The 56,834-nt window shown below is 72.0% G+C and carries 52 protein-coding genes and 1 pseudogene (2 of these 53 cut by a window edge); 24 read left to right on the top strand and 29 right to left on the bottom strand.

From position 1 onward, the window contains the following. A protein-coding gene (locus tag FKN01_RS09570) for a DUF1707 domain-containing protein (protein ID WP_143618524.1) crosses the window boundary here: on the bottom strand, positions 1-162 show its 5' portion. Its footprint begins 507 nt before the window's first position; only the first 162 of its 669 coding nucleotides appear in the window; its start codon is at positions 160-162; its stop codon lies beyond the left edge, outside the window. Between the two features lie 135 nt (positions 163-297). Here FKN01_RS09570 and FKN01_RS09575 point away from each other — a divergent pair, with 135 nt between their 5' ends. The 6 genes from FKN01_RS09575 (at position 298) to FKN01_RS09600 (ending at position 9,290) form a co-directional block, all read left to right on the top strand. Further along, entirely contained in the window at positions 298-1,974 is a 1,677-nt protein-coding gene (locus FKN01_RS09575) for a fumarate hydratase (RefSeq protein WP_143618526.1), read from the top strand. Between the two features lie 400 nt (positions 1,975-2,374). Beyond that, on the top strand, positions 2,375-2,653 hold the full coding sequence (locus FKN01_RS09580; protein ID WP_260696832.1) for a hypothetical protein: 279 nt from the start codon (positions 2,375-2,377) through the stop codon (positions 2,651-2,653). Positions 2,654-3,259: 606 nt separating this feature from the next. Next, positions 3,260-4,561: a M18 family aminopeptidase gene (locus tag FKN01_RS09585; RefSeq protein WP_143618528.1), complete on the top strand. Its 1,302-nt coding sequence runs from the start codon at positions 3,260-3,262 to the stop codon at positions 4,559-4,561. Positions 4,562-4,847: 286 nt separating this feature from the next. Next, a complete protein-coding gene (locus FKN01_RS09590; protein ID WP_143618530.1) occupies positions 4,848-6,251 on the top strand; it encodes an aspartate ammonia-lyase in 1,404 nt (467 codons plus the stop codon). Between the two features lie 44 nt (positions 6,252-6,295). Beyond that, the gene (locus tag FKN01_RS09595) at positions 6,296-7,003 is read left to right on the top strand and encodes a DUF402 domain-containing protein (protein ID WP_143618532.1); all 708 of its coding nucleotides are present in this window, start codon (positions 6,296-6,298) and stop codon (positions 7,001-7,003) included. 397 nt (positions 7,004-7,400) lie between these two features. Beyond that, complete coding sequence (locus FKN01_RS09600; RefSeq protein WP_143618534.1) at positions 7,401-9,290, top strand: ATP-binding SpoIIE family protein phosphatase; 1,890 nt, start codon at positions 7,401-7,403, stop codon at positions 9,288-9,290. A gap of 92 nt (positions 9,291-9,382) precedes the next feature. On the opposite strand, the gene FKN01_RS09605 is transcribed toward FKN01_RS09600, so the two are convergent. Beyond that, positions 9,383-11,662: a transglycosylase domain-containing protein gene (locus FKN01_RS09605; RefSeq protein WP_143618536.1), complete on the bottom strand. Its 2,280-nt coding sequence runs from the start codon at positions 11,660-11,662 to the stop codon at positions 9,383-9,385. A gap of 222 nt (positions 11,663-11,884) precedes the next feature. Between FKN01_RS09605 and FKN01_RS09610 the strand changes: the two genes are divergently transcribed. The 5 genes from FKN01_RS09610 (at position 11,885) to FKN01_RS09630 (ending at position 16,888) form a co-directional block, all read left to right on the top strand. Beyond that, positions 11,885-12,856, top strand: a complete 972-nt coding sequence (locus tag FKN01_RS09610; protein WP_143618538.1) for an SPFH domain-containing protein — start codon at positions 11,885-11,887, stop codon at positions 12,854-12,856. After that, entirely contained in the window at positions 12,853-13,119 is a 267-nt protein-coding gene (locus FKN01_RS09615) for a hypothetical protein (protein WP_143618540.1), read from the top strand. The genes FKN01_RS09610 and FKN01_RS09615 overlap by 4 nt, the downstream gene beginning before the upstream one ends. A gap of 165 nt (positions 13,120-13,284) precedes the next feature. Continuing rightward, positions 13,285-13,809: a PadR family transcriptional regulator gene (locus tag FKN01_RS09620; protein WP_143618542.1), complete on the top strand. Its 525-nt coding sequence runs from the start codon at positions 13,285-13,287 to the stop codon at positions 13,807-13,809. Further along, entirely contained in the window at positions 13,806-14,492 is a 687-nt protein-coding gene (locus FKN01_RS09625) for an ABC transporter ATP-binding protein (RefSeq protein WP_143618544.1), read from the top strand. The genes FKN01_RS09620 and FKN01_RS09625 overlap by 4 nt, the downstream gene beginning before the upstream one ends. Further along, a complete protein-coding gene (locus tag FKN01_RS09630) occupies positions 14,489-16,888 on the top strand; it encodes an FtsX-like permease family protein (RefSeq protein ID WP_143618546.1) in 2,400 nt (799 codons plus the stop codon). Before FKN01_RS09625 ends, FKN01_RS09630 begins: the two co-directional genes overlap by 4 nt. Before the next feature lie 22 nt (positions 16,889-16,910). On the opposite strand, the gene FKN01_RS09635 is transcribed toward FKN01_RS09630, so the two are convergent. After that, positions 16,911-17,876 (bottom strand): hydrogen peroxide-inducible genes activator, encoded by a 966-nt coding sequence (locus FKN01_RS09635; RefSeq protein WP_143618547.1) that lies wholly within the window; start codon positions 17,874-17,876, stop codon positions 16,911-16,913. Between the two features lie 132 nt (positions 17,877-18,008). On the opposite strand from FKN01_RS09635, the gene FKN01_RS09640 reads away from it, so the two are divergent. Continuing rightward, entirely contained in the window at positions 18,009-18,563 is a 555-nt protein-coding gene (locus tag FKN01_RS09640; RefSeq protein ID WP_143618549.1) for a peroxiredoxin, read from the top strand. A 12-nt stretch (positions 18,564-18,575) separates the two neighbouring features. Continuing rightward, positions 18,576-19,109, top strand: a complete 534-nt coding sequence (locus FKN01_RS09645) for an alkyl hydroperoxide reductase (RefSeq protein ID WP_073744727.1) — start codon at positions 18,576-18,578, stop codon at positions 19,107-19,109. A 77-nt stretch (positions 19,110-19,186) separates the two neighbouring features. Here FKN01_RS09645 and FKN01_RS09650 read toward each other — a convergent pair whose 3' ends face one another. The 4 genes from FKN01_RS09650 to FKN01_RS09665 all read right to left on the bottom strand — a co-directional run bounded on the left by FKN01_RS09650 (position 19,187) and on the right by FKN01_RS09665 (position 24,063). Further along, entirely contained in the window at positions 19,187-20,560 is a 1,374-nt protein-coding gene (locus tag FKN01_RS09650) for an AI-2E family transporter (protein ID WP_143618551.1), read from the bottom strand. 131 nt (positions 20,561-20,691) lie between these two features. Next, a complete protein-coding gene (locus tag FKN01_RS09655) occupies positions 20,692-21,405 on the bottom strand; it encodes a transglycosylase SLT domain-containing protein (protein WP_143618553.1) in 714 nt (237 codons plus the stop codon). A gap of 389 nt (positions 21,406-21,794) precedes the next feature. Beyond that, positions 21,795-23,117, bottom strand: coding sequence for a PhoH family protein (locus tag FKN01_RS09660; protein ID WP_143618555.1), 1,323 nt, complete (start codon positions 23,115-23,117; stop codon positions 21,795-21,797). Between the two features lie 184 nt (positions 23,118-23,301). Continuing rightward, on the bottom strand, positions 23,302-24,063 hold the full coding sequence (locus tag FKN01_RS09665; RefSeq protein WP_143618791.1) for an isoprenyl transferase: 762 nt from the start codon (positions 24,061-24,063) through the stop codon (positions 23,302-23,304). A gap of 199 nt (positions 24,064-24,262) precedes the next feature. On the opposite strand from FKN01_RS09665, the gene mgrA reads away from it, so the two are divergent. Continuing rightward, the gene (mgrA, locus tag FKN01_RS09670) at positions 24,263-25,303 is read left to right on the top strand and encodes an L-glyceraldehyde 3-phosphate reductase (RefSeq protein ID WP_143618557.1); all 1,041 of its coding nucleotides are present in this window, start codon (positions 24,263-24,265) and stop codon (positions 25,301-25,303) included. 271 nt (positions 25,304-25,574) lie between these two features. Here mgrA and FKN01_RS09675 read toward each other — a convergent pair whose 3' ends face one another. The 4 genes from FKN01_RS09675 to FKN01_RS09690 form a co-directional block, all read right to left on the bottom strand. Then, positions 25,575-26,084: a hypothetical protein gene (locus FKN01_RS09675; RefSeq protein WP_260696833.1), complete on the bottom strand. Its 510-nt coding sequence runs from the start codon at positions 26,082-26,084 to the stop codon at positions 25,575-25,577. Positions 26,085-26,148: 64 nt separating this feature from the next. After that, a complete protein-coding gene (locus tag FKN01_RS09680) occupies positions 26,149-26,607 on the bottom strand; it encodes a hypothetical protein (RefSeq protein ID WP_143618559.1) in 459 nt (152 codons plus the stop codon). A gap of 67 nt (positions 26,608-26,674) precedes the next feature. Beyond that, positions 26,675-27,466 carry a class I SAM-dependent methyltransferase gene (locus FKN01_RS09685; RefSeq protein ID WP_143618561.1) on the bottom strand — a complete coding sequence of 264 codons (792 nt, stop codon included), beginning with the start codon at positions 27,464-27,466 and terminating at the stop codon, positions 26,675-26,677. Between the two features lie 77 nt (positions 27,467-27,543). Further along, positions 27,544-28,347: an A24 family peptidase gene (locus FKN01_RS09690; RefSeq protein WP_143618563.1), complete on the bottom strand. Its 804-nt coding sequence runs from the start codon at positions 28,345-28,347 to the stop codon at positions 27,544-27,546. Positions 28,348-28,435: 88 nt separating this feature from the next. Between FKN01_RS09690 and FKN01_RS09695 the strand changes: the two genes are divergently transcribed. Next, entirely contained in the window at positions 28,436-28,807 is a 372-nt protein-coding gene (locus FKN01_RS09695; RefSeq protein WP_143618565.1) for a DUF192 domain-containing protein, read from the top strand. Positions 28,808-28,818: 11 nt separating this feature from the next. Here the strand turns inward: FKN01_RS09695 and FKN01_RS09700 are convergent, their stop codons facing one another. After that, positions 28,819-29,412, bottom strand: coding sequence for a hypothetical protein (locus tag FKN01_RS09700; protein WP_143618567.1), 594 nt, complete (start codon positions 29,410-29,412; stop codon positions 28,819-28,821). Positions 29,413-29,583: 171 nt separating this feature from the next. Between FKN01_RS09700 and FKN01_RS09705 the strand changes: the two genes are divergently transcribed. Then, positions 29,584-30,087, top strand: a complete 504-nt coding sequence (locus FKN01_RS09705; RefSeq protein WP_143618569.1) for a DinB family protein — start codon at positions 29,584-29,586, stop codon at positions 30,085-30,087. A gap of 204 nt (positions 30,088-30,291) precedes the next feature. On the opposite strand, the gene FKN01_RS09715 is transcribed toward FKN01_RS09705, so the two are convergent. Next, the gene (locus FKN01_RS09715) at positions 30,292-31,197 is read right to left on the bottom strand and encodes a YihY/virulence factor BrkB family protein (protein ID WP_143618571.1); all 906 of its coding nucleotides are present in this window, start codon (positions 31,195-31,197) and stop codon (positions 30,292-30,294) included. A gap of 171 nt (positions 31,198-31,368) precedes the next feature. Here FKN01_RS09715 and FKN01_RS09720 point away from each other — a divergent pair, with 171 nt between their 5' ends. From FKN01_RS09720 to FKN01_RS09730, 3 genes are all read left to right on the top strand, one after another. Beyond that, on the top strand, positions 31,369-31,758 hold the full coding sequence (locus FKN01_RS09720; protein WP_143618574.1) for a hypothetical protein: 390 nt from the start codon (positions 31,369-31,371) through the stop codon (positions 31,756-31,758). A gap of 261 nt (positions 31,759-32,019) precedes the next feature. Continuing rightward, positions 32,020-33,696, top strand: coding sequence for a TlrC/CarA/OleB/SrmB family ABC-F type ribosomal protection protein (locus FKN01_RS09725; protein WP_143618576.1), 1,677 nt, complete (start codon positions 32,020-32,022; stop codon positions 33,694-33,696). Between the two features lie 114 nt (positions 33,697-33,810). Beyond that, positions 33,811-35,475 carry a VCBS repeat-containing protein gene (locus tag FKN01_RS09730; protein ID WP_143618578.1) on the top strand — a complete coding sequence of 555 codons (1,665 nt, stop codon included), beginning with the start codon at positions 33,811-33,813 and terminating at the stop codon, positions 35,473-35,475. A gap of 51 nt (positions 35,476-35,526) precedes the next feature. Here the strand turns inward: FKN01_RS09730 and FKN01_RS09735 are convergent, their stop codons facing one another. Further along, positions 35,527-36,153, bottom strand: coding sequence for an OmpA family protein (locus FKN01_RS09735; protein ID WP_143618581.1), 627 nt, complete (start codon positions 36,151-36,153; stop codon positions 35,527-35,529). 128 nt (positions 36,154-36,281) lie between these two features. On the opposite strand from FKN01_RS09735, the pseudogene FKN01_RS09740 reads away from it, so the two are divergent. After that, positions 36,282-36,965 (top strand): annotated as a pseudogene (locus tag FKN01_RS09740) (RNA-guided endonuclease InsQ/TnpB family protein); the annotation flags it as partial. 30 nt (positions 36,966-36,995) lie between these two features. Here FKN01_RS09740 and FKN01_RS09745 read toward each other — a convergent pair. The 11 genes from FKN01_RS09745 to FKN01_RS09795 all read right to left on the bottom strand — a co-directional run bounded on the left by FKN01_RS09745 (position 36,996) and on the right by FKN01_RS09795 (position 46,053). Next, entirely contained in the window at positions 36,996-37,592 is a 597-nt protein-coding gene (locus FKN01_RS09745; protein ID WP_260696834.1) for a hypothetical protein, read from the bottom strand. Positions 37,593-37,621: 29 nt separating this feature from the next. Further along, positions 37,622-38,266, bottom strand: a complete 645-nt coding sequence (locus FKN01_RS09750) for a pilus assembly protein TadG-related protein (RefSeq protein ID WP_143618583.1) — start codon at positions 38,264-38,266, stop codon at positions 37,622-37,624. Next, complete coding sequence (locus FKN01_RS09755; RefSeq protein WP_143618585.1) at positions 38,263-38,496, bottom strand: hypothetical protein; 234 nt, start codon at positions 38,494-38,496, stop codon at positions 38,263-38,265. The genes FKN01_RS09750 and FKN01_RS09755 overlap by 4 nt, the downstream gene beginning before the upstream one ends. Positions 38,497-38,727: 231 nt before the next feature. Further along, entirely contained in the window at positions 38,728-39,615 is an 888-nt protein-coding gene (locus tag FKN01_RS09760) for a DUF5936 domain-containing protein (RefSeq protein ID WP_143618587.1), read from the bottom strand. A 20-nt stretch (positions 39,616-39,635) separates the two neighbouring features. Continuing rightward, positions 39,636-40,574: a type II secretion system F family protein gene (locus FKN01_RS09765; protein WP_143618589.1), complete on the bottom strand. Its 939-nt coding sequence runs from the start codon at positions 40,572-40,574 to the stop codon at positions 39,636-39,638. A gap of 33 nt (positions 40,575-40,607) precedes the next feature. Continuing rightward, positions 40,608-41,948: a CpaF family protein gene (locus tag FKN01_RS09770; RefSeq protein WP_143618591.1), complete on the bottom strand. Its 1,341-nt coding sequence runs from the start codon at positions 41,946-41,948 to the stop codon at positions 40,608-40,610. Positions 41,949-41,992: 44 nt separating this feature from the next. Beyond that, positions 41,993-42,361 carry a TadE/TadG family type IV pilus assembly protein gene (locus tag FKN01_RS09775; RefSeq protein WP_143618593.1) on the bottom strand — a complete coding sequence of 123 codons (369 nt, stop codon included), beginning with the start codon at positions 42,359-42,361 and terminating at the stop codon, positions 41,993-41,995. Next, positions 42,355-43,158, bottom strand: a complete 804-nt coding sequence (locus FKN01_RS33695) for a TadE/TadG family type IV pilus assembly protein (RefSeq protein WP_398931703.1) — start codon at positions 43,156-43,158, stop codon at positions 42,355-42,357. Before FKN01_RS33695 ends, FKN01_RS09775 begins: the two co-directional genes overlap by 7 nt. 23 nt (positions 43,159-43,181) lie before the next feature. Continuing rightward, entirely contained in the window at positions 43,182-44,429 is a 1,248-nt protein-coding gene (locus FKN01_RS09785) for an AAA family ATPase (RefSeq protein WP_143618595.1), read from the bottom strand. Between the two features lie 7 nt (positions 44,430-44,436). Then, complete coding sequence (gene cpaB / locus FKN01_RS09790; protein WP_143618597.1) at positions 44,437-45,150, bottom strand: Flp pilus assembly protein CpaB; 714 nt, start codon at positions 45,148-45,150, stop codon at positions 44,437-44,439. Positions 45,151-45,216: 66 nt separating this feature from the next. Continuing rightward, positions 45,217-46,053, bottom strand: a complete 837-nt coding sequence (locus tag FKN01_RS09795; protein ID WP_143618798.1) for a hypothetical protein — start codon at positions 46,051-46,053, stop codon at positions 45,217-45,219. Between the two features lie 398 nt (positions 46,054-46,451). Between FKN01_RS09795 and FKN01_RS09800 the strand changes: the two genes are divergently transcribed. Together FKN01_RS09800 and FKN01_RS09805 are read left to right on the top strand one after the other, a co-directional pair. Continuing rightward, positions 46,452-48,119 carry a chitinase gene (locus FKN01_RS09800; RefSeq protein WP_143618800.1) on the top strand — a complete coding sequence of 556 codons (1,668 nt, stop codon included), beginning with the start codon at positions 46,452-46,454 and terminating at the stop codon, positions 48,117-48,119. 181 nt (positions 48,120-48,300) lie between these two features. After that, the gene (locus FKN01_RS09805; protein ID WP_143618599.1) at positions 48,301-50,601 is read left to right on the top strand and encodes a serine/threonine-protein kinase; all 2,301 of its coding nucleotides are present in this window, start codon (positions 48,301-48,303) and stop codon (positions 50,599-50,601) included. Between the two features lie 46 nt (positions 50,602-50,647). Here the strand turns inward: FKN01_RS09805 and FKN01_RS09810 are convergent, their stop codons facing one another. The 4 genes from FKN01_RS09810 to FKN01_RS09825 all read right to left on the bottom strand — a co-directional run bounded on the left by FKN01_RS09810 (position 50,648) and on the right by FKN01_RS09825 (position 54,460). After that, on the bottom strand, positions 50,648-52,123 hold the full coding sequence (locus FKN01_RS09810; protein ID WP_143618601.1) for a GntP family permease: 1,476 nt from the start codon (positions 52,121-52,123) through the stop codon (positions 50,648-50,650). 106 nt (positions 52,124-52,229) lie between these two features. Further along, positions 52,230-52,640: a RidA family protein gene (locus FKN01_RS09815; RefSeq protein WP_143618603.1), complete on the bottom strand. Its 411-nt coding sequence runs from the start codon at positions 52,638-52,640 to the stop codon at positions 52,230-52,232. Between the two features lie 6 nt (positions 52,641-52,646). Continuing rightward, positions 52,647-53,405, bottom strand: coding sequence for an IclR family transcriptional regulator (locus FKN01_RS09820; protein WP_143618604.1), 759 nt, complete (start codon positions 53,403-53,405; stop codon positions 52,647-52,649). Further along, the gene (locus tag FKN01_RS09825; RefSeq protein ID WP_143618605.1) at positions 53,402-54,460 is read right to left on the bottom strand and encodes a sugar kinase; all 1,059 of its coding nucleotides are present in this window, start codon (positions 54,458-54,460) and stop codon (positions 53,402-53,404) included. Before FKN01_RS09825 ends, FKN01_RS09820 begins: the two co-directional genes overlap by 4 nt. A gap of 175 nt (positions 54,461-54,635) precedes the next feature. On the opposite strand from FKN01_RS09825, the gene FKN01_RS09830 reads away from it, so the two are divergent. After that, positions 54,636-55,925 carry an alanine racemase gene (locus FKN01_RS09830; protein ID WP_143618606.1) on the top strand — a complete coding sequence of 430 codons (1,290 nt, stop codon included), beginning with the start codon at positions 54,636-54,638 and terminating at the stop codon, positions 55,923-55,925. A 22-nt stretch (positions 55,926-55,947) separates the two neighbouring features. Beyond that, positions 55,948-56,834, top strand: the 5' portion of a protein-coding gene (locus FKN01_RS09835) for an amidohydrolase family protein (RefSeq protein WP_143618607.1). Its footprint extends 727 nt past the window's final position; only the first 887 of its 1,614 coding nucleotides appear in the window; the start codon lies at positions 55,948-55,950; its stop codon lies beyond the right edge, outside the window.

The following is a 56,834-nucleotide window of genomic DNA, read 5'->3' on the forward strand; positions in this document are numbered from 1 at the left end:
GACGGAATCGACCCGCTCCGCGTGCTCGTCGGCGGTCAGCCGGCCCTCGGCCAGCGCCTCCCGCAGGATGTCCGCGATCCGGTCGCGGTCCGCGTCGGAGGCACGGATGGCGTCGGTGTCCGCCGGCGCGGCGGGCTGCTGGGGCTGCTTGTCGAGGTCCACCGCCCCAGCGTACCGAAACGCGATAGATCGCGACAGAGGCGGTGAGCCCTACCTCACAGGCCCGCCGCTCCCGGCGCGTCCTACCCTGGTGGGTGCGCTGTCCAAGGGTGCCAGCCACTGTCTGCCGAGTGAGGAATGGCCGTAATGCCAGAGTTTGCGTACTCCGATCTGCTCCCTCTGGGAGAGGACACCACGCCCTACCGTCTGGTCACCGCCGAGGGTGTGTCCACCTTCGAGGCCGACGGGCGTACGTTCCTCAAGGTCGAGCCGGAGGCGCTGCGCACCCTGGCCGCCGAAGCCATGCACGACATCTCGCACTATCTGCGCCCCGCGCACCTGGCGCAGCTGCGGCGGATCGTGGACGACCCGGAAGCCTCCTCCAACGACAAGTTCGTCGCGCTCGACCTGCTGAAGAACGCGAACATCGCCGCGGCGGGCGTCCTGCCGATGTGCCAGGACACCGGCACCGCGATCGTCATGGGCAAGCGCGGGCAGAACGTGCTGACCGAGGGCGGTGACGAGGAGGCCCTGTCGCGCGGCATCTTCGACGCCTACACCAAGCTGAACCTGCGCTACTCGCAGATGGCCCCGCTGAACATGTGGGAGGAGAAGAACACCGGCTCCAACCTGCCCGCGCAGATCGAGCTGTACGCCACCGACGGCGGCGCGTACAAGTTCCTCTTCATGGCCAAGGGCGGCGGCTCGGCCAACAAGTCCTTCCTCTTCCAGGAGACCAAGGCCGTCCTCAACGAGGCGTCCATGATGAAGTTCCTGGAGGAGAAGATCCGGTCGCTGGGCACCGCGGCCTGCCCGCCGTACCACCTGGCGATCGTCGTCGGCGGTACGTCCGCCGAGTTCGCGCTGAAGACCGCGAAGTACGCCTCCGCGCACTACCTGGACGAGCTGCCCGCCGAGGGCTCCCCCACCGGGCACGGCTTCCGCGACAAGGAGCTGGAGGAGAAGGTCTTCGAGCTGACGCAGAAGATCGGCATCGGGGCGCAGTTCGGCGGCAAGTACTTCTGCCACGACGTCCGCGTGGTGCGCCTGCCCCGGCACGGCGCCTCGCTGCCCGTCGCCATCGCCGTGTCCTGCTCGGCGGACCGCCAGGCCACCGCGAAGATCACCGCCGAGGGCGTCTTCCTGGAGCAGCTGGAGAAGGACCCGGCCCGCTTCCTGCCGGACACCACCGACGAGCAGCTCGACACCGAGGGCGACGTCGTCCGGATCGACCTGAACCGGCCGATGGACGAGATCCTCGCGGAGCTGACCAAGTACCCGGTCAAGACCCGGCTCTCGCTGACCGGTCCGCTGGTCGTGGCGCGCGACATCGCGCACGCCAAGATCAAGGAGCGCCTGGACGCGGGCGAGGAGATGCCGCAGTACCTGAAGGACCACCCGGTCTACTACGCGGGTCCGGCGAAGACCCCCGAGGGTTACGCCTCCGGCTCCTTCGGCCCGACGACGGCCGGCCGCATGGACAGCTACGTCGCGCAGTTCCAGGCGGCGGGCGGCTCCAAGGTGATGCTGGCGAAGGGCAACCGCTCCAAGCAGGTCACCGACGCGTGCGGTGAGCACGGCGGCTTCTACCTCGGCTCGATCGGCGGCCCGGCGGCCCGGCTCGCGCAGGACTGCATCAAGAAGGTCGAGGTCGTCGAGTACGAGGAGCTGGGCATGGAGGCGGTCTGGCGGATCGAGGTGGAGGACTTCCCCGCGTTTGTCGTCGTGGACGACAAGGGCAACGACTTCTTCACCGAGCCCGCCCCGGCGCCCACGTTCACCAGCATCCCGGTGCGCGGCCCGGGCCTGAGCTAGCACGGAGCGCCGAACGTTGCGAGCGACGGGCTCGGTGAGCGGTGAGCGGCCGGCTCGGCACGCGTACGCGGCCAGTCCGGCGCGCGGTGAGCGGCCGGCTGGGATGCGGTGAGCGGCCGGCTCGGCGTGCGGTGAGCGGCCGGCTCGGCGCGCGGTACGCGGTACGCGGCCAGCTCGGCACGCCGTAAGCGCTCGCACCGTTTTTCGCTGGCCGGGTACGCGGTCTCCTCGTGCGGCACCGTCCTGCACACGGTGGCGTTGTGCGGCTGCCTGCCCGAGGTGGCGGGCGAGGAGCGGCGTACCCGGGTGCGCTCGTCGTAGTGACGGGCGTGCGCCGGGGACGGTGGCGGGCTGCTTCGCCTCGGCCGGTGCGGGTAGGGGCGCGCCGGGGGAAGCGTCCGTGTGCGAGGCCGGGCCCCCGGGCGGAGGCCCTTCGCGTCCGCCCGTCCGTCGCTGCCCGCACTCCGCCGCGCTGGACGACGCGCACCCCGCGCTGTCCGTCAGCGCGTTCCGGTACCGGTGGGCGGTCGGCGACATCGTGGCGCAGCAGGTGCTCCAGCCCCACGGGCGCCGCACCGGCCGGTCCGTGGGCGCGGCCGGCCCCGGCGCCTGCGTGACGTCGGCGGCGTTCATCCCGGCGTCCGCCGGGTCCCGGCGGCGGGCGCGACGGACGGCCTGACCGAGGTCTCGTACGCCTCACCCCTCCAGCCCCTGCCGGCCCAACCCCGGAAGCGCCCCCCTCCAGACTGTCCCCGACAGCAACCCCGGAACACTTCGGCGCACTCCCGGTCACCGGCTCATCGCACCCAGGCCGGACGCCCGGCCACGGCGCCCGGCGCAAGGTCCGGGGCCCCTACACGTACATCGAGAATCAGCCAATCTCGCGCGAGCGCCACGGCGCCCGGGCGGCGGCGTCGGCCGGGCCCGCGAGGACCCGGCACGGACCGGGGCGGGGCCACGGACGCCCGTCCGGTCTCCGCGGCGCCCCGCAGCGCACCGCCGCTTTCGCGCACCGGGCCGTCCGCCGGGCTTGCGGGGGACCACGCGAATGCGGTGGGTTGTCCGGCGTTGCCGGAGAACTCCGCACCGCCGGGCGGCCGGCCCGGTGCCATCGCCGGACACGGGCCCGCCCCCACGGGCCCGCCGACGTCCACGCCCCTGCCGACCCCCGCCCCTCGCCGCACGGCCGCCATCACCCGTGCGGCTGTCCGAACCCGCACGGCCGTCCGAACCCCGGGTGGCCGCGCCGCCCCTCACCGTCCCACTCCGGAAAGGCGGACACCGCATGACGCCGGTCCCCCACCGCAGCCATGCCGACGACCTGCTCTCCTTCATCGCCGCGAGCCCCTCCCCGTACCACGCCGTGGCGAGCGCGGCCCAGCGGCTGGAGAAGGCGGGCTTCCGTGAACTGCGCGGAACCGACGACTGGACGGGCACCACCGGCGGCGCGTTCGTCGTCAACGGGGGCGCCCTGATCGCCTGGTACGTTCCCGAGTCGCTGCCCGCCCACACCCCCTTCCGCATCGTCGGCACGCACACCGACTCGCCGAACCTGCGGGTCAAGCCGACGCCCGACACGAGCTCGGCGGGCTGGCGCCAGGTCGCGGTGGAGATCTACGGCGGGGTGCCGCTCAACACCTGGCTCGACCGCGACCTGGGCATCTCCGGCCGGCTGGCGCTGCGCGCACCGGGCGGCGGGACCGAGTCGCGGCTCGTGCAGATCGACGAGCCGCTGCTGCGGGTGCCCCAGCTGGCGATCCACCTGGACCGCACCGTCAACGACGGGCTCGCCCTGGACCGGCAGCGCCACATCGCGCCCGTCTGGTCGCTCGGCCCGGCCGACGAGGGCGCGCTGCTGCGCCGGGTCGCGGCGGCGGCCGAGGCGGAACCGGGCGACGTACTGGGCTGGGACCTGATGCTGCACGACGTGCAGCCGCCCGGCTATCTGGGCGCGGAGCGGGAGTTCCTGGTGTCGTCCCGGCTGGACAATCTGGTGTCGGTGCACGCCGGGGTCACCGCGCTGACGGCCGCGGCGACGGCCGACGAGCCGCCGGCGTACATCCCGGTGCTGGCGGCCTTCGACCACGAGGAGGTCGGCAGCGGCTCGGACACGGGGGCGCAGAGCCCGATGCTGGAGCGGGTGCTGAGCCGTTCCGTCTCGGCCCGCGGGGGCAGCACGGAGGACTGGTCGCGGGCGCTGGCCGGGGCGTACTGCGTCTCGGCGGACATGGCGCACGCGGTGCACCCCAACTACGCGGAGCGCCACGACCCGGGCCACCAGCCGCTGCCGAACGGCGGCCCGACGGTCAAGGTCAACGTCAATCAGCGGTACGCCACCGATTCGACCGGGATCGCCGTGTTCGCCTCGGCCTGCGAGCGGGCGGGCGCGCCGTGGCAGCCGTTCGTCTCCAACAACGCGATGCCGTGCGGCACGTCGATCGGCCCGCTCACGGCGGCCCGGCTCGGTGTGCCGACGGTCGACGTGGGGGTCCCGGGCCTCTCGATGCACTCGGCCCGCGAACTGTGCGGGGCGCGGGACCCGGGACATCTGGCGTCGATCATGACGGCTTTCGTGACGTCCGCGTAAGGGCCGGGGGTACGGGGAAGAGCGGCGCGGGCCCTTCCCCGTACCCGCGTCCGAGGCGGCGCGCGCGGCGCTGCTTCGCCGTGCCGTCGCGGGGGCGCGGCCCCGGCGGGCCGTGGGCGCCGCGCCGCAGAGGTTCCGCGCTCGGCGGCGCTCGTCCCCTTCCCCTCGGCGGTTACCCTCGGCGAGTACTGGCCGGTGAGGGCCTGGGGAAGGCTGCGGGCCGGACCGGCACGAGCCTCCGCCTCGGTCACCGCCACCGGCCGAGCGGCTTCAAGGAGGTTGAACGATGACGGATCAGGGAACGGCCGAGGGCTACCGCGTCGAGCACGACTCGATGGGCGAGGTCAGGGTCCCCGCCGACGCGAAGTGGCGCGCCCAGACCCAGCGCGCCGTGGAGAACTTCCCGGTCTCCGGCCAGCGCCTGGAGCGCGCCCACATCGAGGCCCTGGCCCGGATCAAGGCCGCCGCCGCCAAGGTCAACGCCGAACTGAAGGTCCTCGACCCGGACATCGCGGAGGCCGTCCAGGAGGCGGCCGGGGAGGTCGCGGAGGGGCGCTGGGACGCGCACTTCCCGGTCGACGTCTTCCAGACCGGTTCGGGCACCTCGTCGAACATGAACACCAACGAGGTCCTGGCCACCCTCGCCTCCGAGCGCCTGGGCCGCCCGGTCCACCCCAACGACCACGTCAACGCCTCGCAGTCGTCCAACGACGTGTTCCCCTCCTCGATCCACATCGCCGCCACCGCCGCGGTCACCGGCGACCTGATCCCCGCCCTGGACCACCTCGCCGCCGCCCTGGAGCGCAAGGCGCAGGAGTTCGCGACGGTGGTGAAGTCCGGACGGACCCACCTGATGGACGCCACGCCCGTCACCCTCGGCCAGGAGTTCGGGGGCTACGCCGCCCAGATCCGTCACGGCGTCGAGCGGCTGCGCGCCTCGCTCCCCCGGCTCGCCGAACTCCCCCTCGGCGGCACGGCCGTGGGCACCGGGATCAACACCCCGCCCGGCTTCTCCGCCGCCGTCATCGCCGAGGTGGCCCGCGTCACCGGGCTGCCGCTCACCGAGGCCCGCGACCACTTCGAGGCGCAGGGCGCCCGGGACGGCCTGGTGGAGACCTCGGGCCAGCTGCGCACCATCGGTGTCTCGCTCACCAAGATCTGCAACGACCTGCGCTGGATGGCGTCGGGACCGCGCACCGGCCTCGCCGAGATCTCCCTGCCCGACCTCCAGCCCGGCTCCTCGATCATGCCCGGCAAGGTCAACCCGGTCATCCCCGAGGCGGTCCTGATGGTCGCCGCTCAGGTGACCGGGAACGACGCCACCGTCGCCGCCGCGGGCGCCGCCGGGAACTTCGAGCTGAACGTCATGCTCCCGGTCATCGCGAAGAACCTGCTGGAGTCCGTACGGCTGCTCGCCAACGCCTCCCGGCTGCTCGCGGACCGCACGGTGGACGGGATCACCGCGCACGCCGAGCGGGCCAGGGAGTACGCCGAGTCCTCGCCGTCCGTCGTCACCCCGCTGAACAAGTACATCGGCTACGAGGAGGCGGCCAAGGTCGCCAAGAAGTCGCTCGCGGAACGCCGGACGATCCGTGAGGTCGTCCTCGAATCGGGCTATGTGGAGCGCGGAGACCTGACCGAGCAGCAGCTCGACGAGGCCCTGGACGTGCTGCGCATGACCCGCCCGTGACGGGCGCCGCCGTGCCGGGGAGGCCCGATCCGTAGGATCTGTCCATGACGGGTAGCGGAGAGACCGAGCGCTGGGCGCCGGGTGACCAGATTCTGTGGCGCTACCGGGGCAACGGCCCCCGGCGGCCGGATTCGGCCGCTCACGCGTTCCACATCTGCCGCCCGGTCACGGTCGTCCGGGACACCGAGGACCTGCTCGCGGTGTGGGTCGCGCCCGGCACCGAGTGCGTCAAGCCGGTCCTGGCGGACGGCACCGACGTGCACGCCGAACCGCTCGCCACCCGGTACACCGCCCCGCGCACGACGGCCCGTTCGCTCTGGCTGGGCAACGGCGTGCTGAAGCTGGCCAGGCCCGGCGACCCCTGGTCCGTCTGGCTGTTCTGGGAGCGCGGCTGGCAGTTCCGCAGCTGGTACGTGAATCTGGAGGAGCCGCGCACCAGGTGGGCGGGGGGCGTCGACTCCGAGGACCACTTCCTGGACATCTCCGTCTACCCGGACCGCAGCTGGCTCTGGCGCGACGAGGACGAGTTCGAGCAGGCCCAGCGGGTGGGCCTGATCACACCGGACACGGCGCGCCGGGTGCGCGAGGCGGGGCGCGCCGCGGTCGGGCTGATCCGCTCCTGGGGTTCGCCGTTCCGGGACGGCTGGGAGGACTGGCGGCCCGATCCGGCGTGGCGGGTGCCCGAACTCCCGGTCGACTGGGACCGCCGGCCGGACGGCTCGGACCGTACGGCTTCCGCCATGCCGTCGTGAGACCCTTGATGCACCCCAGGGGGGCAAACGTAGGATCGTCCCGAGGAGCGCGGCCAGGGCCTGTCCTGGATCCCAACCGGCAGGCGGGGTGCAGGACCTGACCGTACGTCATCGGCTCGTCGCGCGGACCGCGTCCTCAGGGGCCGCATCGGCGTCACGAGGCGCACGAGTTGCCCGCACCGCATGAGCCACTACGAGGGGGTGGAGACGTGTCCGCCGAGCGCTGCCGTCCCCGCGGAAACGTTGTCACGGGCATCCTGACCGGACATCGCGTTTCGGCCCCGTACGGCGGGGAAGGCGATGTCAGCCGTTGTTATCGCCGCTCCTGCCGGGGCACAGTAGCGCCCCACAAGGTGATTGCCCCATACAACCGGCCCGGACGGACGGAATCCCACGCGTGACGGAGCACCCCACCTCCCACGAAGGCCGGCAGCCTCTCGCCGCCCGGCCGCAGGAACGCACCCGGCCGCGGCAGCGGGACGCCGCCGTGGCGGCCGCCGCGGCCGCCACGACGATCCCGGGACCCGCGAAGGGCCCCGCGACCGCGGCCCCCGACCCGCAGGCGGCGACGCGGCGCGAGGGCGACCGGCTGCGCTTCGTGGGGGCCGCGACCCGGCGGATCGCCCGGGGCATCGACCTGGACGAGATCGTGCTCGGGCTGTGCCGGGCCAGCGTGCCGACGTTCTCCGACGCCATACTCGTCTACCTCCGCGACCCGCTGCCCGTCGGCGACGAGCGGCCGGTCAACCCGTTCGTGCTGCGGCTGCGCCGTTCGGACCGGCTGCGGCTGACCGACGAGGAGCCGGAGAGCCTGTCGGAGACGGAGCGGCTGCGGCTGCCCGCCATCGACCCGCAGGCCGACCTGATGCCCGCCGCCGAGCTGTGCGAGGTGCAGGCCGGGAGCGCGCTCGCCGAGGTGCTGCGCGGGGTGCGGCCGGTCTTCGGCGACTCCGCGGCGGCCCGCGTCGCGCTGCCCGAACTGCTCGGCGCCGACCGGACGGTGCCGTCGGGCCACCGGGTGATCCTGGCCCCGCTGCGCGGCCGGCGGCGGGTGATCGGGGCGGCGGTCTTCCAGCGCGGCGCCGAGCGCCCGGCCTTCGAGGCCAACGACCTCCTGGTCGCCGCCCAGCTGGCCACGCACACCGCCCTCGGCATCGACAAGGCCGTGCTCTACGGGCGCGAGGCGTACATCGCGGACGAGCTCCAGCGCACGATGCTGCCCGACTCGCTTCCCCAGCCGACCGGCGTGAAACTCGCCTCGCGCTACCTCCCCGCCGCCGAGACGGCCCGGGTCGGCGGCGACTGGTACGACGCGATCCCGCTGCCCGGCAGCCGGGTCGCCCTGGTCGTCGGGGACGTCATGGGCCACTCCATGACCTCCGCCGCGATCATGGGCCAGCTGCGCACCACCGCGCAGACCCTGGCCGGCCTCGACCTGCCCCCGCAGGAGGTCCTGCACCACCTGGACGAGCAGGCGCAGCGCCTCGGCAGCGACCGCATGGCCACCTGCCTGTACGCGGTGTACGACCCCGTCGCGCACCGCATCACCGTCGCCAACGCGGGCCACCCGCCGCCCGTCCTGCTCCACCTGGGCGGTCGCGCCGAGGTCCTGCGGGTGCCCCCGGGCGCCCCGATCGGCGTCGGCGGAGTGGACTTCGAGGCCGTCGAGCTGGACGCACCGGCCGGTGCGACGCTGCTGCTGTACACCGACGGGCTGGTCGAGTCGCGGCTGCGGGACGTGTGGACGGGGATCGAGCTGCTGCGGGAACGGCTCGCCGCGACCGCCCGGCTGACCGGCCCGGACCACTCGCCGCCGCTGGAGGCGCTCTGCGACGACGTGCTGGACATGCTGGGCCCCGGTGACCGCGACGACGACATCGCGCTGCTCGCCGCCCGCTTCGACGGGATCGCGCCGAGCGACGTCGCCTACTGGTTCCTGGACCCGGACGAGTCCGCCCCCGGCCGGGCCCGCAGGCTGGCGCGCCGGGCGCTCGGCCGGTGGGGCCTGGACGAGCTGTCGGACTCGGTGGAGCTCCTGATCAGCGAGGTGGTCACCAACGCCGTGCGGTACGCGGAGCGCCCGGTCACCCTGCGGCTGCTGCGCACCGAGACGCTGCGCTGCGAGGTCGGCGACGACTCCCCGCAGCTGCCCCGGCAGCGCCGCGCCAAGGACATGGACGAGAACGGGCGCGGTCTGTTCCTGGTCAACCGGCTGGCCCGGCGGTGGGGCGCGACGCGCCTGTCGACGGGCAAGGTGGTGTGGTTCGAGATGCCGCTGCGCGGGTAGCGCCCGGCCCCGGGGAGACGCGAACGGGCGGTGTACGAGGCTCCTCCTCGTACACCGCCCGTTGCCGTGCTCAGGGGCGGCGGGTCAGCCGGTCACCTGTCGTCGTCGCTGTCCGGCCGCTTGTCCCCCGAGAGGTCCGGGAGCTCCGCGGTGGACGAGGGGTCCGGGCCCGGCCGGGTCGAGGGGCTGGGCGGCGGCTCGGTCGTCGCGCCGCCCGAGGGCGAGGCGGGCGGGGAGCTCTCCGGGGACTCGCTGGTCTGCGGCGGCTCGGAGGAGGGCGACGTGGACGGCGAGTGGGAGGGCGTGGGGTCGTCGGAGGGCGAGGTGCTGGGGCTCGGCGAGTGGGACGCGGGCGGCGGGCTGACCGCGGCGCCCATGTCGGTGTCGAGGTCGAACTTGCGGGCCTTGCCGACGGAGTGCCCCATGTAGTCGGCCCAGATCTCGGCCGGGAAGCCACCGCCGTTGACCCGGCCGCCGCCGCCGGCGCCCTGGAGGGTCACCTGCGCGGTCTTCTTGATCTCCTTGCCGTCGTCGCCGGTGCGGTCGAAGGCCGCCTCGCCGAACAGGCCGACCGAGGTGACCAGGTCGGGGGTGTAGCCGGTGAACCAGGCCGACTTGTTGTCGTCGGAGGTACCGGTCTTGCCCGCGATCTCCCGCTCGGCGAGCCCTTCGGCGTTGCGGACCCCGCGGGCCGTTCCGTCGTCCACCACACCCGTGAGCACCGAAGTCACGGAGTCCGCGGCCTGGCGCGAGATGACCTGGTCGCCGATCGCGTCGGGCATCTTCAGCGGCTCGTCGCCCTGGTGCACCGCCGACTTCACGAGCTGCGGGGTGACCTCCTTGCCGTGGTTGTCGAAGGTGGCGTAGACCCCGGCCATCTCCATCGGGCTCGCGCCCATGGAGCCGAGGGTCATCGCGGGCGTGGCCTTCAGCCCCTCCACGTCCATGCCGAGCTTGCCGGCGGTCTTCATCACCTCGTCCATGCCGACGTCCACGCCCATCTGCGCGAAGACGGAGTTGACGGACTTGTTCATCGAGTCCTGGACGGTGATCTGCCCGTAGTTCTGGTCGTCCTCGTTCTCCGGGTTGAACGGGATGTCGCTGCCGACGACCGGTCGCTTGCTGGTGCCGTCGTAGCGGGTGTTCGCCGTGATCCGCTCGCCGTCCTGGGTCTTCGACTCCTCGTCGAGGGCGGCGGCGAGGATGACCGGCTTGAAGGTGGAGGCGGGCTGGAAGTCGGAGCGGGTGGCGTTCGACGTCCAGTGGACGTTCTGGCCGCGCCCGCCGTACAGGGCCAGCACCGCGCCGGTCTTCGGGTCGACCGAGACCGCGCCCGCCTGGACGTCCTGGTCGAGCTTGCGCTTCTCGGTGTCCAGCTTGTCGAGCAGCTTGGTCTCGACGGACTTCTCCAGCTGCTGCTGCTTCTTCTTGTCGATGTTGACGGTGATCGTCCAGCCACCGAGGTCGAACTGGTCCGCGGTGAGGCCCGTCTGCTTGAGCACGGCGTTGCGGGCCGCCTCGACGATGTACCCCTTCTGCCCGGCCGTGCCGTTGAGCGGTTTGGGGTCGTGCGGCTTCGGGAACGTCAGCCCCTGCCGCTTGCCGGGGTCGAGCCAGCCCTCCTCGACCATGTTGTCCAGGGTGTACGCCCAGCGCGCCTTGACGAGCCGCTTGCCGTTCGGACCGGCGACGGCCCAGTCGTACTGGCTCGGCGCCTGGAGCAGCGCGGCGAGGTAGGCGCCCTGGGAGACGTTCAGGTCCTTGGCGTCCACGCCGTAGTACGCCTGCGCGGCGGCCTGGATGCCGAAGGCGCCGCGGCCGTAGTAGCTGGTGTTGATGTACCCGGCGAGGATTTCCTTCTTGGTCTTCTTCTGGTCCAGCTTCAGCGAGATGACCAGCTCTTTGAGCTTCCGGGTGACCGTCTGGTCCTGGTCCAGGTAGTAGTTCTTGACGTACTGCTGCGTGATGGTCGAGCCACCCTGCTTGCCCTTGCCGGACAGGGTGTTGAGCAGGCCGCGCGCGGTGCCCTTGAAGTCGACGCCGTGGTCCTTGTAGAAGGACTTGTTCTCGGCGGCGACGAAGGTGTCCTGCACCTCCTTGGGCACCTCGGCGAGGCTCACGATCTCGCGGTTGACCTCGCCGGTCCTGGCCAGCAGGGTCCCGTCGGCGTACTTGTAGACGTTCGCCTGCATCTGCGCCTTCGGGTTGCCCTCGGGCACGTCCACGAGCATGTAGAGCACGGCGAAGGCGCCCATGCACAGCAGGATCAGCCCGAAGGCAGTGCCCAGTAGTTTGCGCCAGGTGAAGAGCCTGCGTATGCCGCCGCTCTTCGCAGCCCGCCGCTGGGCTCGTCGCGCTTCCGCTCGACCCATCGCTTGGTCGCTCCCGTTTCTCTGCTCTGCCGAATCGGCTCCGACCTGCCAGCTAACACCGTGAGCAAGGCCGAAAACCCGACGATCCAAGGTTTTCCGGACGTGAGAATCAGCACCCGTCTCCGATGGAACCGACTCCTGAGGGGTGCGCAAGGTTGCGAGAAGCGTTAATGTGCTAACACATTGCTAGCGACCAGCTAGCCGACCACTACGGGGGCCACCATGACCGATCCGCACCACCCCGGCACCGCCGCCGAGCCGTCCGCCGGACTCGCCCCGGACGCGCCCGAGATGCCGGAACCGCAGGTCCGGGAGGTGAGGGCGCACAGCATCGCCGGCGGCCTCGGACTGCTGCTGACCGTGCTCGGCGTGATCGCCGGCATCGCGCTCGCCGTCGTCGGGGGCGTCATCGGCAGCGGCGGCAACAACGCCGTGGGCATCCCGCTCTGCGTCCTGGGCGTCCTGCTCGCCATCGCCTCGTTCTTCTGCATGGGCGGTGTGAAGATGGTCGCACCGGGCGAGGCGCGGGTGATCCAGCTGTTCGGCCGGTACGTGGGCACCATTCGCACCGACGGACTGCGCTGGGTGAACCCGCTGACCTCCAGCCGCAAGATCTCCACCCGCGTCCGCAACCACGAGACCGCCGTCCTCAAGGTCAACGACGCCTACGGCAACCCGATCGAGCTCGCCGCGATCGTCGTGTGGAAGGTCGAGGACACCGCCCAGGCGCTCTTCGAGGTGGACGACTTCCTGGAGTTCGTGGCCACCCAGACCGAGTCCGCCGTCCGGCACATCGCCCTGGAGTACCCGTACGACGCCCACGAGGAGGACGGTCTCTCGCTGCGGGGCAACGCCGAGGAGATCACCGAGAAGCTCGCCGTCGAGCTGACCGCCCGGGTGCAGGCGGCGGGCGTGCGGATCATCGAGTCGCGCTTCAGCCACCTCGCGTACGCCCCCGAGATCGCCTCCGCGATGCTCCAGCGCCAGCAGGCCGGCGCGGTCGTGGCGGCCCGGCAGCAGATCGTCGAAGGCGCGGTCGGCATGGTCGAGATGGCGCTGACCCGCATCGCCGAGCAGGACATCGTGGAGCTCGACTCGGAGCGGAAGGCGTCCATGGTGAGCAATCTGATGGTGGTCCTGTGCGGTGACCGCGCCGCCCAGCCGGTCCTCAACACGGGCACGCTCTACCAGTGACCGAGGAGCCCCCCGAGGAGGCGCGGGAAGCGCCCCGCGCCCGGCCGCGGCAGCGCAAGCAGATGCTGCTGCGGCTGGACCCGGCCGTGCACGACGCGCTGGCCCGCTGGGCGTCGGACGAACTGCGCAGCGCCAACGCGCAGATCGAGTTCCTGCTGCGCCGGGCGCTCGCCGAGGCGGGCCGGCTGCCGGGCGGGGCGGCGCCCATCCCCCGCCGGGGGCGCCCGCCGAAGGCCGCGCCCGAGCCGCCGGGCGAGGAGTGAGACGGATACGGCCCGTCCCCGCGGGGGGGGGGGCCGTCGACGTGCGCCGCTCGTTTGCGCCCCGCCCCGCCGTTCGACTGCGCCCCGCCGTTCGGCTGCCCCCGCCGCTCGACTGCACCCCCCGTGTATACACCGTAGGTATACACACCATGTAGAGTGCTCGGCATGTCAATCGGCCACACCTTGCTCGGGCTCCTGGAGTCCGGGCCACGCCACGGTTACGACCTCAAGCGGACGTTCGACGAGAAGTTCGGACACGACCGCCCCCTGCACTACGGGCAGGTCTACTCGACCATGTCCCGGCTGCTGAAGAACGGCCTCGTCGAGGTCGACGGCGTGGAGAGCGGGGGCGGCCCCGAGCGCAAGCGGTACGCGATCACGGACGCCGGCATCACCGATGTCGCCACCTGGCTCGCGCGGCCCGAGAAGCCGGAGCCGTACCTCCAGTCGACCCTGTACACCAAGGTCGTCCTGGCCATGCTCACCGGCCGGGACGCGGGCGACGTGCTCGACGCCCAGCGCTCCGAGCACCTGCGCCTGATGCGCGTCCTCACCGACCGCAAGCGCCGCGGCGACCTCGCCGACCAGCTGATCTGCGACCACGCGCTGTTCCACCTCGAAGCCGATCTGCGCTGGCTGGAACTGACCGCCGCCCGCCTCGGCCGACTCCGGGAGGTTGTGGCCCCGTGACCCCCGCCGGCTCCCTGCTCTCCGCGCACGACCTGCGCAAGACCTACGGATCGACCCCCGCGCTCGACGGCGCCTCCTTCTCCGTCCACCCCGGCGAGGTCGTCGCCGTGATGGGCCCCTCCGGCTCCGGCAAGTCCACGCTGCTGCACTGCCTCGCCGGGATCATCACCCCGGACTCCGGCACCATCACCTACGCCGGCCGCGAGCTGTCCGCGATGTCCGACGCGGAGCGCAGCGCCCTGCGCCGCAGCGACTTCGGGTTCGTCTTCCAGTTCGGCCAGCTCGTGCCCGAGCTCACCTGCGTGGAGAACGTCGCCCTGCCGCTCCGGCTGAACGGCATCCGCCGCAAGGACGCCGAGCGCACCGCCCGCTCCTGGATGGAGCGCCTGGAGGTCGAGGACATCGGCGCCAAGCGCCCCGGCGAGGTCTCCGGCGGCCAGGGCCAGCGCGTCGCCGTGGCCCGCGCGCTCGCCGCGTCCCCGAAGGTGATCTTCGCGGACGAGCCGACCGGCGCCCTGGACTCCCTCAACGGCGAGCGGGTCATGCAGCTGCTCACCGACGCCGCCCGCTCCGCCAACGTCGCGGTGGTCCTGGTGACCCACGAGGCCCGCGTCGCCGCCTACTCCGACCGCGACATCACCGTGCGCGACGGCCGGGCCCGCGACCTGGAGCACGCCGTATGACGCTCCTGGACGAGAAGCGGACCCCGGCCCCGGCGCCCGCGCCGCCGCCGTCCCGCGCATCGCGCACCGCCCCCTGGCTGCGCGACCTCGCCCTCGGCGTCCGGTTCGCCGCCGCCGGCGGACGCGAGGGCTGGACCCGCACCCTGCTCACCGCCGTCGGCGTCGGCCTCGGCGTCACCCTGCTGTTCCTCGCCGCCTCCGTGCCGCACGCGCTCGACGCGCGCAACGACCGCGACACGGCCCGCAGCGAGACCAGGATCTCCGAGAACCCGGACGCCCAGGGCAGGAAGTCCGACACCTCGGTCCTGCGGATCGGGGCGGACTCGGAGTACCACGACCGCAGCATCAGCGGCTACCTGATGCGCGCGGAGGGCGCCCACCCGGTGCTCCCGCCGGGCATCGACGCCCTGCCCGCGGCCGGCGAGATGGTCGTCTCCCCCGCCCTGAAGGAGCTGCTGGACGACCCGGACAACGCCCTGCTCAGGGAGCGTTACCCGTACAAGATCACCGGCACCATCGCGGACGGCGGACTGCGCTCACCCAACGAACTGTGGTTCTACGCCGGCAGCGACACCCTGACCACGGCCTCGGGCGGCCACCGCGTCACCGGATACGGCGACCCCGAGCCGGCCCCGCCGCTCGCCCCGCTGCTCGTCGTGCTGGTGATCATGGGCTGCGTGGTGCTGCTCGCACCCGTCGCCATCTTCATCGCCACCGCCGTGCGCTTCGGCGGCGACCGCCGCGACCGCCGGCTGGCCGCGCTGCGCCTGGTCGGTACGGACATCAGGTCGACCCGGCGGATCGCGGCGGGCGAGGCCCTGTTCGGCTCCGTGCTCGGTGTGCTCATCGGTCTCGTCCTCTTCCTGGTGGGGCGGCGGTTCGTGAGCCACATCGAGGTCTGGGACGTCAGCGCCTTCCCGGCGGACCTCGCCCCCGACCCGCGGCTGTGCCTGCTCATCGCGTTCGCCGTGCCGCTGACCGCGGTGCTGGTCACGCTGTCCGCCATGCGCTCCGTGGCCATCGAGCCGCTCGGGGTCGTACGCAACGGCCGGGCCCGCAAGCGCCGTCTGTGGTGGCGGCTGGCGCTCCCCCTCGCAGGGCTCGGCCTGCTCGCGTTCGAGGGCCAGCCAGGCGAGTTCGAGGTCGTCGACCCGTACCCCATCGCCATCGGCGCGATCCTGGTCCTCCTCGGGCTCGCCCTGCTGCTGCCGTGGCTGGTCGAGGCGTGCGTGAACCGGCTGCGCGGCGGCCCGGTGCCCTGGCAGCTCGCCACCCGCAGGCTCCAGCTGAGCAGCGGGACCGCCTCCCGCGCGGTCAGCGGGGTCACCGTGGCGGTGGCCGGCGCGGTCGCCGTGCAGATGCTGTTCGCCTCGATGAACGCCGACTTCAACAAGGTCACCGGCCAGGACCCCAGCCGCGCCCAGTTCTACGCCGTGTCGCAGCAGGTCGGCGGCAACGCCGCCGTGGAGACCATCGAGGAGTTCCGCGCCACCAAGGGCGTCACCCAGGTCATCGGCATGGTCGAGGCGTACGTCACCAAGCCCGGCACCTACTCCGACGACGAGGTCCAGCCCACCACCTCGCTGAACGTCGGTGACTGCGCCACCCTGCGCGAGGTCGCCCGCATCGACTCCTGCGAGGACGGCGACACCTTCGTCGTGCACCCCAGGAACGACAAGGAGATGGCCGACTGGGTGGACCAGACCGCCCGCAAGGGCAAGGAGGTCGAGTTCGAGTCGGGGAGCGGCAGGAAGCTGCGCTGGACCCTCCCCGCGGACGCGAAGACCGTCCTCAGCCGCAAGGACCCGGTCGGCGAGGACCGCTGGGGGATCATGGTCACACCGGGGGCGATCGACGCGACCACCCTGCCGGGCGCGAGCACCGTCTCGCAGATCCGCATCGACGAGAGCGTGCCGGACGCCGCCGAGTACGTACGCAACACGGCGGCCCGCATCGACCCCGGCATGCGCCTGGCCACCCTGACGTCCGTCTCGCGCGACCGGCAGTACGCCAGCGTCCAGACCGGTCTCCAGGTCGGCGCCACCGTCACGCTGCTGCTCATCGCCGCCTCCATGCTGGTCTCCCAGCTGGAACAGCTGCGCGAGCGCAAGCGGCTGCTGTCGGTCCTGGTCGCCTTCGGCACCCGTCGGGCCACCCTCGCCTGGTCGGTGCTCTGGCAGACCGCGCTCCCGGTCGTCATCGGGCTCGCGGTGGCGGTGGCCGGCGGCCTCTCGCTGGGCGCGGTGCTGTGCTGGATGGTCGACAAGCCGGTCGATGACTGGCTGGTGTTCCTGCCGCTGGCCGGGGCGGGCGGGGCGCTCATCCTGCTGGTCACGCTGCTGTCCCTGCCGCCGCTGTGGCGCATGATGCGCCCGGACGGGCTGCGCAGCGAGTGACACCGCACAGGGCGGCCGGACGTCAGCTCCGGCCGCTCTCCGTCACGCGTACGGGCAACGCCCGCATCGCCTCGCGCAGCGCCGCCGCCAGCTCCTCGAACTCCTCCTGCCGGGCCGCCCCGGTCCGCATCGCCAGCGCCACCCGCCGGGAGGGGGCCGGGTCCGTGAAGTACCCGGTGGTCAGCGCCTCGTTGCGGGCGGTCTCGACGGTGACCGCGGTGCGCGGCAGCAGCGTCACACCGAGGCCCCCGGCCACCAGCTGGACCAGCGTGGAGAGCCCGGCCGCGGTCGTGGTGACCGGGGCGCCCTCCGCGCGGCCGGCCTCGCGGCAGATGTCGAGCGCCTGGTCCCGCAGGCAGTGCCCCTCGTCCAGCAGCAGCAGCGGCAGCTCCCGCAGCGCGTCGCGGGGGATGTCGGCGCGCCCGCCGAGCGGGTGGCCTCGGTCCATGACCAGCACGAAGTCCTCGTCGAAGAGCGGGAGCTCGGTGACCCCGGGGACCCCGAGGGGCACGGCGAGCAGCAGCAGGTCGAGCCGTCCGGCGCCCAGCCCCTCGATCAGCGAGGAGGTCTGCTCCTCGTGCACCTGGAGGTCGAGGGCCGGATAGCGCTCGTGGACCAGCCGCAGCACGGCCGGCAGCAGATACGGGGCGACGGTCGGGATCACGCCGAGCCTGAGCACCCCGGTGAAGGGCGCGCGGACCGCCACGGCCTCCTCCATCAGCTCGCCGACGGCGTCGAGCACGACGCGCGCCCGCACCGCGAGCCGTTCCCCGGCGGGCGAGAGGAGCACCTTGCGCGTCGTACGCTCGATGAGCTGGACACCCAGTGCCTCCTCCAGCGCGGACACGGCCCCGGAGAGCGCGGGCTGACTCATCCCGATTGCGGCCGCCGCGTCCCGGAAGTGCAGATGTTCGGCGACGGCGGCGAAGGCGCGCAGCTGCGAGAGGCTGGGCTGTTTGAGCCGGTTGCCCGGATTGCTCTGCACCACTGATAGGTACCTCCGATCATCACGACCGAGTGTAGCTATTTCCGTGATCAATGCACTCTGTGCCATGGTGGAGATCGTCCAACCCTCAGGAACTCCCTCAAAAAGGGAGAACCTACGCTGCAAGGAGAGCGCGTGCTCACTGTCGGTGACAAGTTCCCCGAGTTCGACCTGACCGCCTGTGTGTCGCTGGAGAGCGGCAAGGAGTTCGAGCAGATCAACCACAAGACCTACGAGGGTCAGTGGAAGATCGTCTTCGCGTGGCCGAAGGACTTCACCTTCGTGTGCCCCACCGAGATCGCCGCCTTCGGGAAGCTGAACGACGAGTTCGCCGACCGTGACGCCCAGATCCTCGGCTTCTCCGGCGACTCCGAGTTCGTGCACCACGCCTGGCGCAAGGACCACCCGGACCTGACCGACCTGCCCTTCCCGATGATGGCCGACTCGAAGCACGAGCTGATGCGTGCCCTCGGCATCGAGGGCGAGGACGGCTTCGCGCAGCGCGCCGTCTTCATCGTGGACCAGAACAACGAGATCCAGTTCACCATGGTGACCGCCGGTTCCGTGGGCCGTAACCCCAAGGAGGTCCTGCGGGTCCTCGACGCCCTGCAGACCGACGAGCTGTGCCCCTGCAACTGGACCAAGGGCGAGAGCACCCTGGACCCGGTCGCGCTCCTCTCGGGCGAGTGAGCTGATAACGACATGGCTCTCGACGAACTGAAGTCCGCCATACCGGACTTCGCCAAGGACCTGAAGCTGAACCTCGGTTCGGTCATCGGCAACAGCGAACTCCCGCAGCAGCAGCTCTGGGGCACCGTCCTGGCCTGCGCGATCGCCTCGCGCTCGCCGAAGGTGCTGCGCGAGCTGGAGCCGGAGGCGAAGGCCAACCTCTCCGCGGAGGCGTACACCGCCGCGAAGTCGGCCGCCGCCATCATGGCGATGAACAACGTCTTCTACCGCACCCGCCACCTCCTCTCGGACCCCGAGTACGGGAACCTGCGCGCGGGCCTGCGGATGAACGTCATCGGCAAGCCGGGCGTGGAGAAGGTCGACTTCGAGCTGTGGTCGCTCGCCGTCTCCGCGATCAACGGCTGCGGCCAGTGCCTCGACTCGCACGAGCAGGTGCTCCGCAAGGCCGGCGTGGACCGCGAGACCATCCAGGAAGCCGTCAAGATCGCCTCGGTGATCCAGGCGGTGGGTGTGACCCTCGAAGCCGAGGCCGTGCTCGCCGAGTAGTCGCCGTACCCTGAATACGGAGAAGGGCCCCGAGGACGACCGACCGTCCGAGGGGTCCTTCTTCCTGCGCGTACGCGTTACGAGGCGTCCGGCGGCGGTTCGTCCCCGCTCTTCTCGGGCGCCGGGCCCGGGCCGGCCGCCGGCGCCGCGTCGAGCGCGGTCGACCCGTGCGGGGGCGGCGAGTGACGGCGCGACTCCTCCTGCCCGTACGACCGCAGATAGCCGACCACCGTATTGGTCACCGCGACCAGCGGCACCGCCACCACCGCGCCGCCGATCCCGGCGATCATGCCGCCCGCCGCGACCGAGAGCACCACGGCCAGCGGGTGCACCCGCACCGCCCGGCCCAGGATGAACGGCTGGAGGACGTGGCCCTCGATCTGCTGCACGGCGAGGACCACGGCCAGCACCATGAGCGCGGTGAACACGCCCTCCGTGACCAGGGCGACGACCACCGCCAGCGCCCCGGAGACCACCGCGCCGACGAGCGGGATGAAGGCGAACAGGAAGATGAAGACGGCCAGCGGCACCGCCATCGGCACGTTGAGGAAGTAGATCCCGAGCCCGATGAAGATCGCGTCGATCAGGGCCACGATGACCGTGCCTCGCACATAGGCGGTCAGCGTCCGCCAGGCCCGCGGACCTGCCCCGGCGACCCCGGGCCTCGCCTGCGCGGGCACCAGCTTGAGCACCCACTGCCAGATGCGCGCGCCGTCGTAGAGCAGGAAGAGCGTCGAGAACATCGCGAGCAGCGCGCCGGTCATGAACTCCACGACCACGGTGACGCCCTGGAGGCCGGCGGAGGTGATGGCCTCGGTGTTGGTGCCGACGGTGTCGCTGAGGTTCTTGGCGATGTCGTTGATCTGCTTGTCGGTCACATGGAACGGACTGGCCAGGAGCCAGTTCTTGAGGTCGTCGATCCCCTTCGTCACCTTGTCGGACAGGGTGTCGATGTTGTCCATGACCTGCCACACCACGAACCAGCCGACCAGGCCCATGATGACGAAGCCGGAGATCGCGGTGACGGCGGTCGCCAGGCCCCTCGGCAGCCCGTGGCGCCGCAGCCGGGCGACGGTCGGCTGGAGCAGCGCGGTGACGAGCAGCGCGGCGACGAAGGCCAGCACGACCAGTTGCACGGCGCTGATGACCCGCATCAGCACCCACAGGGTCCCCGCCAGCACCAGCAGCCGCCAGCCCGCCTCGGCCGCGACCCGCATCCCCCATGGGATCGCCGCGACCGGGTCGGGGCGCGCGGCCACGGTGGGCGCGTAGGTGGGCGGGGCGGGGACCTGGTCGACGTGGGCGGGCTCGCCCTTTCCCGCCTCCGCCGGGCCCGTGCCCCCGAGGAGGGGGTCGTCGGCCTCCGACTCGGCCCGTCGTTCGTCAAGACGCTCGCTCAGCCTGCTCAGCTCAGCACCCAGTTGTCCGAGCCACCCCGGCAGTTTCGACATAGCTGTTCCTCTACCCCCGTCCGCTCTCCCCACCGCTCCCCCGGGAGCGTTCCGCACGACCGTACACGCGTGAAGCCCCCCACCGAAGGACGGCGAGGGGCTTCACGGGGTTGAGCTTGTGAACCCTGGTTCTAGTACCAGTGGTTGGCCTGCCAGAAGGACCAGGCGGCGCACGGGCTGCCGTAGCGCGAGCTGTTCATGTAGCTGAGGCCCCACTTGATCTGGGTGGCCGGGTTGGTCATCCAGTCGGCACCGGCCGAAGCCATCTTGGAGCCGGGCAGCGCCTGGACGAGACCGTAGGCGCCCGAGGACGGGTTGCTCGCCCGGTAGTTCCAGCTCGACTCGACGTTCACGATGTTGCTGAAGCACTGGAACTGGTCGGCCGGCACGATCTGGCGCGCGATGGCCTGCACCTCGGCCACGGTGTACGAGCCCTGGACGGCGAACGACGCGGTGGAGCGGACCTCGGAGCGGCTTGCGCGCTCGCGCTCCTTGCGGTCCTTCTCCTGCTGGCGCTCGCGCTCCAGCTTGTCCTCGGCGGCCTTCTTCTTGGACTTCGCGTCCTTGGCGGCCTGGACGCGGGCGGTCTCCTCCGCGGACTTCTTCGCGGCGGCGTCGGCGGCGGACGCCTGGGCGTCGGCCTGCTGCGTCAGCGAAGCGGTCTGGACCTGGGCCTGCTGGCCCGCGGGGATGTCTGCGAGCAGCGTGGTGTCGGCTGCGGTCGCCTCGAAGTTGTTGTCGTCGGCAGCAGGGGTGCTGCCCGATGCAACGCCTACGACGGCGCCTACGGTGGTGACCGCGGTGGCGGATGCCACGGCGAACCCCCGGACCGAAATCCGGCTCACACGGTGTCCTTCCAGCATCGCCCGCTTAGGTGACCTCGCGGGCGCAATCGTGCCCCTGGCACTGGCCTCCCTACTGCTTGGGTCACGGGAGGCACGGGCCCGGTGGGCGGCTTCCCGGGGGAAGCGCCGCGTGGTGCTCGCGGGCGGCATACGGACGGCGGTTGTTGAGTTGTGTGGTGCGTGGCGCCTCTGGAGGTGCCGGTGTGCCGTATGCGGGGCCTGACGGAAGCAAGACTCTGCCGGAACGGGACCGCGGGAAGCAATTCTCCGTTGCGTGTGAAAGGTCACACCTCGTTTGGCGGACCCGAATTTCGGAAAAGGCGCCGTGACACGCCGCCGCCCGGCTAGGCTGCTTGGCCCGCCGGGCGGCGTCAACGTCCCAACCCGTATCAGATCTGACCTTCCTCCAGCATTTCGGTCACCAGGGCGGCGATGCGGGAGCGCTCCGAGCGCGTGAGCGTGACATGGGCGAAGAGCGGGTGTCCCTTCAGCTTCTCGACCACGGCGACCACACCGTCGTAACGGCCGACCCTGAGGTTGTCCCGCTGGGCCACGTCATGTGTGAGGACGACCCGGGAGTTCGTACCGATCCTGGACAACACGGTCAGCAGGACGTTCCGTTCGAGTGACTGGGCCTCGTCCACGATCACGAAGGCGTCGTGCAGGGAACGGCCCCGGATGTGGGTGAGCGGCAGGATCTCCAGCATGCCGCGCCCCAGCACCTCCTCGATCACCTCGCGCCCGGAGACGGCCGAGAGGGTGTCGAAGACCGCCTGCGCCCAGGGGCTCATCTTCTCGGCCTCGCTGCCGGGGAGATAGCCGAGCTCCTGACCGCCCACCGCGTACAGCGGGCGGAAGACCATCACCTTCTTGTGCTGCCCGCGCTCCAGCACCGCTTCGAGCCCCGCGCAGAGCGCCAGCGCCGACTTGCCGGTGCCGGCCCGGCCGCCCAGCGAGACGATGCCCACCTCCTGGTCCAGCAGCAGGTCCAGGGCGATGCGCTGCTCGGCGCTGCGGCCGTGGATGCCGAACGCCTCCCGGTCCCCGCGGACGAGCCGCACGTTGCCCTCGGGCGTGACCCGGCCGAGCGCCTTGCCGCGTTCGGACTGGAGGACCAGGCCCGTGTGCACGGGCAGCCCGGCGGCCTCGGGGACGTACAGCGTCTCCTCGGTGAAGAGCAGGTCCACCTGGTCGGCGGCGAGGGACAGTTCGGACATGCCCGTCCAGCCGGAGTCGGTGATCGCCAGCTCCGCGCGGTACTCCTCGGCGAGGAGCCCGACCGATGACGCCTTGATGCGCAGCGGAAGGTCCTTGGAGACGACCGTGACGTCGTACCCCTCGGCCTGGAGGTTGCGCGCGACCGCGAGGATGCGCGAGTCGTTGTCCCCCAGCCGGTAGCCGGCGGGCAGGACTCCGGGATCGGAGTGGTTGAGCTCGACGCGGAGCGTTCCGCCGAGGTCCCCGAGGGGGATCGGCGCGTCCAGCCGGCCGTAGCGGACCCGGAAGTCGTCCAGCAGACGCAGGGCCTGGCGGGCGAAGTAGCCGAGCTCCGGATGGTGCCGTTTGGCCTCCAGTTCCGTGACCACGACGACCGGGAGCACGACCTCGTGCTCGTCGAAGCGGGCCATGGCGTTCGGATCGGCCAGCAGGACGCTGGTGTCGAGAACGTAGGTGCGCCTGTCGGGAAGACGGCGCTTTGTGCTGGTCACCACGGAAGGACGTACCCCCTCGGAAGAGGTCGGGGTGCGACGGCGGGCGTCGCGTGGCATCCCACTTGTCATCGGCGCCCACCTGGCTGGTGACCGGGCGCCGGCCTGTCAGGGATATGCCCTCATACCCGGTCGGCCATGCCGACCGGATCACTTCCGGGGGACGGCGGGGCGGGCCCCGCCCGGCTCAGCCTCCGTAGCGCCGGTGGCGGGCGGCGTAGTCGCGCAGCGCCCGCAGGAAGTCGACGCGGCGGAAGGCCGGCCAGAAGACCTCGCAGAAGTAGTACTCCGAGTGCGCGCTCTGCCAGAGCATGAAGCCGGAGAGGCGCTGCTCGCCGCTGGTGCGGATGACGAGGTCGGGGTCGGGCTGGCCGCGCGTGTAGAGGTGCTCGGAGATGAGGTCGGTGGAGACGATCTCGGCCAGGTCCTCGAAGGAGGTGCCCTTGGCGGAGTGCTCCAGGAGCAGGGAGCGCACGGCGTCGGCGATCTCCTGCCGGCCGCCGTAGCCCACGGCGACGTTGACGAGTATCCCGTCGACCCCGAGCGTGGCCTGCTCGGCCTCCTTGAGGACGGTCTGGGTGTGGGCGGGCAGCAGGTCCAGCGTGCCGACGTGGTGGACCCGCCAGCGGCCGTCCGCGGCCAGGCCGCGCACCGTGTTCTCGATGATGCCGAGCAGGGGCGTCAGCTCGGCCTCGGGCCGGTCGAAGTTGTCGGTGGACAGCATCCAGAGCGTGACGACCTCGACGTCGGTCTCGCTGCACCAGCCCAGGAGTTCCTTGATCTTCTCGGCCCCGGCCTGGTGGCCCTCGGCCGCCGTGCCGCCGGACGCCTTGGCCCAGCGCCGGTTGCCGTCGAGGATGACGCCGATGTGCTTGGGCACCTGGGAGTGGTCGAGGCGGGCCTCCACCCGGCGCGCGTAGAGCCCGTACACCAGGTCGCGCAAGTTCACTGAGTCCACCTCTCGGTTCCGTGCGGGCCCGCCGGCCCCGCGTCAGGGGTCCGGGGTCCTCCCCTGGGGATCGGGTCGCCGCACTGGAAGGGGGCGGATCGCCCCGCCGTGTCATGGCAGTCCCGTCAGGCCACACTACTGCGCGGGCCCCGCGCCCACCCAACTCGGCCTGTCACAAGTCCGTGATAAAGAGATAATCGTGACTGATTCCTCTTCCCCCTATCAGGCCGCCGCGACCCGCTACGACTCCATGGAGTACCGGCGCAGCGGACGCAGCGGTCTCAAGCTGCCGGCCGTCTCGCTGGGTCTCTGGCACAACTTCGGCGACGACCGGACGCTCGGCTCCCAGCGGGCCATCCTGCGCCGCGCCTTCGATCTCGGTGTGACCCATTTCGACCTGGCCAACAACTACGGCCCGCCGGCCGGCTCGGCCGAGCTGAACTTCGGCAAGCTCTTCCGCCAGGACTTCGCCCCGTACCGGGACGAGCTGCTGATCTCGACCAAGGCGGGGTACGAGATGCACCCCGGGCCGTACGGGGAGTGGGGCTCGCGCAAGTACCTGCTGTCGTCGCTGGACGCCTCGCTGAAGCGGATGGGCCTGGACTACGTCGACATCTTCTACTCCCACCGCTTCGACCCCGAGACCCCGCTGGAGGAGACGATGGGGGCGCTGGCCTCCGCCGTGCGGCAGGGCAAGGCGCTGTACGTCGGGGTGTCCTCGTACAACTCGGCGCAGACCGCCGAGGCGGCGCGGCTGCTGCGGGAGATGGGCGTGCCGGCCCTGATCCACCAGCCGTCCTACTCGATGATCAACCGCTGGACCGAGGAGGACGGGCTCCTCGACACGCTGGAGGCGGCCGGGATGGGCTGCATCTCCTTCGTGCCGCTGGCCCAGGGGCTGCTGACCGGGAAGTACCTGAACGGCATCCCGGCGGGTTCGCGCGCCACGCAGGGCAAGTCGCTGGACCCGGACCTGCTGTCGCAGGAGGTGGTGCGCCGGCTGAACGGGCTGAACGACATCGCGCGCCGCCGGGGCCAGTCGCTCGCCCAGCTGGCCCTGAAGTGGGTGCTGCGCGACAGCCGGATGACGTCCGCCCTGATCGGCGCGTCGAGCGTGGGGCAGCTGGAGGAGAACGTCGCGGCGCTGGCGGGCCCGGAGCTGTCGGCCGAGGAGCTGAAGGAGATCGACGCCTTCGCCGTCGACACCGAGGGCACCAACATCTGGGCCGCGCGGGGCTGAGCGCCTGCCCGGCCCGGCGCCGGGCACAAAAAACGGGCCGGTCCGTGGGGGGGGGTTACGGACCGGCCCGAGGGGGGGTTTCCACCATAACCCTTCGTAAGTGATGCTGGGCGCCGCGGCGCGAAATAATTACTCTCCGAGAGTGAGAGGTCCGGTTCCGGTCACGTCTCCGCTTCTCCCGTACGGCCCTGACCTGCGGGAACGCCGCCCGGCCCCGGAGGGGCGCCGGAGACACGCCCGATACGTCCACAGGATGTCCACATTCCGCTCGTCAGTGGCCGCCGCGCGGCTTCACACAGCCCGTTCCCTCCATGTAGCGACCGTGCACCTCGGCGTTGACGAGTGCGCCGGCCTCCCCGTCCAGCGACCCGTCCAGGCACAGGGTCCCGAGGGCCACGGTGAACGAGGTGCGGTGGGGGCCGAAGGTGCTGGTGGTGACCGATCCGTCCGGGTATCCCAGGGCGTGGAGCGCCTGGAGGACCGAGTCCTCGGTGGACTTCCGCCCCTCCGCGAGCGCGGCGAGTCCGCGCTTCACCCGCTTCACCTCCGCCTCGCCCCGGGCGCGGTCCGCCTCGGACAGGCCGAGGGTGGACTGGAAGGCGTGGTTCTCGGCGTAACGCGGATTGGCGTCGCCGCCCTGGCCCGTGCCCCGCTCCGTGCCCGGGTCCGCGACGGAGGCGGTCGGGGAGGCGGAGGCGTCGCTGCCCACCAGCTCCGTACCGCAGCCGGTGAGGGCGGCGGCGGTCAGGAGCAGCGCGGCCGTACGTGTCGCGGAGGTCATGCGTACGAGTATGGGGCGGGAACCCGGCGCGCGGCGGCGGGAGTTGGCCCCCGGTGCCATTCCGTCACGTCGGCGCCGCCGCGCCCCGGTGGCCCCGGGTGAAGCGGACGCCCACGGTGTCGCCGCCGACGACCACGAAGCGGCCGCCCTCGCAGCGGATCACGGCCTCGTGGACCTCGCCCCGCCCGTCCCGGCGCTCGTCCGTGCTCAGCACCGTCCAGCCGCCTTCCGGGACCTCCGGCAGACCGGCCGGCGCGGCGAACTCCCACTGGGCGGCGGGCACGCACCAGTCGGGCAGCCGCGGCCAGGTGCCGGCGCCCACGTGCAGGGTGCCGTCGGACGCGCAGGTCAGGCGGACCGACTGGCCGTCGTCCAGCACGAACGAGACGGCCTCCGGCTCGCCCATCCGGCCCTCCGGCCGGTAGAAGATCCCGAGGACGGCGACGATCCTGGCCCCCTTGAGCCACTCGGCGCCGCCCCGGCGCGGGCCGTGCGCGGCGTCCCCGCCGGTGCCGAGTTCCATGCCCTGCTCCTTCCGCGAGCGCTCGCGACCAGAGTGCCATCCTTCGTGCCCGGAGGGGGCGTTGGTCTCACGCGGGCTTGCGGGCCTCGATCAGGAAACGGGTGGTGTGGGCGACGAACGGGCCCTCGGTCTCCAGACGGTGGTGCAGCGCGGCGAGCCGGGGCCGGTACGCCTCGACCGTGAAGCCGGGGACCATCCAGATCACCTTGCGCAGGAAGTAGACGACGGCCCCGATGTCGAAGAACTCGGTGCGCAGCCGCTCCGACCGCAGGTCCACGACGTCGAGCCCGGCCGCCTCGGCGTCGGCCCGCGCCCGCTCCGGGTCACGCGCGGCGCGCACCTCCGGCGGCTGCGGCCCGAGGAAGTACTCGACCAGCTCGAAGACGCTGGCGGGGCCCACCTGTTGCGAGAAGTACGTGCCGCCGGGGGCCAGCACCCGGGCGATCTCCTCCCACCACGTGGTCACCGGATGCCGGCTGACCACCAGGTCGAACGCCCCGTCCCCGAACGGCAGCGGCGGCTCGTCCTCGTCCGCGACGACGGCCACCCCGCGCGGGTGCAGCAGGGCGGTGGCCCGGGCGATGTTCGGCGGCCAGGACTCGGTGGCGACGGCGAGCGGCGGCAACTCGGGGACGGAGGCCAGCACCTCGCCCCCGCCCGTCTGGATGTCGAGCGCGGCCCGGGCCCGCCCCATCCGCTCCCCCATGGCTCGCGCGTATCCCCAGGAGGGCCGCTGCTCGGTGGCCCTCCCGTCGAGCCAGGAGAAGTCCCACCCGTCGACGGAAACGCCGTCGGCCTCGGCGACGAGGGCTTCGAAGCGGTCGGCTTCACCGGGCGTGGCGGCGGGCGTTGCGGGCATGGGGCCATCGTCGCAGCCGGCCCCGGCGGACCGCGACCGCATTTCGAGCGTGCCCGGGCGCGCCGCCCCCGCCGCGCTCAGGCCGCCAGCCCCCCGAACAGCAGACCCAGGAACGCCCCCGCGATCATGAACGGGCCGAACGGGATGCCCGTCTTGCGGCCCGCGCGGCGCAGCGCGACGAGCGCCGCCCCGTACACCGCGCCGAACAGGAAGCCCGCGAAGCCGCCCGCGAAGACGACGGGCCAGCCGTACCAGCCGAGGACCGTGCCCAGGGAGAGGGCCAGTTTGACGTCGCCGAAGCCCATGCCGCGCGGGTTGACGAGGAAGAGCAGGAAGTAGAACGCCCCCAGGACGAGCCCGCCGAGGAGGGCCGAGAGCCAGGAGCCCGCGTGTTCCGGGAGCAGGGCCGCCAGGCCCAGGAGTACGGCGGCGGCTCCGGCGGCCGGCAGGGTCAGCCCGTCCGGCAGGCGGTGCACGCGGTGGTCGATGCTCGCCAGGAGCACGGCGACCGGGGCCAGCAGCAGCCAGACCGCCAGCTCGGGCCGCGTCCCGGTGGACCGGGCGAGGGCGGCGCAGGCGAGCGCGGTGACGACGGGGGCGAGGCGGTGGGGGGCGTAGCGCGGGGCGGGCCGGGGCCCGCCCTCGGCGGGAACGGTGCCCGGGGCGCCCGTACGCACCGGCGCGACCGCCCCCTCCGCGCACCCGCCGCAGCGCACCGCGCCCAGCCAGGCGCGGGCGGGGCCGGTGAGGGGATGGCCCGCCGGGCAGGCGTCCCGCCGGGGTTCGCCGGGCGGAACGGAGAACCGGTAGGCGGCGCGCGGGACCAGGAGCCCGGTCGCGGCGCCCCAGAGCGCGGCGACCCCTGTCAGCATGGCGTACACCCCGGCGATCCTAATCGGCTTGGCCCGGGCGGGGGTTGGCCCGGCGGATTCGGGCCCGGCGGCGACCGGCCGGCGCTACCGTCGGGCCATGGCTCGATGGCGCGATGGCACGGGGACGCTCACGATCACGGACCGGGACGGGGCGACCGAGACCCGGGTGCCGCTGCGGATCGCGGCGTCCTACCGGCACCGGGCGCGCGGGCTGCTCGGGCGGGACGGGGTCGACGGGGCGCTGATGATCACGCCGTGCGGGAGCGTGCACTCCTTCCGGATGCGGTTCACCATCGATGTAGCCTACCTGGACCGGAAGTTCAACGTGCTGGCGGTCCACACCATGAAGCCGGGCCGGCTCGGGCTGCCCCGGGCGCGCGGCCGGCATGTGATCGAGGCGGAGGCGGGCGCGATGGCCGCGTGGGGGCTGCGGCCGGGTGTGCAGGTCCGGGTCGAGCAGTCCCCGTAGTGCCGCGCGGGCTATCTGCGGGGCACGTCGCTGCCGTAGACGGCCCACGGCGACTGCTGGAAGGAGTGCACGCCCGTCAGCTGCGGCTGGACGGCGGCCACTTCGGGCAGGAGAGCGAGCGTGTCCGGCCAGCAGTCGAAGTAGACCGACCCCTTGACGATGAAGCCCGCCCAGTCGGTGGCCGCCGACGCGCCCTCGCGGTCGAGCACGAAGCCCACGCAGAGCAGCGAGGCCCGCCCGATCGCCTCGCGCACCGCGCGCACCACCCGTTCCCGGGCGTCGCTGTCCAGCGCCCCGAGGGCGAAGCGCAGTTCCACGGTGCCGTCGTCGCCCCGGCTGATCCCGGCCCGTATCTCCTCGCCGCCGGGCAGCCAGAGCAGGAAGTCGACCCGGTCCAGGCGTTGCAGCCCGGTCAGCAGCACGAGTTGGTCCCGGCTCACCCAGGACTGCGTGCCGGCCGGGTCGGTGCCGGGGCTGATCAGGGTGATGCGCCGGGTGACCGGGTGGTCCGCCCGCACGCCCGCCGCCTCCAGGTCGCCGAGCAGCGACTCGGCGTCGGGGCGGCTCCAGCACAGGTGGTACGAGCAGAAGAAACCGTCACTCATCGGCGCGTCACCTCGGTACTCGTGGTGGCTGCCCGCCCCGCCCGCGACACCGCACGGGGCGGCGGCGTGGGGGGCCGGCGGTGGTCGGTATCCGAGCGTACGGCGGAACCGGCCCGCGCCGGCGGATAAGCGGTGGACAAGCCCGCCCGGCCCCCGGGAAGCTGTGCCGCGATGACACGCACCGACACGCCTCCCGCATGGGACGAGCGCACCCAGCTGACCACGTTCCTCGACTACACCCGGGCCACCGCGGTCGCCAAGTGCGAAGGGGTCTCGCAGGAGAACGCCGTACGGGCCCCCCTGCCCGGCTCCCCGCTGATGACGCTCGCGGGGGTCGTGAACCATCTGCGCTGGGTCGAGTACTACTGGTTCGAGGTCGTCTTCCTCGGCGGCGAGGACGAGGGCCCGTGGACGGACGAGGACCCGGACCGCGAGATGCGGATCGCCGTGGACATGCCGCTCGCCGATGTGCTGCGGGAGTACGAGGAGCAGTCCGCCCGCTACCGGGAGCTGGTCGCGGCCCATGACCTGGGCACACGGGCGCAGCTGACCCGCTCGGACGGCAACAACCCCGATCTGCGCTGGATCCTGCTGCACCTGATCGAGGAGACGGCCCGGCACAACGGCCACATCGACATCATCCGCGAGATCGTGGACGGGACGACGGGGGACTAGGGCCTGTCCGGCGGATCTTCGTGGATCAGCCCGCGGCGTCTGGTGCATCCCCAAGTTCTCGGCTCCGCTCGAACAGGGGAGACCCCACTTCTCGGCGTGCGCCCGGATCGCCCTCGTACTGGACGTACTTGGGTGATTCGGGCGTGCGGCGAGAGTGCGTGCCAGGCGTCGCGGGCCCGCGAAGATCCGCCGGACATGCCCTAGCTAGCCGCGGCGGGCCCGGTCCAGCTCGACGTTGAACTGGGCCCCGGACAGCAGGGCCAGATTGGTGAACCACACCCAGATCAGGAACACCACGAGCCCCGCCAGTGAGCCGTACAGCCGGCTGTAGGAGCCGATGTACGTGGCGTACAGCGCGAACCCCGCCGACGCGGCCAGCCACAGCAGCGCGGCGAGCACCCCGCCGGGCAGGGCGCGCCGGGCCCGGCGGGCCGGCTCCGGGCCGGTGCGGAAGAGGACCGTGATCAGCCCGGCGACCAGGCACAGCAGCAGCGGCCACTTCAGCACCGCCCACACCGCGTCCCCCACCCGTGTCACGCCGAGACGGTGCCCCGCCCAGCGCGCCAGCGGTCCGGTGAGCACGAGCGCGAACGCGCTGGCCATCATCAGCAGGAGCAGCCCGACCGCCCACGCAGCGATGATGTGCGCCTGGCGCAGTGCCGGCCGGGTGTCGCGCACCCCGTGCATGGCGTGCAGCGCCCGCCGGAACACCGCGAGATAGCTGGACGCGGACCACAGCGCGCTGACGGACCCGGTCGCGACGAGCAGCCAGCCGGCGGTGCGCTGCCGGGTGGCGGCCTCCAGCGGCTCGCGCAGCGCGGCGGCGGCCTCGGCGGGCGCGAAGGCGGTGATGTCGGCGATCAGGGCACCGGTGGCGCCGGGGCTGGCGAGTCCGATGACGGACACGGTCACCAGCAGCGCGGGCAGCAGGGCGAGGATCGCGTAGTACGTGAGGGCCGCGGCCCAGTCCGACACGTCGTCGTTCCACAGCGAGACGGGCGTGCGGCGCAGCGCGAGCGGCCAGCGGCGGGCCCTTCCGGGAACGGTCCGCGGGGGTCTGCGCGGGTGGGGCGGGGCCCCGGCGGCTCTGCCGCCGGACTGGCTGGACACGGTCGCGGCTCCGGGGAGGTGAGCGGTGTGGGAGGGGCTGCGTCGGGGTACGGAGCCGGCCCGCTCCCCGCCTCTCCTCTTCTGCTCGCCTTCCCGTCCGGTACACCCGGTTCCGCACCGGCGGCAGCTCGCCCGCCTCCCGTTGTCGGACCCCGCCCGTACGCTCCCCCCATGAGCGTCTCCCTCTACTACACCGCGCGCCGCGCGACCCCGCTGACCGGGTCCGAGTCGGCCGCCGTCACCCGTGTCGTCACCGCACGCCAGGCGTCGTTCCCGTACGAGGACGAGGAGAGCCTGTACGTGTACGACCCCCGGGCGGCCGGGCCGGGGACCGTTCTCGACGGTTCCACCAAGATGCCGTTCGACCCCGGCCGGCTGCTGCCGGTGATCGCCCATGTGCTGGACTCCGTCACTCAGTTGCGCCGGGTGCTGCCGGACGCCGACTGGCATGTGCACATGGACGACCTGGACGTCGAGTGGGACGAGGCCAGGGGGTACGAGCTGCCCGGGATGCGCGATCCGGACCTCATGGCGGAGCTCGCGTCGGAAAGCGATCGCTGAGCGCCCGAAACCCGCTTGCCGGTGGTCATGCCCCTGCCTACCTTGGTGTGCATGGGTTCTCTGTGACATTCCCCCCGCGCCTGCGTTGAGCTCGGCTCCGCAGCAGCGCGTTCTCCCGCGCATCCGCGTTCTCCCGCCTTCGTGACTCCGTGGCGCCCGCCTGCCCTTCCGGCACGCGGCCCCGGTGTGCCGCGGGCGTGCGCGGGCGCGCCCCGACCACCGCGCGCCGATCGGCACGGGCCGAGACACAGGGGGCTTCTCTTGCACACCGGACAACTCACACTTCGCAACGTCACCCGCCGCTACGACGACCGTGTCGTGCTGGACGACGTCACCTTCACCGTCGGGCCCGGCGAGCGGGCCGGCGTCATCGGCGACAACGGGGCCGGCAAGTCCACGCTGCTCCGGCTGATCGCCGGCCTCGACCGGCCCGACAACGGTGAGCTGACCGTCGTCGCGCCCGGCGGCGCGGGCCACCTCGCCCAGTCGCTCGCCCTGCCCGCCGGGGCCACCGTCCAGGACGCCGTGGACGCGGCGCTCGCCGGGCTGCGGGAGCTGGAGGCCCGGATGCGCCGGGCCGAGGCCGGACTCGCGGGCCTGGCCGGGGCGGAGCTGACCACCGCGCTGGAGGCGTACGCGCGGCTCGTCGCGCGGTACGAGGCGCGGGCCGGTTACGAGGCCGACGCGCGGGTGGACATCGCCCTGCACGGTCTCGGGCTGCCCGGCCTCGACCGGGACCGGCCGCTGTCGACCCTGTCGGGCGGCGAGCGGTCGCGGCTGGCGCTGGCGGGGACGCTGGCTTCCCGGCCGGAACTGCTGCTGCTCGACGAGCCGACCAACGACCTGGACGACCGGGCGGTGCACTGGCTGGAGGACCACCTGCGGGCGCACCGGGGCACCGTGCTCGCGGTGACGCACGACCGGGTGTTCCTGGAACGGGTCGCGACGACGGTCCTGGAGGTCGGCGAGGGCCGGGTGACCCGGTACGGGGACGGCTATGAGGGCTACCTCGCCGCGAAGGCCGCCGATCGCCGGCGCCGGCTGCGGGAGTACGCGGACTGGCGCGACGAGCTGGCCCGTAACCGCGAGCTGGCCGCGTCCAACGTGGCCCGGCTGGACGCGATCCCGCGCAAGGTGCCGCTCAGCGTGTTCGGACACGGCGGGTTCCGGGCGCGGGGGCGGGGGCACGGGGCGATGGTCCGCATCCGCAACGCGAAGGAGCGCGTCGAACGGCTCACGGAGCGGCCGGTCGCGCCACCGCCGGAGCCGCTGGTGTTCGCCGCCCGGGTGACCACCGCCCGGGCGTCCGCTCCCCCGGTCGCGGCGGAGCTGGCCGGGGTCCGCGTCGGCCGCCGCCTCTCGGTGCCCGCGCTGCGGATCGGGGGCGCGGAGAGGCTGCTCGTCACGGGGGCGAACGGGGCCGGCAAGTCGACGCTGATGCGGGTGCTCGCGGGCGAGCTGCGGCCGGACACGGGGACCGTGCGGACGCGGGGCCGGGTCGGGCATCTGCGCCAGGAGGAGACGCCGTGGCCGGCCGGTCTGACGCTCCCGGAGGCGTACGCGCACGGGCGCGGCGGTGACCTGGAGGCGCACACGGAACACCTGCTGTCGCTGGGCCTTTTCAGCCCGGCGGACCTGCGCCTCCGGGTGGGTGAGCTGTCCTACGGGCAGCGGCGCCGGATCGAACTGGCCCGCCTGGTCGGTGAACCCGTCGATCTGCTCCTGCTGGACGAGCCGACGAACCACCTCGCCCCGGCGCTGGTGGAGGAGCTGGAGGGCGCGCTGGCCGGGTTCGGGGGTGCGGTGGTCGTCGTCACCCACGACCGGCGGCTGCGGGAGCGCTTTCGCGGGAGGCGGCTGGAACTGGACGGCGGACGGGTGGTGGAGCGTACGGAGGAGCGGCCTGACTGGCCGACAAGTGATCGATTCGATGGCTGAAACCGGGCCCCTCCAAAGGGGTCCGGTACCGGTCATATGAACACCAGCTGACGGATGACTGAATCATTTCTGTCTCGCTGGCCACATATTCATGGACAACCCCTGGGGGGGGCCTTGCACCTGTCTTCACTGAAATCCGGCCGCACCGGCGCCGCGCGCTCCACGCGCGCGCGGCGCATCGCGGCCTGCACCGCGCTCGTCCTCTCCGCCGGCATGCTGCTGGCGGCCCCGGCCTCGGCCGACGACGCGAAGGACGCCGACGCGCCGAAGGCCGTTGGGTCGACGCCGCGCATGGACATCACCGGCGACGGCAAGAGCGACATCCTCTACCAGACCCGCGACGGCCACCTGTACCAGTCGGTGGGCGGGGTGGTGGCGGACTACCCTGTCGGGTTCGCGGACCCGAAAGACGAAGCGACGGTGTTCAAGGACATCATCGCTCCCGGTGACCTGCAGGGTGACGGCATGCCGGAACTCCTCACCCTGACGGCGTCCGGCACGCTCACGCTGCACCCGATGGTGGGCATGGACCCGACGGGGGGCACTCCCACCTGGTCCGGGACGGGCTGGCAGAAGTACAACAAGATCGTCGCGCCGGGCGACCTGACCGGTGACGGTCACAACGACCTGATCGCCCGCACGCCCGCCGGTGACGTCTATCTCTACGTCTCCACCGGACGCATCGAGGGCCGGCCCTTCGAACCCGCCGTCAAGGTGGCCTCCGGCTGGAACACGTACGACCAGATCGTCGGCCTGAACGACTCCACCGGCGACGGGATCGGCGATGTCGTGACCCGGACCCCCGCCGGTGACCTGTACTTCCACATGGGCACCGGGAACGCGTCGAAGCCCTTCAAGGCCGCGTCCAAGATCGGCTACGGGTTCGACACGTACAACCAGCTCGTGGGTGTCGACGACATCAACGGGGACGGCTACGGCGACCTCATGGGCCGCACGCCGAACGGCGACACGTACCTCTACCGCTTCTCCGGGTACGGCCACTACCGGGCGCGCATCCACGGCACGTTCGGGTGGCAGAAGGCGGCCATGTTCGTCGGAGCGGGCGGCAACCCGGACGTCGGCAAGCGCGGCATCATGGGGGTCACCGCCGAGGGCTCCGGGTATGTGTACGACCCGAAGAACAACGGCCAGTTCTATCCCCGTGACAGGCGGTTCGGCTTCTCCGAGGGGTGGGTGCGGGTCGCCTCTTCCCTCGGCGACGACGGGCGTCGCGACAACCTCGCGGTGCGCGACGGCTCGCTCTACAACGGGTACCAGCGGATCAGCGACGGCTGGGGCGCCTACAACGACCTCATCGGCCCCGGCGACCTGAGCGGCGACGGCGTGGGGGACGTCCTCGCGCGCGACACCAAGGGCGACCTGTTCCTGTACCAGGGGAAGGACGAGGGCTCCGCGCTCACGGCGAAGGCCAAGGTGGGCTACGGCTACGGCTCGTACCGCCACATCGTCGGCGCCGGTGACCTCACGGGTGACGGCCGGGCCGACGTGGTGGCGATCGCCAAGGACGGCACGCTGTATCTGTACGAGGGCACGGGGAAGGCGTCCGCCCCGCTGAAGGCGCGCGTCACGATCGGCTCGGGCTTCGACATCTACAACAAGTTCGCCGCGGTGGGCGACCTCGACGGTGACGGCAAGGCGGACCTGGTCGGGGTCAACGGCTACGGCGACCTGTACCGGTACACGTCCACCGGGACGGGCAAGCTGAACAAGCGGGTACGGATCGGGTACGGCTACAACACGTACAAGGCCCTGTACTGATCCCCCGTGCGGCGGCGGCCCTTCCGCGGTGCCGCCGCCGCACGGTGCGGGTCAGCTCTGCGAGCCGGTCTCCGTCTCGCCGCGCTGGAAGGAGACCTCCACGCGGCGGTTCTTCCGGCGGCCTTCCTCGTCCTCGTTGCTGGCGATCGGGTAGTCCTCGCCGTAGCCCCGGATCTCGAAGGTGATCCCGGAGCCGCCGAGCGCCTCGTCGAGCACGTTGTGGACGGCCTCGGCACGCTTCTTGGACAGCACGTCACCGTGCTCGGACGTGCCGAGGTCGTCGGTGAACCCGAACACCCTGACCTTCCTGGCGTCCTGCCGCTTGATCTCCTCCGCGATGGCGTTGATCCGCCCCTTGGCCTCACCGCTGAGCTTGGCGCTGTCCTTGCCGAAGAGCACTTCCGCCTGGAGGGCGAACTTGATGTCGGCGTTGGTGTCCTCACGGCGCTCCTCGCCGCCGAGATCCTCGATGACGGACTTGATGTCGAGCACTTTGGGCGGGGCCAGGGTGGCGCCTTCGGGGAGCTTGAGGTCGGTGTCGTGGGGGTCGATCTCCACGGGGGGTTCGGCGGACGCGGAGGGGTAGGGGCTGTCGTCGGCGAATGCCTGCGGGGCCCCGAGGAGACCCAGCGCGACCACCCCGGCGAGGACAGTTGTCACCAGGCTGCGGGAGGTCATCGAGGTTCTCCTTCATGGATACCCCCGGCTTCGGCCGGGGGAGGAAACGAAGCTCCTGCGGAGCAGGGCAGGGCAAGCCGGTCCGCCGCCAGGGCAGACCGGAGTCCACCCCCAACTGCGGCCGTTGCCTGGCGGAGCCACTGGGCATCGTGCGGCCCCGGCCACTCGCCGAGGGCGCGCCGCCGTCCACGGTGACCGTGTCCCAGGACGCGGCCGGACGCTGGTACGTGTCCCTGCTGGTCGAGGACCCGACGGTGCAGCCGCTGCCCGCTGTCGAAACGGCCGTCGGCGTAGACATCGGACTCGACCACCTCCTGCCCCTGTCGACCGTTGAGAAAGCCGCCAAGGCCTACGCCCACATCACCGGCCGACGCCGCGACAACCTGCACAAGCTGACCACTCGGCTCGTTCGTGAGAACCAGACGATCGTAATCAAGGACCTCACCGTCCGGAACATGGTGAAGAACGGCAAACCGGCCCGCGCCATCTCTGACGCGGCGTGGGCCGAATTCCGGAGCATGCTGGAATACAAGGCCCACTGGTACGGGCGCGAAGTGATCGCGGTCGGCCGGTGGTTCCCCTCTATGAGGCTGTGCTCCGTCTGCGGCACCTTGCAGGACAAAATGGCGCCGAACGTCCGCACCTGGACGTGCGACTGCGGGACGACCCACGGCCGGGACGTGAACGCAGCGAGAAACCTTTTGGCCGCCGGGCTGGCGGTGTCTGTCTGTGGAGCCGGTGTAAGACCTCAACGGAGTTCTCCGGGCGGGCAGTCGGCGATGAAGCGGAAAACCCCACGGCGCGAGCCGTAGGAGTCCCCTCCCTCCGGGGAGGGGAGGATGTCAACCGGAAATCTCGATCGTTGCGTTGGGGAAGCCGGGGAACTGGACACCCACTTCGTGGGTGGACGCCTCGGGCGCGGGGAACTGGGCGAAGAACGTGAGAGTGGCACCGGCCTCGATGCTCGGTTCGTAACCGCTCGTTGTCAGAGGGCGGTTGTCGGTGTCACGGAGGACGTAGTAGCGCTTCTTCGCCTTGGAATCCACCAGCGTCATCCCAGCGAACGACCGGTCGGCATCCGCGAGGGCCTCCTCCTCGCCGCCCCACTGGACCGGCGTGGTGTACGCCTCGCCACCAGTGTTCTTGATCTGCCCGTTCACGGTGACGAAACCACCTGAATCCCGCAACGCGGAAGTGATGACCATCTCCACACCGGCGTCTCCCTTGACCGTCGCCAGGATCGTGTCTGCCTCCTGCGCCGCACCGGACTTGCTCTTCGCCTTCCCGGAATCCCGTGACGTCGCAGTACTCGACGCCGCCTTGTCCTGGCCGCTGCCGTCGTCGTCACCGCCGCACGCAGCCGCAGAGAAGGCCAATGTCGCCACCAGGAGCACGGCGGCACCGGTCCGGCGCCCTTTCTTCACGTATCGAGCAGTCATCGATCCCTATCCTTTACGGTCAGTCTCAGTCAGTCTTCGGCCAGGCGTACGGTGAAGAGGTCGGCCATGTCCGGCACGAGCGTCGGGTCCTCCGGGTCAACCGACCAATCCAGGTCACCGTCACAGCGGAGCCTGCCGATCGACACGGATGGCGGATTCGCGTCCGCATCCGGGTCGGAATCTGGGGCCGGAGTCTCCTTCGGGACAAAGACGCAGCGTGGCTCGATCACGGCCACAGCCATGGCCTCCGCCCTTCTTCCTTCCGTGCCCGGCACGATGTCCGTACTCATCCCCTTGGCCGATTTCAGACGGACCTCGTAGCCCCATCTGCCATCGGCCAGCGGGCGGCATCGAACGCCACCCGCCTTGTTCCGGGCTGCGAAGTCCGATGCCTTCGAACAAGCATTGCCGACTCCTCCGAGAAAGGATGTGCTAAACACGGATTCGAAGTATTCGGGGTCCGCGAGGTGTGCCTTCAGATCCGTTTCCATAAGGCTGCGTGATTCCTTGGCAGCCGCCAGCGCGGCGGCATCGGCCGCGCTCTGCGCACCATTGCGCCGAATATCGGCTTCACCGAACGCGAAGAAGACCAATGCGGCGAAGAGCAGACCCGCAACCGCTGCAATGTACAACGGTGCGGCCTGCCCCCAGTCCTTACTGGAATCCGAACTCACTTGTTGAGAACAGAGTTGATCTTCGATGTGAACTTGTTGGCGATGGTGGATCCCATCTTGGTCCGGATCAGAGCAATCACGATCGCCACCACCAGAATCGTGATGCCGACGTACTCGATCGCCCCCTGCCCCGCATCCTTCCGGCGCTTCATGCGGTCCGCGGTGGTGTTCGCCCAGTGGTGCACGTAAGTCTGCGTCCGCACCGTCGCCTTGAGTGCGATGTCCTTCATGGCGATGTCCCCCTCCGGGTTCGACCGACCGGGAATCGGTCGACGTTGGTCGGTAAGTCCGTGTGTCGCGGGCAAGGTACGTCGGTGCAGCGGCCCTCTTCGTGGGCTGCCGGGCCCATTCCCAGTCCTGGGGCCCGTCAGACGTATCGCTTTCAGCCATGCCGTCCCTCCCGCCCCCCGTCAGCTCCGAATGTCCCACAAATGGGCCCCTGGGGTGGGCACTTCGTGGGCTCAGCTGCCGAAGATCTCATTGATGTTCACGTTCGCCGCGTAGTAGAAACCGACCGCGATCAGGATGATCGTGCCCGGGAGCATGAAGCTCGTGACGATCAGCGTGGCCTTCGGGACGGCCTTGGACGCCTTGCGGCGGGCGTTCTGGGCGTCCGTGCGGCGCATGTCGTTGGCGATCTGGATCAGGGTGTCGACGATGGGGGCGCCCAGCTCTTCGCCCTGCTGGAGGGCGGAGACGAACATGGAGACCTGTTCGGACTCGTTGCGGCGGCGGAGCTGGTCGAAGGCGTCGCGCCTGCTGACGCCCATGTCCATCTGGCGCAGGGTGATGCGGAGCTCGTCGGACCACGGGCCGGTGTACTTCTCCGCGACCCGCTCCAGCGCCTGCCGGAAGCCGAGACCGGCCGAGACGACGACCGCGAGGACGTCCAGGAAGTCGGGCAGGGTGCGCTCGATGTCGTCCTTGCGGCGGCTGATGGCCGCCCGGATGATCAGGTCCGTCCAGAACAGGCCGTAGACCAGCAGGACGACGGCCAGCACCACTTGCCCGTTCATCAGCATCGCCAGCGCGGCCAGGATGCCGAGGGCGCCGAAGACCGCGCGCCGGGCGGCGTAGCGGTCGACGGTCAGGCCGCGCGGGTTGCCGGCCATGTCGAGCTTGCGGCGGATCCGGTCGACGCGCTTGGGGCCCATCATGGACAGGACCCGGGGGGCGTACCGCATGCCGATCCGGTCGATGGCCGAGCCGGCGGCGGTGGTGCGGGTGGCGCCGATCTCCAGGGCGACGGCCAGGTCGCCGGGGAGCTTGGCGTCCGCGCGGTACATGCGGACGCCCTGAAAGGCGCCGAGGACGGCGAGGCCCATGACGGCGGCGAGCAGGATCTCCATGTGCGTCTCCTCTCCGGCCGTCAGATGCGGACGCGGGTCAGGCGGTTGATCAGGAAGAAGCCGAGGCCGTAGAGGCCGGCGGCGACGACGATCGCGATGCGGCCGGGGGTCGCGGCGGCCATGTCGTCCAGTGCGCCGCCCCTCATGGTGTTGATGAGGAGCAGGAAGAGCAGCCCGAGGACGGGGACGGCGACGGCGGTGACCTTGACCTGGGAGAGGAGGGTGGTGACCTCGCGCCGGGTCTCCTTGCGTTCCTCCAGGGTGTTGGTGAGGTTGCGCAGCGACGAGACGATGGTGCCGCCCGCCCGGTTGGAGAGGATGAGGGTGGAGACGAGGACGGTCAGCTCGCGGGAGGGCAGCCGTTCCACGAGTTCGTTCAGGGCGTCGTCCAGGGAGTGGCCGAGGGCCAGCCGGTCGGCGACGCGCCGCAGTTCCTCGTGGGCGGGGTCGTCCAGCTCCTCGACGGCCATGGAGATGGCGGTGCGCAGGGCGAGTCCGGCCTGGGTGGCGTTGGCGAGTACGCGGGTGAGCTCGGGGAGCTGGCTGATGAACGCCTCGGTGCGTTTGGCGCGCTGCCAGTTGAGGAAGGCGTTGCCGCCCCAGGCGCCGATGAGGACGGCGAGCAGCCCGAAGAACGGGGCGAAGACGGCCGCGGTGACGAAGTAGAGGCCGAGCAGGGCGGCGGCGACGTACACGGCGTACTCGCCGGGGGTGAGGTCGAGGCCGGTGACCGCGAGCTTCCGTTCGATGCGTTTACCGAGGCGGGTCCGCCGCAGCCTGCGGTCGACGGACCGGAAGCGCCGGACGCGCCCCTCGATCGCCGGGGGGCCGGTCCGGGACAGGCGGTCGATGAGGGCCCGCTGCTGTTCCCTGCCGGAGGCGAAGACATGCAGGCCGACGACGGCGAGCACACAGGCGAGCAGGGTCACGCCGACCGTCAGGAGCGGGAGGTTGTCCATGTCGGGAAGCGCCTTCCAAGCGGGAGTGGGGGGTCAAGCCGTGGGCGTACGGGTCAGCAGCTGCTCGTTCGTGTGGGCGACCCCGAACGCCGGGGGCACGGTCTCGTTCGCCATGTAGAAGCGGTCCGCGACCCGGCGGGGCACGGGGAAGTACGCGAACTGCCCGTACACACGCCCGTCGGCCGCCATCGGGAGGGCGTCGAAGCGGCAGACGGAGACGATGCGGTAGTCCTCGCGGCCGTACGAGTCCACGACCGCGATCTCCGTGACGCGGCGGGAGCCGTCGCCGTGCCGGGTGAGCTGGATGATGACGTCGACGGCGCTGTTGATCTGGTCGTGGATCGCGGCGAACGGAATCTCGACCTCGGACATGGAGCTGAGGGTCTGGAGCCGCATCAGCGCGTCCTCCGCGCTGTTGGCGTGGACGGTGGCGAGCGAGCCGTCGTGGCCGGTGGACATGGCCTGGAGCATGTCGAGGGTCTCGCCGCCCCGGACCTCGCCGACGATGATGCGGTCGGGCCGCATGCGCAGGGAGTTGCGGACGAGGTCGCGGATGGTGACCCGGCCCTTGCCCTCGACGTTGGGCGGCCGGCTCTCCAGCGTGATGACGTGGGACTGCTGGAGCCGGAGCTCGGCGGAGTCCTCGATGGTGACGATGCGCTCGCCGTCCGGGATCAGCCCGGAGAGCGCGTTGAGCAGGGTGGTCTTGCCGGTGCCGGTGGCGCCCGAGACGATCACGTTGAACTTCGCGCGGACGAATCCGGCGAGCAGGAGCAGCATGTGCTCGTCGAGCGAGCCGAGCGCGATCATCTCCTGGAGCGTGAAGGCCCGGGGGAAGCGCCGGATGGTGAGGATCGGGCCGGACAGGGAGAGCGGCGGGATGACGACGTTGACGCGTTCGCCGGAGGGGAGCCGGGCGTCGACCATGGGGTTCGACTCGTCCACGCGGCGGTTGACCGTGGAGACGATGCGCTCGATGGTCTGCATCAGCTGCTCGTGGGAGGAGAAGCGCATCGGGAGGAGTTCGAGGCGTCCACCGCGTTCCACGTAGACCTGCTCGGGACCGTTGACCATGATCTCGCTGATGGAGGCGTCCTCCAGGAGCGGTTCCAGGATGCCGAGGCCGAGCGCCTCGTCCACGACCCGGCGGATGAGCTGCGAGCGCTCCACGGAGGACAGGACGGGGCCCTCGCGGCTGATGATGTGGCCGAGGACGCGTTCGAGCCGGGCCCTGCGGTCGGCCGCCGCGAGGGCGGACATCTCGGCGAGGTCGATCTCCTCCAGCAGTTTGGCGCGGTAGGCGCCGACGAGCCGGCTCTCCTCGCTCATCCCGTTCGCGGGTTCGGGGCTGCTGATGCGTGCCCGCAGGCTCATGTGCTCAACTCCTTCGGTTCCGGCCGGCGCCGCTTCGGCCGGGGTCAGTCGCGGGGCATGGTGGCGCTCTTCTCGACGGAGCCGAAGGAGAGCATCGGCAGCAGGCTGGGGATCTTCACGCGCACGCGTACGGTCACGGCTTCGGCGCCGGCCTCCTCGCCGACACTGGCCCCGTCGGCCAGCCGGCCGTTCATGGACTGCTTCGCCACGGCGGCCGCCCGGCCCTGCTGGCCGTCGGTCGACGCCACCCGGGCCGCGGTCCGCGCGGCCGTACCCGCCTGCTGGGCGGCGTAAACGGCGATGCCGAGCTGTACGACGGCGAGCGCGACGACGAGCAGCAGGGTGAGCACACCCACGTACTCGACGGCGGCCTGCCCGCGCTGCCGGGAGCCGGAGCGGCACCGGGTCACCATGCGTCCCGCCTCTCGTTCCTGGCCTTCGCCTCACCCGTGGCGTGCATGGGCACGCTGAACGCCCCGGGGAACAGCAGCGGTACGTCGACGCGCACGGTCGCGGTGACCAGCTCGCCGGAGCCCCCACGGCATCGCACCTGTATCGACCAGCCGCCCGGGACGTCCTCGCGCCCCGCCCGGTCGCAGGCCGCGCCCGGGTCCCCCTCCGCGACGGCGGCGGCCCGGACGGCCTTGTCGGCGGCGTTCCCCGCGAGGATGTACGTGTAACAGACGAGCCCCGCCTGCCAGAGCAGGGCGAGGGTGAGCAGGATCAGGGGCAGCGTGCCGACGAACTCGATCGCGGTCTGGCCCCGGTCGGCGCGGAGGTCACGGCGCACGTCCGGGCGCGCCCCGATCGCCGTCCGGCCCCCGCCGGCGCGGAGGTCACGGCGCACCTCCCGGCGCGACCCGATCGCCGTCCGGCCCCCGCCGGCGCGGAGGTCACGACGCCCCTCCCGGCGCAACCCGATCGCCGTCCGGCCCCCATCGGCGCGGAAGTCCCGGCGCACGTCCGGGCGCGACTCGGTCGCGGTCTGGCCGCTGTCGGCGCGGAGGTCACGGCGCGCGTCCCGGCGCACGCCGATCGCGGTCTGGCCGTGCTCGGCGCGGGTGTCACGGCGCACCTCCCGGCGCGACCCGATCGCCGTCCGGCCCCCGCCTGCGCGGATGTCATGGCGCGCGTCCCGGCGCACGCCGATCGCGGTCTGGCCGCGCTCGGCGCGCATGTCACGGCGCGCGTCCGGGCGTAAGAGGTTCATGGCGCGGCACTCCCCCTCGGTGTTCATTTCGCACGCGCCCGCCGGCCGCCCGACGGGCCGCGCTCGCCCTTGAGCCTGCTCCCTCGGGTGGCCGCTTCCGCGTTCTTGACGAGGCCGAGTTCTCCCGCCAGCCCCCAGAGGGCCTGCTTCACGGTGGACTTGGCGTCCAGGTCCTGGAGGCGTCCGGCGTCCACGACCGCCTGGAGCTCCTTGAAGCCGGCCGGGACGGCGGTCCGGGCGACCCTGGTCGCGGTGATCTTCTCGATCAGCGCGGGCTGGATCTCCGTGTTCCGGGTGTGGCGGTTGACGAGGGTGATGGTCTCCTCGGCCTTGCGGACCTGGAGCCGGTCCCAGAGCCGGACCATGCGCTTGGCGGCCCGGACCGCGATCACGTCCGGGGTGGTGACGAGCACGGCGCGGTCCGCCATCTCGACCGCCCCGGCGTTGGCCGAGTTCAGATGCGTACCGCAGTCGACGACGACGACCTCGTAGCGGTGGCGCAGGGCGCTGACGGTCTGGCGTACGACGCGGTCGGTGACGTCCTCGCCGCGCTCGCCGTCGGCCGGGGCGAGGAGCAGGGCGACGCCCGACTCGTGGTTGTACAGCGCGTCCTGGAGGACCCGGGGCGAGATGTCCTGGATGGTGGCGAGGTCCACCACGGACCGGCGGAACTGCACGTCGAGGTAGGAGGCGACGTCCCCCGACTGGAGGTCGAGGTCGGCCAGCGCGACGGTGTGCCCGGACGCGGCGGCGGCCAGGGCCAGCTGGACGGCGGTGACCGTGGTGCCGACGCCGCCCTTCGCGCCGCTGACGGTGACGACGGTGCCGCCGGGTCCGGAGTGCAGCTCGGCACCGGCCCCGAGGTGGCGGCGCACCCCGACGGACCAGCCGGAGGCGGCCTGGACGCGCTGCGCCAGCTCCTCGTACGAGAGGGGGAGGCCGACCAGGCCGCGGGCGCCGGAGTCCATGGCGGCCGAGTAGAGCCCGGGGCTGGTGTCGGCGGTGACGAGGACGACGCCGACGGCCGGGAAGCGCAGGGCCACCTCCCGGATCAGCTCCAGGGCCGGGACCGGGCCGATCCGTTCGTGCACGAGGACGACCTCGGGCAGCTCGTCGAGGGATTCGGCGGCGAGCCGGGCGAGGGTGTCGAGCAGTGAGGTCGAGTCGCCGAGCGGGGCGGCCGGCTCCGCGTCGGGGAGCTGGCCGAGGAGCCCGGAGACGGCGCGGGCGGCGTCGGCGTCACCGACGGCCGGGAGGATGCGTGTGCTCATCCGGTCCTCACTTGTTCCTGTCTTCGTCGAGGTCGTAGCTGCCCTCGCCCGGGCGCAGGGTGGTGGGGCTGCCCGCGGGGAGCAGGGCGAGGCGTACGTGTTCGGCGAAGGACTCCGCGTAGGCGACGCGCTGGGCGTCGTCGGTGTCCAGGGCGAAGGTGATCGGCACGGCCTCGGTGGGGCCGTCGCCGCGGTCCTCCGGCTTGGGTTCGAGGGAGGTGAGCCGGCCGACGTCGATGACCCGGGCGTTGGCCACGATGACGCGCGAGGTGGGCTTCTCCTTGTCGGTGCGGCCGGCGAAGGTGGCGTAGATGTTGACGAGGTTGCCCGGCCGGATCTTGCCGGCGACGCCGGTGGCCGCGTCGATCATGATGGCGATCTCCTGCTGCCCGCTCTCCAGCTTCGGGCGGTCGACCAGCATGTCCTCCTGGAGCAGGGAGCCCGGGTGCAGCTCGGTGACGGCGATCTTGCCGCGGAGGGCGGAGAGGTCGGTGACGGCGCTCTTGGAGAGCCAGCGCTCGGGCACCGAGATCTTCTCGAACTGGTCGGCCTCCAGGGGCTTGTAGGGCGCGACGGTGGTCTTGACCCGGTACGCGGTCACCTCGGGTCCCACCTTCGCGTTCACGTCACCGATCACCCAGATCACACCGGCGAAGGCGGCGAGGGCGCACAGGACCGACAGGAGGAGCAGGATGACGCCGCGGCGTTGCCGTGAATTCATGGGCGGAGCGACCTCGTTGGGTTATGTGGGCCGACGGTCGGTACGGAGCGGGGCGGTGCGGGAGCCTCAGGGGTTCAGGGCGGCGGGGCCGCGCGTGCGGTCCTCGGGCGGGTTCAGGGGGGCGTTGCACAGTCCGCAGCGGTCGCCGATCAGTTCGTTCCCGCACCAGGTGCAGACCTCTCTGCGCACGGAGGAGACCAGCTGGTAGATCAGCGAGATGTCGGGCAGGTAGGCCACGAACTCGATCAGCTTCGAGGTGCCCCACCAGCCGGCGGACTCGCCGGGCAGCACGGCCTCGTGGACGGCCTGCACCTGCCACGCCTGGGCCAGCGTCCCGGTCACCCACTCCGACTGGGACTGCCCCCGGGCGACCAGGAGATGCGTGGCGAAGCGGGGGCCGGAGAGCTCACCCGTACCGACCCTGACGAGCTGGGGTTCCGGGTTGGCGAGCACGCCGAACTGGGAGCCGGGGACCCAGGACTTGGCGTGCGACTTGAGGCTGACGGGCACCCGGTCGAGCCGGGTCACGGAGTTGAGCAGCGCCCCGGCGTGGATGTAGTGGGAGAGGAGCCTCGCCGCGGAGGCGATGACCCCGGCGCTGAAGTCGCAGACGGACAACTGCCGTAACTGGCGCACCAGTACGGCCACGCCCAGCGGCGGCAGGTCCGACTTGAGCAGGGCGATCCGGTCGCTCTCCAGGACCGAGCGCACGGTGTGCAGCCGGTGCTCGTGCGCGGCGGGGAGGCCGGCCGGGTAGACGGCGATGACGTGTCCGTGCTGCTCCAGCAGGCGCTGCATGTCGTCCAGCGCCTGGTCCAGGGACTGTTCGCCCGGGGCGCGCAGGACGACCGCCGGGGGCGTCTGCCGGTCCTGCGGGGGCAGCACGAGGCCGGGACCGGTCACTGCTATGGCTGCTGTCGGCACGCCGCTCCCCGTTCCTCGGGCCGCCGCGTACCGCCGGCCGCGTTCGCTCCCGCCGGGTGCTTCCGCTCGGACGCTCCCGCCTGAGCACTTTATCCACGTACGGCAGGACAGAGAACACTTTCAAGAAGCCCGCGGAGTACGGGCGATGGGGTGCCCCGGCGGCTCCGGGGGGACCGGAGACCGCCAGAGGTCTTGACAACTTGATTGGTCTGGACCAGTTTATCGGCCAGCGGTGGCCACCGTTCCTCGATTCCACACCCCCGGCACCCCCGTGTCGTCCCCCCGCCATCCCCGACTCCCCCCGGAGGCAGCAAGTGGATCGTTCCCCCGCCCCGAGCCGCAGACGGCGCCGCACCCGCCCGGTCCTCGGCTCCGCCATGGCCGTCGTCGCGGCCGGCGCCCTGACCCTCACCGGGCTCGTGACCAGCGCCGAGGCCGCCGACGTCAACGTCGCCAAGAACGCCGGCTTCGAATCGGGCCTCGCCAATTGGACGTGTACCGGAAACTCCGGCACCACCGTCTCCTCCCCCGTGCACGGCGGCACCTCCGCCCTCAAGGCCACCCCGGCCGGCCAGGACAACGCCAAGTGCTCGCAGACCGTGGCCGTCAAGCCCAACTCCACGTATCAGCTGAGCTCCTGGGTCCAGGGCGGTTACGCGTACCTGGGCGCCAGCGGCACCGGAACCACCGACGTCTCGACGTGGACGCCCGGCTCCACCGGCTGGACGCAGCTGAAGACGAGCTTCACGACCGGCGCCAACACCACGTCCGTCACCGTGTACACGCACGGCTGGTACGGCCAGGCGGCCTACTTCGTGGACGACTTCTCGGTGACCGGCCCCGACGGCGGCGGCGGCACCGACCCCGGCCCGTCGATCCCCGGCGCCCCGGCCGGGCTCGCGGTCGGCTCGACCACCACGTCCTCCGTCGACCTCTCCTGGAACCCGGTGTCCGGCGCGACCGGCTACACCGTCTACAAGGACGGCGTGAAGGCGACCACCTCCACCGGCACCTCGGCGACCGTCACCGGCCTCGCGGCCGACACCGCGTACCAGTTCGCGGTGACCGCCACCAACGCGGCCGGTGAGTCCGTGAAGTCGGCGACCGTCAGCGGCCGGACCGCCAAGTCGGGCGGCACCAACCCGAATCCGGGCACCTCCGTGCCGAAGCACGCGGTCACCGGCTACTGGCAGAACTTCAACAACGGCGCGACCGTCCAGAAGCTCAGCGCCGTGCCCGCGAACTACGACATCATCGCGGTCTCCTTCGCCGACGCGACGTCCACGCCCGGTGCCGTCACCTTCAACCTGGACACGGCGGGCCTGAACGGCTACACCGTCGACCAGTTCAAGGCCGACATCAAGGCGAAGCAGGCGGCCGGCAAGAACGTCATCATCTCGGTCGGCGGTGAGAAGGGCTCGGTCTCGGTCAACAGCGACGCGTCCGCGACCGCCTTCGCCAACTCCGTCTACGCGCTGATCCAGGAGTACGGCTTCAACGGCGTCGACATCGACCTGGAGAACGGCCTGAACTCCACCTACATGACGAAGGCGCTGCGTTCGCTGTCGCAGAAGGCGGGCTCCGGCCTCGTCATCACGATGGCCCCGCAGACCATCGACATGCAGTCCACCGCGGGCGAGTACTTCAAGACGGCGCTCAACATCAAGGACATCCTGACCGTCGTCAACATGCAGTACTACAACAGCGGTTCGATGCTGGGCTGCGACGGCAAGGTCTACTCGCAGGGCTCGGTGGACTTCCTCACCGCGCTCGCCTGCATCCAGCTGGAGGGCGGTCTCGACCCGTCGCAGGTCGGCCTCGGCGTCCCCGCCTCCACCCGGGGCGCGGGCAGCGGCTACGTCGCCCCGTCGGTCGTGAACGCGGCCCTGGACTGCCTGACCAAGGGCACCAACTGCGGCAGCTTCAAGCCGTCGAAGACCTACCCCGGTCTGCGCGGCGCGATGACCTGGTCGACCAACTGGGACGCCACGGCCGGCAACGCCTGGTCGAACGCGGTCGCCCCGCACGTCCACGGCCTGCCGTAGACCACACCCCCCGGACCAGCAGCGCCGCCGCTCCCCCGGCGGCGCTGCTGCGTGTGGACGCCTGGTTCCGACGGCGCCAACGCAACAGTCCTGTACGAGAGTTGCCGCACCGCATGGATGTCCGTGCCCGGACGTGGCACCGTTGTGGGGCGCGGTGCTGGGGCGACGGGGGGAGTGTGACATGGCCGGGGCGCGGATCGAAGCGCTGGGCGGGGACGATCCGGTGACGCTCGGGCCGTACCGGCTGCTCGGTCGGCTGGCCTCCGGCGGCATGGGCCGGATCTATCTGGCCCGGTCCGGCGGCCGGGACCTCGTCGCCGTGAAGACGCTCCTCGCGGAGGGCCGGGTCAGCGACACCGACCGGCGGCGTTTCGCCCGTGAGGTGGCGCTCGCGCAGCGGGTGGACAGCGCCTACACCGCGCGCGTACGGGACGCCGATCCGGACGCCGAGCGGCCCTGGATGGCCATCGACTACATCGCCGCGCCCCCGCTCTCCGAACTGGTCCGCTCCTGCGGGGTGCTGCCCGCCTCGGCCGTACGGTGGATCGCGGCCGGCACCGCCCAGGCCCTGGTCACCCTGCACGGGGTGGGGATCGTCCACCGCGACGTGAAGCCGCAGAACGTGCTGCTGCCGCTGGACGGGCCCCGGGTCATCGACTTCGGCATCTCGCACGCCAGCGACCTCACCCTGACGGGCCTCACACTGGGCACGATCGCCTTCACCTCGCCGGAGCAGGCGCGCGGCGAGGAGTCCACGGCCGCCTCCGACGTGTACTCGCTGGGTGCCACGCTCTTCCTGCTGGCCACCGGCCGGGCGCCCTACCGCGCGGACGGCGACACCCTGCGGCTGCTGGCCCGGGTGCAGCGCGGCGAACTCGATCTGACCGGGCTGCCCAAGGAGCTGGTCGCGACGGTCCGGCCGTGCCTGGCCGTGCAGCCCCGGCACCGTCCGACGCCCGCCGAGCTGCTGGCCCGCTTCCGGGAACAGCAGGCCGGGCTGCCGATGACGACGAGCGGCACGCGTTGGCTGCCGCCGCGCTGGACGGCGCTGATCGACGCTTACGCGCACCAGGGCCGGGAATGGGCGGGCGGCCCGCCCCCCGGCGGCCCGCCCCCCGGCGGCCCGTCGCGGGGCGGCCCGCCACAGGCACCGACCGTGACGCAGCGGACGCGCGCCGTGCCGCAGCCGCCTCCGACGCTGGTGTACTCGCCGGAGCGGCAGGCCCGGGCCGACCGCGACCGCACCCGCCGCGAGATGGCGGCCCTGGCCCAGCTGGCCGAGCGGCAGCGCGCGGAGCGGGAGCAGTCGGAGCGCGAGGAGGCGCAGCGGGCGGCCCGCCGGCAGGCGGAAGCGGCCAGGCAGGCGGAGCGGGCGCGCGCGGAGGCCGACCGCCGCGAGGCGGCCCGGCTGGAGGCCGAGCGCGCGGCCCGTGAGCGCGCCGAGCGGGAACGGGCCGAGCGCGAGCGCGCCGAACGGGAACGGGCGGCCAGGCAGCGCGCCGAGCGGGAGCGGGCCGAACGGGAGCGGGCGGAGCGGGAGCGGGCGGCCAGGCAGCGCGCCGACCGCGAACGCGCCGCACGGCAGCGCGCCGAGCGGGACCGGGCCGGGCGGGGGGCGCGGGCCCGGGCCGGCTCGCCCGTCCCCGCCCCCGTCCCGGCGGGCCCGGGCACGCGCTCGTCGTCCTCCGGCGGCACCGCTCTGGGCTGGCTGCTGGCGCTGGTCGCCGTGGCGGGGCTGCTGACGTGGCAGCCGTGGGAGAAGACGGGCGGCGGTGCGGCGTCGGGCGGCCGTACGTCCGGCTCCGTCACCTCGGGCAGCGGCCTCGACACGCACACGGACGACAGCGCGAGCGCCGACACGGACACGGGCACGGGCACATCGAGCAGCGGTGGCGGCTCGGCGGACAGCGACTCCGACTCCGACTCCGACGACACCGTCACGGAGGACCGGACCCCCGCCCCGAAGCCGACCCCCAAGCCCACCATGGATGCGACCGACCGGGCGTTCGCCGCCGTGCGCGCGGGCGACTGCCTCAACGTGTACAACGACGGCTACGACAACATGAGCGCGAGCCGCCCGATCCGGGTGAAGTGCAGCGCCTCGAACGCGTACATGCACGTCAGCCGGGTGAGCACCCGCGCCGGCGCGTCCAGTTCCTGCACGACGGGGGCGGGTTACACCTGGTGGAGCCGGTCGGGCGACGACGGGATCACGCGGACGCTGTGCCTGGACCGGGTGTACCGGGCGGGCCAGTGCTTCCCGGCGAAGGTGAACGGGGAGACCAACGCGGACCTGACGGTGGTGTGGCGCTGCAACGCGTCGAAGGTGCCGAAGGCGGGCCAGTCCATCCTGCGGATCACCGGCTTCTACCGGGCCCCGAAGCAGGGACAGAACTGGACCTGTCCGGCGGGGCCCGGCGAGCGGTTCTGGTACTGGCAGGTCAACCAGGGCCGCAGCATCATCTGCGCCTCGGCGGCCTGACCCGTGCCCGCAACTCCGACGCGTACTCGTACGCGTACGCGTACGGCTAGATCACCAGGCTGAGCAGGGCGGCGACGGCGAACCCGGCGACCGACAGGACGGTTTCCAGCACGGTCCAGGACTTCAGGGTGTCGCGTTCGGAGATGCCGAAGTACTTCGACACCATCCAGAAGCCGCCGTCGTTGACGTGCGAGGCGATGATCGAGCCGGCCGAGATGGCCATGATGATCAGCGCGAGGTGCGCCTGCGAGAAGCCCTGGTTCTCCACGAGCGGGACCACGATGCCGGCGGTGGTGACGATGGCGACGGTCGCCGAGCCCTGGGCGATGCGCAGCACGGCCGAGATCAGCCAGGCGAGCAGGATGACGGGCAGGCCGACGTCGTTGAAGGTGTCGGCGAGCGCGTCCGCGATGCCGCTGCCCTTGAGCACGGCGCCGAAGACGCCGCCCGCGCCGACGACGAGCAGGATGTTTCCGACCGGCTTCAGCGAGGAAGTGGACACGGATTCCAGGGACTTGCGGGACCAGCCGCGCCGGATGCCGAGCAGGTAGTACGCGAGGAGCAGCGCGATCGTCAGGGCGACGAAGGGGTTCCCGAAGAACTCGATCACCGAACGCCCTGTCGAGGGGTCCATCGCGATCGACGAGAACGTGGCGGCGAGGATCAGGATCAGCGGGGTGCCGATGATGGCGAGCACGGTGGAGAGCGCGACCGGCTCCTCGCGCGGGGTGACCCCGGCGGCCCGCTGCTCGGCGATGACGGCGGCCTTCGCCTCCTCGGCGGCCTCCACCATGTCCTGCGGGACGTCCACGAAGATCCGCTTGCCGATCCAGGCGGCGTAACCCCAGGCGGCGAGCACGGACGGGATGCCGACGAGGGCGCCCATCAGGATGACCCAGCCGAGCGAGACGTGGAAGAGTCCGGCGGCGGCGACCGGGCCGGGGTGCGGCGGCAGGAACGCGTGGGTCATGGAGAGCCCCGCGAGCAGCGGCATGGAGTACAGCAGGACCGATTTGCCGGACCTCTTGGCGGCGGCGTAGACGATCGGCGCGAGGACGAAGATGCCGACGTCGAAGAAGACCGGGATGCCGAAGATCAGACCGGTCAGGCCCATCGCGAGCGGGGCGCGCCGCTCCCCGAAGAGCCGCAGCAGCCGGGCGCTCAGCACCTCGGCGCCGCCGGAGACCTCCAGGATCGCGCCGAGCATCGTGCCGAGGCCGATGATGATCGCGACATGGCCGAGGATGCCGCCCATGCCGGATTCGATGACGGAGACGGCGGCGGACTTCTGCACGGTGCCGAAGAGTTCGGTGACCGAGAGCCCCGCGCCCAGGCCGACGGCTATGGAGACCGCGAGCAGGGCGACGAACGGCTGGAGCCGGACCTTGATGATCAGGAAGAGGAGGAGCGCGATGCCGAGGACGGCGACGGTCAGCAGACCGGGGGTGCCGTCGATGAGCAGCAGGAGTCCACCGGTGTGGGGTGGCGTCTCGGGCGGGGTGGGGCCTGCGGCGAGCTGCATGGGTAACTCCGTTGTTCGTCCATGTTTCTGGGCAGGGGGGACCGCGGCACGGCGCTGCGGGGGGACGCGGCGCCGTGCCGGGCGGGGTGCGGACTACGGGGATGGCTCAGCCCAGGACGGCGAGGGCGTCGATCTCGATGAGGAGGCCCTTCGGGAGGCCGACGTAGACCGTGGTGCGCGCGGCCGGGGCCTCCTTGAGGTTCTGCTCGGCGAAGTAGGCGTTGTAGATCTCGTTCATCTCGGCGAAGTGGTCCACGTCCGTGAGGTAGACGCGCATCATCATCACGTCGTCCCAGCTCGCGCCGCCCTCCTCCAGGATCGCCTTGACGTTGGCGAAGGTCTGGAGGGTCTGCTCGCGCAGGGTGGGGCCGGCCGGGGTGGGCGCCTGGCCCTCGACGGCGGGCAGGAAGCCGACCTGGCCGGCGACCTGGAGGATGTTGCCCTTGCGCACGCCGTGCGAGAACTTCGCGGGCGGGGTGGTGTGGGTGCTGGGGGTGAGCGCGGTCTTCTCGGTCATGGGGGATCAGGCTTTCTTGGGTCGGTTGCTGCCGGAGTACTCCCGGCTGATGGCGTCGGCGGTACGACGGACCAGGGGGAGCAGGGTGAGGAGCTCCTCGGCCGTCACGACCACGTTCGGCGCGGAGACCGACATCGCGGCGACGACGCGCCCGTCGGCACCGCGAATGGGGGCGCCGACGCAGTTGATGGACTCCTCGTGGCCGCCGAGGTCGGTGGCCCAGCCCTGTTCGCGTACGACGGCGAGCTCCTTGAGGAACGCGGCGGCGCCGGGCGTCGAACGGGGCGTGTACATGGGGTAGTCGAGCTTGTCGGCGACGGCCCGCCGCTCGGCCTCGCTCAGGTCGGCCAGGAGCAGCTTGGCGACGGCGGCGACGGTGATCGCGACGGGCTTGCCGATCCGCGAGTACATCCGGACCGGGTAGCGGCTCTCGACCTTGTCGATGTAGAGGACCTCGTTCTCCTCGTACACGGCGAGGTGGACGGTGTGCCCGCACTGCTCGTTCAGTTCGGCGAGGTACGGGTGGGCGATCTCGCGTACGTCGAGGTTCTCGACGGCCTCCTGCGCGAGCGCGAACAGCCGGGCGCCGAGGCGGTAGCGCTGGTCCTGCTGCCGGTGGACGAGCCCGTGCTCGTGGAGCGTGCGGAGCAGGCGCAGCGCGGTGGACTTGTGGACGCCGAGGCGGTCGGCGACCTGTCCGAGGTCGGCGGGCCCCTGGGCGAGGAGCGGCAGGATGCTCAGCGCGCGGTCGACGGTCTGGCTCATGGCGTACGTACCTCCGTGTCGTCCCCCGTCCACCCGGGGCCGAGACGCAGTCTCCCCCACGCGTCGTCGTCCAGGGCCGCCAGCCGGTCGGCGTGCTCGCGGGCGGGCGGCGCGGTGAGGTCGCCGGGGACGGTGAGGACGGCGGCGGCCATCAGGTGGCCGTGGCGGGCGCGGTCCCGGACCGGGAGCCCGCGCAGGGTGGCGGAGAGGAACCCGGCGGCGAAGGCGTCGCCGGCGCCCACGGGGGCGACGACGTCGACGCGGAGCGCGGGGACGTGGGTGACCTCTTCAGCCCCGCCGGCGTTCGAAGCGCGGGGTCCGGGACGGAGGCCCGGTTCACGGGAGAACACCGTCACACCGTCGGCGCCCCGCTTCACGACCACCACCCCCGGCTCCGGCAGCGCCTCCCGGATCGCGGCGGCGCCCACGACGCCCCACGCCTCCTCCGCCTCGTCCTCCCCCACGAAGACCACGTCCGCCCGCCGCGCCAGCTCCAGCAGCACCGCGGGGGACTCCCCCCGCCACAGCCCCGGCCGGAAGTTCACGTCGAACGAGAGCAGCGGCCGGCCCTCGCGCGGAGCGGTCAGCTCACGGAGCAGCGCCAGGCAGTCCGCCGACAGGGCGGCCGTGATGCCCGACAGGTGCAGAATCCGCCCGGCGGGCAGCGCGTCGAACGGCACGGTGGACGGTGACATCGCGGAGGCCGCGGACCCGGCCCGGTAGTACGCCACCTCGTGGACGTCCGTGGCCCGGTCCGTGGCCGTGCGGAAGTAGATCCCGGTCGGCCGCGCGGGATCGCGCCGTACGAAGGACGTGTCCACGCCGTACGCCGCGACCGCCGCCACCAGGTGGTCGCCGAAGCCGTCCGCGCCGACCCGGCTGACCCAGGCCGTCCGGTGGCCGGCCGCGGCCAGCGCGCAGGCGACGTTGGACTCGGCGCCGCCGATGCCCCGGTCGAAGGACGGCACGTCGGCGAGGCGCCCGGGGCGTGAGGGCAGGAACGTCACCATGGACTCACCGAGGCACACGACGTCGGCGGGCGTGGTTCCGGACACGCGGGGCTCCTCAGCAGTCGGGCGGCACCGGTACTCACCATTGACCGGGCGTCGGCTCGGATGTTAGACAGCCCTGAGCGATATACGCAATGGGTGTTGCATATGCTGCAATCGCACCCTGACCGGATCACTGACCGGATCACCCCCTGACCGGACCCGGACCGAGGAGACCCCCATGGCCGCCGCGCACCACGTGACCGCTCTCGCCGACGAACCGGTCGACCACCGGTTCAAGGGCCTCCCGCCCGACGCCGAGGGCCTGACCACCGGCGCCCTGGCGGCCGAGCGCCGCAACCTCTTCGACGGCGGGTTCACGACCCCCGTGCTCGCCCTGTCCGCCGAGTCGGTCGAGCACAACCTCGCGCTCCTGGAGACGTACGCGGAGCGCCACGGCCTCGCCTTCGCCCCGCACGGCAAGACGTCGATGTCCCCGCAGCTCTTCGCCCGCCAGCTGGAGCACGGCGCGTGGGGCATCACGGCCGCCGTTCCCCACCAGGCGCGGGTCTACCGCGCGTTCGGGATCGGGCGGATCTTCCTCGCCAACGAGCTGGTCGACGCCGCCGCGCTGCGCTGGCTCGCGGGCGAGCTGGACGCCGACCCGGACTTCTCCTTCGTCTGCTACGTGGACTCCGTGCGCGGGGTCGAGCTGATGGACGAGGCCCTGCGCGCGGCGGGCGCCTCCCGCCCGGTGGACGTGGTGGTGGAGCTGGGCGCGGGCGAGGGCGCGCGCACCGGCGCCCGGACCGAGGCGGAGTGCGCGGCCGTGGCGGACGCGGTGGCCGGGGCGGCGGCCCTGCGCCTGGTCGGCGTGGCGGGTTACGAGGGCGAGGTGCCGGACGCGGACGGTGACCGGGTCCGGGCCTGGCTGCGCAGGCTCGTCGCGCTGGCGGCGGACTTCGACGCGGCGGGCCGCTTCGGCGCGCTGGGGGCCGGCGAGCGCATCGTGATCAGCGCGGGCGGCAGCGCGTGGTTCGACGCGGTGGCGGACGTGTTCGCCGGCGTCCCGGAGCTCTCCGCACCCGTGCTGAAGCTGCTGCGCTCGGGGGCGTACGTCTCGCACGACGACGGGCACTACCGCCACCTCACGCCGTTCAACCGCGTCCCGGACGAGGGCGCGCTGCGGCCCGCGTTCCGGCTGTGGGCGCAGGTGGTGTCGCGCCCGTCCGCCGGGCAGGCGTTCCTCAACGCGGGCAAGCGGGACGCGGCGTACGACCTGGACCTGCCCGAGGCGCAGGTGGTGCGCTCGGGCCGGGACGGCTCGGAGCGGCCGGCCGACGGGATCACCGTGACCGGCCTGTCCGACCAGCACACCTGGGTCCGCACGGACGAGGGCGCGCGTCTGGAGGTCGGGGACTGGGTGGGGATGGGCCTGTCCCACCCCTGCACCAGCTTCGACAAGTGGCAGCTGATCCCGCTGGTGGAGGCGGACGGCACGGTCACGGACTTCGTCCGCACGTTCTTCTGAGCCGCGTCCCCGAAAGGCAGCCATGGACCTCGTCATCCGCGACGCCCGCGTCATCGACGGCACCGCCGCCCCCTCCTACCGCGCCGACGTGGCCGTCACCGACGGCCGCGTCACGGAGATCCACCGCGAGGACTCCCCCGGCCCCCGCCCCACCGGGCACCGCACCCTGGACGCCGGCGGCCTCGCCCTCTCCCCCGGCTTCATCGACATGCACGCGCACAGCGACCTGGCGCTGCTCCGCGACCCGGACCACAGCGCGAAGGCCGCGCAGGGCGTCACGCTGGAGGTCCTGGGCCAGGACGGCCTGTCGTACGCGCCCGTGGACGACCGCACCCTCGCCCAGGTCCGCCGCTCCATCTCCGGGTGGAACGGCGACGGCGAGGACATCGACTTCGACTGGCGGACCGTCGGCGGCTACCTGGACCGCCTCGACCGCCAGGGCATCGCGGTCAACGCCGCCTATCTGATCCCGCAGGGCACGGTCCGGATGTACGCGGTCGGCTGGGACGACCGCCCCGCGACCGGAGCCGAGCTGGACCGGATGCGGCAGCTCGTGGACCAGGGCATGCGCGAGGGCGCGGTCGGCATGTCCTCGGGCCTGACCTACACCCCCGGCATGTACGCGGACGACGCCGAACTCACCGAGCTGTGCCGGGTGGTGGCCGCGCACGGCGGCTACTACTGCCCGCACCACCGCTCGTACGGGGCGGGGGCGCTGGAGGCGTACGAGGAGATGGTGCGGCTCACCCGCAGCGCGGGCTGTGCCCTGCACCTGGCCCACGCGACCATGAACTTCGGGGTCAACGAGGGCCGCGCCCCCGAGCTGCTGGCCCTCCTGGACGAGGCGCTCGACGCGGGCGCCGACATCTCCCTCGACACCTATCCGTACACCCCCGGCTGCACGACCCT

The sequence above is a fragment of the Streptomyces sp. 130 genome (assembly GCF_007096885.1).
Classification (GTDB): domain Bacteria; phylum Actinomycetota; class Actinomycetes; order Streptomycetales; family Streptomycetaceae; genus Streptomyces.

Excerpts from the sequence above, each read along its gene's own strand:
- FKN01_RS09785 (WP_143618595.1), bottom strand. The coding sequence starts at position 44,429 with ATGAGCACACGCATCCTCCCGGCCGTCGGTGACGCCGACGCCGCCCGC.
- FKN01_RS09705 (WP_143618569.1), top strand. The coding sequence starts at position 29,584 with ATGACACGCACCGACACGCCTCCCGCATGGGACGAGCGCACCCAGCTG.
- FKN01_RS09800 (WP_143618800.1), top strand. The coding sequence starts at position 46,452 with ATGGCCGTCGTCGCGGCCGGCGCCCTGACCCTCACCGGGCTCGTGACC.
- FKN01_RS09765 (WP_143618589.1), bottom strand. The coding sequence starts at position 40,574 with ATGGACAACCTCCCGCTCCTGACGGTCGGCGTGACCCTGCTCGCCTGT.
- FKN01_RS09755 (WP_143618585.1), bottom strand. The coding sequence starts at position 38,496 with ATGAAGGACATCGCACTCAAGGCGACGGTGCGGACGCAGACTTACGTG.
- FKN01_RS09610 (WP_143618538.1), top strand. The coding sequence starts at position 11,885 with ATGACCGATCCGCACCACCCCGGCACCGCCGCCGAGCCGTCCGCCGGA.
- FKN01_RS09775 (WP_143618593.1), bottom strand. The coding sequence starts at position 42,361 with ATGGTGACCCGGTGCCGCTCCGGCTCCCGGCAGCGCGGGCAGGCCGCC.
- FKN01_RS09735 (WP_143618581.1), bottom strand. The coding sequence starts at position 36,153 with ATGACCTCCCGCAGCCTGGTGACAACTGTCCTCGCCGGGGTGGTCGCG.
- FKN01_RS09645 (WP_073744727.1), top strand. The coding sequence starts at position 18,576 with ATGGCTCTCGACGAACTGAAGTCCGCCATACCGGACTTCGCCAAGGAC.
- FKN01_RS09760 (WP_143618587.1), bottom strand. The coding sequence starts at position 39,615 with ATGGAGATCCTGCTCGCCGCCGTCATGGGCCTCGCCGTCCTCGGCGCC.
- FKN01_RS09745 (WP_260696834.1), bottom strand. The coding sequence starts at position 37,592 with ATGACTGCTCGATACGTGAAGAAAGGGCGCCGGACCGGTGCCGCCGTG.
- FKN01_RS09770 (WP_143618591.1), bottom strand. The coding sequence starts at position 41,948 with ATGAGCCTGCGGGCACGCATCAGCAGCCCCGAACCCGCGAACGGGATG.
- FKN01_RS09675 (WP_260696833.1), bottom strand. The coding sequence starts at position 26,084 with ATGACCTCCGCGACACGTACGGCCGCGCTGCTCCTGACCGCCGCCGCC.
- FKN01_RS09590 (WP_143618530.1), top strand. The coding sequence starts at position 4,848 with ATGACGGATCAGGGAACGGCCGAGGGCTACCGCGTCGAGCACGACTCG.
- FKN01_RS09810 (WP_143618601.1), bottom strand. The coding sequence starts at position 52,123 with ATGCAGCTCGCCGCAGGCCCCACCCCGCCCGAGACGCCACCCCACACC.
- FKN01_RS09685 (WP_143618561.1), bottom strand. The coding sequence starts at position 27,466 with ATGCCCGCAACGCCCGCCGCCACGCCCGGTGAAGCCGACCGCTTCGAA.
- FKN01_RS33695 (WP_398931703.1), bottom strand. The coding sequence starts at position 43,158 with ATGAACCTCTTACGCCCGGACGCGCGCCGTGACATGCGCGCCGAGCGC.
- FKN01_RS09595 (WP_143618532.1), top strand. The coding sequence starts at position 6,296 with ATGACGGGTAGCGGAGAGACCGAGCGCTGGGCGCCGGGTGACCAGATT.
- FKN01_RS09700 (WP_143618567.1), bottom strand. The coding sequence starts at position 29,412 with ATGAGTGACGGTTTCTTCTGCTCGTACCACCTGTGCTGGAGCCGCCCC.
- FKN01_RS09815 (WP_143618603.1), bottom strand. The coding sequence starts at position 52,640 with ATGACCGAGAAGACCGCGCTCACCCCCAGCACCCACACCACCCCGCCC.
- FKN01_RS09630 (WP_143618546.1), top strand. The coding sequence starts at position 14,489 with ATGACGCTCCTGGACGAGAAGCGGACCCCGGCCCCGGCGCCCGCGCCG.
- FKN01_RS09805 (WP_143618599.1), top strand. The coding sequence starts at position 48,301 with ATGGCCGGGGCGCGGATCGAAGCGCTGGGCGGGGACGATCCGGTGACG.
- FKN01_RS09695 (WP_143618565.1), top strand. The coding sequence starts at position 28,436 with ATGGCTCGATGGCGCGATGGCACGGGGACGCTCACGATCACGGACCGG.
- FKN01_RS09830 (WP_143618606.1), top strand. The coding sequence starts at position 54,636 with ATGGCCGCCGCGCACCACGTGACCGCTCTCGCCGACGAACCGGTCGAC.
- FKN01_RS09605 (WP_143618536.1), bottom strand. The coding sequence starts at position 11,662 with ATGGGTCGAGCGGAAGCGCGACGAGCCCAGCGGCGGGCTGCGAAGAGC.
- FKN01_RS09575 (WP_143618526.1), top strand. The coding sequence starts at position 298 with ATGGCCGTAATGCCAGAGTTTGCGTACTCCGATCTGCTCCCTCTGGGA.
- FKN01_RS09585 (WP_143618528.1), top strand. The coding sequence starts at position 3,260 with ATGACGCCGGTCCCCCACCGCAGCCATGCCGACGACCTGCTCTCCTTC.
- FKN01_RS09720 (WP_143618574.1), top strand. The coding sequence starts at position 31,369 with ATGAGCGTCTCCCTCTACTACACCGCGCGCCGCGCGACCCCGCTGACC.
- FKN01_RS09650 (WP_143618551.1), bottom strand. The coding sequence starts at position 20,560 with ATGTCGAAACTGCCGGGGTGGCTCGGACAACTGGGTGCTGAGCTGAGC.
- FKN01_RS09620 (WP_143618542.1), top strand. The coding sequence starts at position 13,285 with ATGTCAATCGGCCACACCTTGCTCGGGCTCCTGGAGTCCGGGCCACGC.
- FKN01_RS09680 (WP_143618559.1), bottom strand. The coding sequence starts at position 26,607 with ATGGAACTCGGCACCGGCGGGGACGCCGCGCACGGCCCGCGCCGGGGC.
- cpaB (WP_143618597.1), bottom strand. The coding sequence starts at position 45,150 with ATGAATTCACGGCAACGCCGCGGCGTCATCCTGCTCCTCCTGTCGGTC.
- FKN01_RS09820 (WP_143618604.1), bottom strand. The coding sequence starts at position 53,405 with ATGAGCCAGACCGTCGACCGCGCGCTGAGCATCCTGCCGCTCCTCGCC.